General features: G+C 67.8%; 51 protein-coding genes (2 of these 51 cut by a window edge). 20 read left to right on the forward strand and 31 right to left on the reverse strand.

What is annotated here, in order from left to right:
* The 4 genes from DIE16_RS18230 to DIE16_RS18245 form a co-directional block, all read left to right on the forward strand.
* A protein-coding gene (locus tag DIE16_RS18230) for a Fe2+-dependent dioxygenase (protein ID WP_124893011.1) crosses the window boundary here: on the forward strand, nt 1-231 show its 3' portion. 453 nt of this gene lie to the left of the window's left edge; the window shows 231 of its 684 coding nt (coding positions 454-684); the start codon falls outside the window, past its left edge; its stop codon occupies nt 229-231.
* 111 nt (nt 232-342) lie between these two features.
* Nucleotides 343-582: a type II toxin-antitoxin system Phd/YefM family antitoxin gene (locus DIE16_RS18235; protein WP_011659184.1), complete on the forward strand. Its 240-nt coding sequence runs from the start codon at nt 343-345 to the stop codon at nt 580-582.
* Nucleotides 579-974, forward strand: coding sequence for a type II toxin-antitoxin system VapC family toxin (locus DIE16_RS18240; RefSeq protein WP_044846647.1), 396 nt, complete (start codon nt 579-581; stop codon nt 972-974). Before DIE16_RS18235 ends, DIE16_RS18240 begins: the two co-directional genes overlap by 4 nt.
* A 369-nt stretch (nt 975-1,343) precedes the next feature.
* On the forward strand, nt 1,344-1,928 hold the full coding sequence (locus DIE16_RS18245; RefSeq protein WP_124523732.1) for an NTP transferase domain-containing protein: 585 nt from the start codon (nt 1,344-1,346) through the stop codon (nt 1,926-1,928).
* 411 nt (nt 1,929-2,339) lie between these two features.
* Here the strand turns inward: DIE16_RS18245 and panE are convergent, their stop codons facing one another.
* A complete protein-coding gene (panE, locus tag DIE16_RS18250; protein WP_124893013.1) occupies nt 2,340-3,278 on the reverse strand; it encodes a 2-dehydropantoate 2-reductase in 939 nt (312 codons plus the stop codon).
* A 245-nt stretch (nt 3,279-3,523) separates the two neighbouring features.
* Here panE and DIE16_RS18255 point away from each other — a divergent pair, with 245 nt between their 5' ends.
* Nucleotides 3,524-5,077 (forward strand): methyl-accepting chemotaxis protein, encoded by a 1,554-nt coding sequence (locus DIE16_RS18255; RefSeq protein ID WP_124489075.1) that lies wholly within the window; start codon nt 3,524-3,526, stop codon nt 5,075-5,077.
* 227 nt (nt 5,078-5,304) lie between these two features.
* Here DIE16_RS18255 and DIE16_RS18260 read toward each other — a convergent pair whose 3' ends face one another.
* The 3 genes from DIE16_RS18260 to DIE16_RS18270 all read right to left on the reverse strand — a co-directional run bounded on the left by DIE16_RS18260 (nt 5,305) and on the right by DIE16_RS18270 (nt 10,158).
* On the reverse strand, nt 5,305-6,786 hold the full coding sequence (locus tag DIE16_RS18260; RefSeq protein WP_260434410.1) for a virulence factor: 1,482 nt from the start codon (nt 6,784-6,786) through the stop codon (nt 5,305-5,307).
* Entirely contained in the window at nt 6,783-9,095 is a 2,313-nt protein-coding gene (locus DIE16_RS18265; RefSeq protein ID WP_124893015.1) for a hypothetical protein, read from the reverse strand. The genes DIE16_RS18260 and DIE16_RS18265 overlap by 4 nt, the downstream gene beginning before the upstream one ends.
* 343 nt (nt 9,096-9,438) lie before the next feature.
* Nucleotides 9,439-10,158, reverse strand: coding sequence for a response regulator transcription factor (locus DIE16_RS18270; RefSeq protein WP_124893017.1), 720 nt, complete (start codon nt 10,156-10,158; stop codon nt 9,439-9,441).
* Between the two features lie 375 nt (nt 10,159-10,533).
* On the opposite strand from DIE16_RS18270, the gene DIE16_RS18275 reads away from it, so the two are divergent.
* A complete protein-coding gene (locus DIE16_RS18275; protein ID WP_044846642.1) occupies nt 10,534-11,025 on the forward strand; it encodes a hypothetical protein in 492 nt (163 codons plus the stop codon).
* A gap of 65 nt (nt 11,026-11,090) precedes the next feature.
* Here the strand turns inward: DIE16_RS18275 and DIE16_RS18280 are convergent, their stop codons facing one another.
* From DIE16_RS18280 to DIE16_RS18305, 6 genes are all read right to left on the reverse strand, one after another.
* Entirely contained in the window at nt 11,091-12,512 is a 1,422-nt protein-coding gene (locus DIE16_RS18280) for a sigma-54 dependent transcriptional regulator (protein ID WP_124893019.1), read from the reverse strand.
* 112 nt (nt 12,513-12,624) lie between these two features.
* Entirely contained in the window at nt 12,625-13,209 is a 585-nt protein-coding gene (locus DIE16_RS18285) for a hypothetical protein (protein ID WP_124893021.1), read from the reverse strand.
* 155 nt (nt 13,210-13,364) lie between these two features.
* Nucleotides 13,365-14,999, reverse strand: a complete 1,635-nt coding sequence (locus DIE16_RS18290) for a chemotaxis protein CheA (RefSeq protein ID WP_124893023.1) — start codon at nt 14,997-14,999, stop codon at nt 13,365-13,367.
* Between the two features lie 44 nt (nt 15,000-15,043).
* Nucleotides 15,044-15,316, reverse strand: a complete 273-nt coding sequence (locus DIE16_RS18295) for a hypothetical protein (protein ID WP_124485386.1) — start codon at nt 15,314-15,316, stop codon at nt 15,044-15,046.
* Nucleotides 15,317-15,388: 72 nt separating this feature from the next.
* On the reverse strand, nt 15,389-15,979 hold the full coding sequence (locus DIE16_RS18300; RefSeq protein WP_124485385.1) for a hypothetical protein: 591 nt from the start codon (nt 15,977-15,979) through the stop codon (nt 15,389-15,391).
* A 111-nt stretch (nt 15,980-16,090) separates the two neighbouring features.
* A complete protein-coding gene (locus tag DIE16_RS18305; protein ID WP_124485384.1) occupies nt 16,091-16,414 on the reverse strand; it encodes a hypothetical protein in 324 nt (107 codons plus the stop codon).
* Between the two features lie 773 nt (nt 16,415-17,187).
* Between DIE16_RS18305 and DIE16_RS18315 the strand changes: the two genes are divergently transcribed.
* Entirely contained in the window at nt 17,188-17,547 is a 360-nt protein-coding gene (locus DIE16_RS18315) for a hypothetical protein (protein WP_124485382.1), read from the forward strand.
* Between the two features lie 777 nt (nt 17,548-18,324).
* On the opposite strand, the gene DIE16_RS18320 is transcribed toward DIE16_RS18315, so the two are convergent.
* The gene (locus DIE16_RS18320) at nt 18,325-19,251 is read right to left on the reverse strand and encodes an AraC family transcriptional regulator (RefSeq protein ID WP_044846637.1); all 927 of its coding nucleotides are present in this window, start codon (nt 19,249-19,251) and stop codon (nt 18,325-18,327) included.
* Between the two features lie 180 nt (nt 19,252-19,431).
* On the opposite strand from DIE16_RS18320, the gene DIE16_RS18325 reads away from it, so the two are divergent.
* The 6 genes from DIE16_RS18325 (at nt 19,432) to DIE16_RS18350 (ending at nt 26,088) form a co-directional block, all read left to right on the forward strand.
* On the forward strand, nt 19,432-19,893 hold the full coding sequence (locus DIE16_RS18325; protein ID WP_044846636.1) for a (2Fe-2S)-binding protein: 462 nt from the start codon (nt 19,432-19,434) through the stop codon (nt 19,891-19,893).
* Between the two features lie 2 nt (nt 19,894-19,895).
* Nucleotides 19,896-22,106 carry a xanthine dehydrogenase family protein molybdopterin-binding subunit gene (locus DIE16_RS18330; RefSeq protein ID WP_124893025.1) on the forward strand — a complete coding sequence of 737 codons (2,211 nt, stop codon included), beginning with the start codon at nt 19,896-19,898 and terminating at the stop codon, nt 22,104-22,106.
* 480 nt (nt 22,107-22,586) lie between these two features.
* Entirely contained in the window at nt 22,587-22,985 is a 399-nt protein-coding gene (locus DIE16_RS18335; RefSeq protein WP_044846633.1) for a winged helix-turn-helix domain-containing protein, read from the forward strand.
* Nucleotides 22,986-23,416: 431 nt separating this feature from the next.
* The gene (sctQ, locus tag DIE16_RS18340; RefSeq protein ID WP_124893027.1) at nt 23,417-24,595 is read left to right on the forward strand and encodes a type III secretion system cytoplasmic ring protein SctQ; all 1,179 of its coding nucleotides are present in this window, start codon (nt 23,417-23,419) and stop codon (nt 24,593-24,595) included.
* A gap of 3 nt (nt 24,596-24,598) precedes the next feature.
* Nucleotides 24,599-25,273, forward strand: a complete 675-nt coding sequence (gene sctR / locus DIE16_RS18345) for a type III secretion system export apparatus subunit SctR (RefSeq protein WP_044847619.1) — start codon at nt 24,599-24,601, stop codon at nt 25,271-25,273.
* Nucleotides 25,270-26,088 carry a lytic transglycosylase domain-containing protein gene (locus DIE16_RS18350; RefSeq protein ID WP_124893029.1) on the forward strand — a complete coding sequence of 273 codons (819 nt, stop codon included), beginning with the start codon at nt 25,270-25,272 and terminating at the stop codon, nt 26,086-26,088. Before sctR ends, DIE16_RS18350 begins: the two co-directional genes overlap by 4 nt.
* A 179-nt stretch (nt 26,089-26,267) precedes the next feature.
* Here the strand turns inward: DIE16_RS18350 and asnB are convergent, their stop codons facing one another.
* From asnB to DIE16_RS18425, 15 genes are all read right to left on the reverse strand, one after another.
* A complete protein-coding gene (asnB, locus tag DIE16_RS18355) occupies nt 26,268-28,235 on the reverse strand; it encodes an asparagine synthase (glutamine-hydrolyzing) (protein WP_124893031.1) in 1,968 nt (655 codons plus the stop codon).
* A 255-nt stretch (nt 28,236-28,490) separates the two neighbouring features.
* Nucleotides 28,491-29,522, reverse strand: coding sequence for an EscU/YscU/HrcU family type III secretion system export apparatus switch protein (locus DIE16_RS18360; RefSeq protein WP_124893033.1), 1,032 nt, complete (start codon nt 29,520-29,522; stop codon nt 28,491-28,493).
* A gap of 25 nt (nt 29,523-29,547) precedes the next feature.
* Nucleotides 29,548-30,357: a type III secretion system export apparatus subunit SctT gene (sctT, locus tag DIE16_RS18365; RefSeq protein WP_044847615.1), complete on the reverse strand. Its 810-nt coding sequence runs from the start codon at nt 30,355-30,357 to the stop codon at nt 29,548-29,550.
* Nucleotides 30,351-31,127 (reverse strand): hypothetical protein, encoded by a 777-nt coding sequence (locus DIE16_RS18370; protein WP_260434411.1) that lies wholly within the window; start codon nt 31,125-31,127, stop codon nt 30,351-30,353. Before DIE16_RS18370 ends, sctT begins: the two co-directional genes overlap by 7 nt.
* Nucleotides 31,120-32,505, reverse strand: coding sequence for a type III secretion system ATPase SctN (gene sctN, locus DIE16_RS18375; RefSeq protein WP_124893035.1), 1,386 nt, complete (start codon nt 32,503-32,505; stop codon nt 31,120-31,122). Before sctN ends, DIE16_RS18370 begins: the two co-directional genes overlap by 8 nt.
* Nucleotides 32,502-33,131, reverse strand: coding sequence for a type III secretion system stator protein SctL (gene sctL, locus DIE16_RS18380; RefSeq protein WP_124522353.1), 630 nt, complete (start codon nt 33,129-33,131; stop codon nt 32,502-32,504). Before sctL ends, sctN begins: the two co-directional genes overlap by 4 nt.
* The gene (locus DIE16_RS18385) at nt 33,113-33,853 is read right to left on the reverse strand and encodes a SctK family type III secretion system sorting platform protein (RefSeq protein WP_124893037.1); all 741 of its coding nucleotides are present in this window, start codon (nt 33,851-33,853) and stop codon (nt 33,113-33,115) included. The genes sctL and DIE16_RS18385 overlap by 19 nt, the downstream gene beginning before the upstream one ends.
* Nucleotides 33,850-34,737 (reverse strand): type III secretion system inner membrane ring lipoprotein SctJ, encoded by an 888-nt coding sequence (sctJ, locus tag DIE16_RS18390; protein WP_124893039.1) that lies wholly within the window; start codon nt 34,735-34,737, stop codon nt 33,850-33,852. The genes DIE16_RS18385 and sctJ overlap by 4 nt, the downstream gene beginning before the upstream one ends.
* Before the next feature lie 53 nt (nt 34,738-34,790).
* On the reverse strand, nt 34,791-35,279 hold the full coding sequence (locus DIE16_RS18395) for a hypothetical protein (protein WP_124893075.1): 489 nt from the start codon (nt 35,277-35,279) through the stop codon (nt 34,791-34,793).
* A 124-nt stretch (nt 35,280-35,403) separates the two neighbouring features.
* Nucleotides 35,404-35,613, reverse strand: coding sequence for a hypothetical protein (locus tag DIE16_RS18400; RefSeq protein ID WP_044847609.1), 210 nt, complete (start codon nt 35,611-35,613; stop codon nt 35,404-35,406).
* Between the two features lie 151 nt (nt 35,614-35,764).
* Nucleotides 35,765-37,132 (reverse strand): type III secretion system inner membrane ring subunit SctD, encoded by a 1,368-nt coding sequence (gene sctD, locus DIE16_RS18405; RefSeq protein ID WP_124893041.1) that lies wholly within the window; start codon nt 37,130-37,132, stop codon nt 35,765-35,767.
* Nucleotides 37,113-39,152, reverse strand: a complete 2,040-nt coding sequence (sctC, locus tag DIE16_RS18410; RefSeq protein ID WP_124893043.1) for a type III secretion system outer membrane ring subunit SctC — start codon at nt 39,150-39,152, stop codon at nt 37,113-37,115. Before sctC ends, sctD begins: the two co-directional genes overlap by 20 nt.
* Nucleotides 39,152-39,430 carry a type III secretion system export apparatus subunit SctS gene (gene sctS / locus DIE16_RS18415; protein WP_124485367.1) on the reverse strand — a complete coding sequence of 93 codons (279 nt, stop codon included), beginning with the start codon at nt 39,428-39,430 and terminating at the stop codon, nt 39,152-39,154. Before sctS ends, sctC begins: the two co-directional genes overlap by 1 nt.
* Nucleotides 39,427-41,640, reverse strand: coding sequence for a type III secretion system export apparatus subunit SctV (gene sctV, locus DIE16_RS18420; protein WP_124485366.1), 2,214 nt, complete (start codon nt 41,638-41,640; stop codon nt 39,427-39,429). The genes sctS and sctV overlap by 4 nt, the downstream gene beginning before the upstream one ends.
* A gap of 238 nt (nt 41,641-41,878) precedes the next feature.
* Nucleotides 41,879-42,712, reverse strand: a complete 834-nt coding sequence (locus DIE16_RS18425) for an autoinducer binding domain-containing protein (RefSeq protein ID WP_124893045.1) — start codon at nt 42,710-42,712, stop codon at nt 41,879-41,881.
* Nucleotides 42,713-42,992: 280 nt separating this feature from the next.
* Here DIE16_RS18425 and DIE16_RS18430 point away from each other — a divergent pair, with 280 nt between their 5' ends.
* Nucleotides 42,993-43,898 carry a LuxR family transcriptional regulator gene (locus DIE16_RS18430; protein ID WP_124523028.1) on the forward strand — a complete coding sequence of 302 codons (906 nt, stop codon included), beginning with the start codon at nt 42,993-42,995 and terminating at the stop codon, nt 43,896-43,898.
* An 83-nt stretch (nt 43,899-43,981) separates the two neighbouring features.
* Here the strand turns inward: DIE16_RS18430 and DIE16_RS18435 are convergent, their stop codons facing one another.
* Nucleotides 43,982-45,628, reverse strand: a complete 1,647-nt coding sequence (locus DIE16_RS18435) for an Nramp family divalent metal transporter (protein WP_124893047.1) — start codon at nt 45,626-45,628, stop codon at nt 43,982-43,984.
* Nucleotides 45,629-45,740: 112 nt separating this feature from the next.
* Nucleotides 45,741-45,878 (reverse strand): hypothetical protein, encoded by a 138-nt coding sequence (locus tag DIE16_RS36615; RefSeq protein ID WP_185500299.1) that lies wholly within the window; start codon nt 45,876-45,878, stop codon nt 45,741-45,743.
* A 1,069-nt stretch (nt 45,879-46,947) separates the two neighbouring features.
* On the opposite strand from DIE16_RS36615, the gene DIE16_RS18440 reads away from it, so the two are divergent.
* A complete protein-coding gene (locus DIE16_RS18440; RefSeq protein WP_124893049.1) occupies nt 46,948-47,217 on the forward strand; it encodes a hypothetical protein in 270 nt (89 codons plus the stop codon).
* A 110-nt stretch (nt 47,218-47,327) separates the two neighbouring features.
* Nucleotides 47,328-48,818, forward strand: coding sequence for a carbohydrate porin (locus tag DIE16_RS18445; protein ID WP_124893051.1), 1,491 nt, complete (start codon nt 47,328-47,330; stop codon nt 48,816-48,818).
* A 91-nt stretch (nt 48,819-48,909) separates the two neighbouring features.
* Here the strand turns inward: DIE16_RS18445 and treA are convergent, their stop codons facing one another.
* The gene (treA, locus tag DIE16_RS18450; protein ID WP_124893053.1) at nt 48,910-50,613 is read right to left on the reverse strand and encodes an alpha,alpha-trehalase TreA; all 1,704 of its coding nucleotides are present in this window, start codon (nt 50,611-50,613) and stop codon (nt 48,910-48,912) included.
* Nucleotides 50,614-50,792: 179 nt separating this feature from the next.
* Complete coding sequence (locus DIE16_RS36620; protein ID WP_185500302.1) at nt 50,793-50,993, reverse strand: hypothetical protein; 201 nt, start codon at nt 50,991-50,993, stop codon at nt 50,793-50,795.
* On the opposite strand from DIE16_RS36620, the gene DIE16_RS18455 reads away from it, so the two are divergent.
* Together DIE16_RS18455 and DIE16_RS18460 are read left to right on the forward strand one after the other, a co-directional pair.
* Nucleotides 50,944-52,332, forward strand: a complete 1,389-nt coding sequence (locus tag DIE16_RS18455) for an MFS transporter (protein ID WP_124893055.1) — start codon at nt 50,944-50,946, stop codon at nt 52,330-52,332. The genes DIE16_RS36620 and DIE16_RS18455 overlap by 50 nt on opposite strands.
* A gap of 346 nt (nt 52,333-52,678) precedes the next feature.
* Complete coding sequence (locus DIE16_RS18460; protein WP_124893057.1) at nt 52,679-53,890, forward strand: winged helix-turn-helix domain-containing protein; 1,212 nt, start codon at nt 52,679-52,681, stop codon at nt 53,888-53,890.
* 160 nt (nt 53,891-54,050) lie between these two features.
* On the opposite strand, the gene DIE16_RS18465 is transcribed toward DIE16_RS18460, so the two are convergent.
* A complete protein-coding gene (locus tag DIE16_RS18465; RefSeq protein ID WP_409362237.1) occupies nt 54,051-55,109 on the reverse strand; it encodes an alpha/beta fold hydrolase in 1,059 nt (352 codons plus the stop codon).
* A 489-nt stretch (nt 55,110-55,598) separates the two neighbouring features.
* On the opposite strand from DIE16_RS18465, the gene atpG reads away from it, so the two are divergent.
* Both atpG and atpC read left to right on the forward strand, forming a co-directional pair.
* Entirely contained in the window at nt 55,599-56,468 is an 870-nt protein-coding gene (gene atpG, locus DIE16_RS18470) for an ATP synthase F1 subunit gamma (protein ID WP_124523024.1), read from the forward strand.
* An 11-nt stretch (nt 56,469-56,479) separates the two neighbouring features.
* On the forward strand, nt 56,480-56,830 hold the 5' portion of the coding sequence (gene atpC / locus DIE16_RS18475; protein ID WP_044847595.1) for an ATP synthase F1 subunit epsilon. Its footprint extends 111 nt past the window's final position; the window shows 351 of its 462 coding nt (coding positions 1-351); it begins with the start codon at nt 56,480-56,482; its stop codon lies beyond the right edge, outside the window.

Here is a 56,830-nt window from a genome sequence, read left to right on the forward strand (position 1 = left end):
CTGTATCCGGCGTCGAGCCTGCATCACGTCACGCCGGTCACGCGCGGCGAGCGCGTCGCGTCGTTCTTCTGGATCCAGAGCATGGTGCGCGACGATGGCGACCGCACGCTGCTGTTTCAGCTCGATACGCAGATTCAGGCGCTTTCCGCGGAAAAAGGCGCGAAGGATCCGATGGTCATTTCCCTGACGGGGATTTATCACAACCTGTTGAGGAAATGGGCGGATGCGTAGGGCGGCAACTCGCCCAGCGCCGCCCACTCGGCCAGGAAGGCCGACTACGCTACTTGCACCACTTCATCTCGACAACTAAAATGACCATCGTCAAATGACCATGCTCATATCATGATGCCGCACGCTCCCGTATCGAAATCCGAATTCAAGGCTCGCGCACTCGAATACTTCCGGCTCGTCGAGGCGTCGGGCGAAAGCCTGATCGTCACCGACCACGGCAAGCCAACGCTCGAAATCCGGCCGTATCACGCACGCGAGGCTCAGCCGTTGGACATATTGCGCGGCTCGGTCATGCGCTACGACAATCCTCTCGATCCGATTGCGGAAGATGACTGGGAGGCGTCGCGGTGATCGTGCTGGATACGCATGCATTGGTGTGGTGGGTGGCGGGCGATCCGTCGCTCAGCAAGAAGGCGCGAAGCGCGATCGATCGCGCGCGCGGCGAGGGCGCACTCGCTGCGTCCGCGATCTCCGCATGGGAAATCGCGATGCTGGTGCGCAACGAGCGCCTCGCATTGACGATGGACGTCGATGCGTGGCTCGCGACGGTCGCGCAAATCGACGGCATGCGCTTCGTGCCGGTCGACGCCGACATCGCCGCGAGGTCCACCGCGCTGCCCGGCACTTTTCACAAGGATCCAGCCGACCGCATGATCGTCGCGACTGCGCGCCGGCTCGGTGCGCCGCTCGTCACCCGTGACGAAAAGATCCGTGCATACGCGCACGTCAAGACACTTTGGTGACGGTCATGGGCACGTCGGCCGAATCGCAACACCGACACATCCGCATGCCACTCGACAGACGATTCGTCTGACGGAACCGATGACGGCGATCACGCGAAGCCGTCCATGACCGATCGAGGTTTTACCTCGCACCCGCTTCACGTATTACCCGTCGGACTAGCGGCATTGGCCGTTCAGCGACCGCGATTGAACCGTGATGTAACGAGAATCGCACTCCATAAACGGCCCCGTCGAGGAAACCATGCTCGACGAACGCGCCCGCCGACATTCTTTCCGACGACAACGCCCCCGCGTCGGTAACATCCGCACTTGCCGATCCCCGCCCGCTCCCGCACAATCGGGCCACCTGCCTTCCCTCCCCCCGCGCCGATGTCCTATGCGTCACTCGCCACCGGCGTCCTGCTCGCCGGCGGTCTCGGTCAACGCTTCGACCCAAGCGGTCTGCACAGCAAGCTGCTCGCGCGGCTTCCCGACGGCACGCCGGTTGCGGTCGCCGCCGCCCGTCATCTGGCGGCGGCCACGGCCGAGGTGATCGCCGTCGTGCGCCCCGGCGCCGAAAAACTCGCGATTTTGCTGAACGACGCCGGCTGCCAGGTCGTCTATGCGCCCGACGCGATGCGCGGCATGGGCGCGAGCCTGGCAGCCGGTGTTCGCACCTCGCCGGACGCGCCCGGCTGGCTGGTCGCGCTCGGCGACATGCCGTGGATCGCTGCGTCCACCTACGAAGCGGTCACACGCGCCCTCGACGCCGACGACGCATCGATCGTCGCCCCCGTGCACCGCGGCGTGCGCGGCCATCCGGTCGGCTTTGCCGCGCACCACTACGAGGCGCTCGCCGCGCTGGACGGCGATACGGGCGCCCGCGCGCTGTTCGCCAGCGCGCCGGTGAACCTGCTCGAGGTCGACGATCCCGGCATCCTCCGCGACGTCGATACGCCCGCCGATCTGCGCTGACCTCGGCGCGCGCCGGCCGCACCCGCATCGTGGCGCTGTTTGCGCGCGATCCGGCGCGATACCTGCAGCGGCTCGCCTGTCGCCGGCAATCCGCATGCCGCCGCGAGAATCCCCCGGCAAACAGCCGTCCGATTGCCTATAACGGAGACGAGACGCGCCCGCCGCGCCACCGCCGTCACGCCTTGCGCGAGTTCCCCATGGACCACACGACCCCGATGCCCGAGCCCCCGGCCGACCCGAACCGCGATCCGGAAGACGATCCGCTGTCACCGCCGCCACCGGGGCATCCTCACGACAATCCGCAGCAACCCAACGGACCGCCAAGCAAGGATCCTGTCTAGCCGGCATCCGCCCGCGCCATCAGGCCTGCTCCGGCACTCGCCCTGACAAACGACACGGCCGCTGCCGCGGCTACGCCGCCGCGCCTTCCCGCGCTACGCGCACCTCGTACGTCTTGAGGTGGTTGTACGCGATCCGCAGCAGCGACAGCGCATCCGCCGCCTGCGGGTCGCGGCGCGCGAGCAGGTCGCCGATCACGTGATCGGCTTCGACCCGCGCGCGATTTTCGACGTCGCGCAGCATCGACGCGGTCAGCGGCGACGGCGTCAGCACCATCCGTTGCATCCGCTCGACCGCGGCGGAATCGGGCCGGTAACCGTTGTGCGCGGCGATCGCGCTGCATTCGTCGAGCATCGTCTCGAGCAGGCGGCGGCCGTCCGGCGCGGCCAGAATGTCGCCGATCGAACCGCGAAACAGCGACGTGCTCGCCGCGAGCGTCGCGAGGAACACCCACTTGTCCCACATCCGCGCGGCGATGTCGTCGCTGAGCGTCGCATCGAAGCCCGCGCCGCCGAGCTCGTCGGCCACCGCACGCACGCGCGCCGATTCGCCGCCGGCGAGTTCGCCGAACGACAGCCCTGCCGTGTCGTTCAGGTGCACGACCCGCTGTTCGCGATCGAGCGTCGCCGCGATCACGCACAGGCCGCCGAGCACCTGCGCGGCACCGAACCGTTCGCGCAGCACGTCGAGGTGGCGCATCCCGTTGAGCATCGGCAGGATCAGCGTCGACGGCCCGACGAATGGCGCGAACGATGCAATCGCATCGTCGAGGCTGTAGGCCTTGCAGCTCAGCAGCACCAGGTCGAACGGCCCGGCCGTGTCGCTCGCGCGCACCGTCTGCACGTTCGCGAGCGTCAGGTCGCCGCGCGGGCTGCGAATCAGGAGCCCGTCGCGCGCGAGCGCGGCCGCGCGGCCGTCGCGCACCAGGAACGTCACGTCGCGCCCCGCCGCCGCGAGCCGGCCGCCGAAGTATCCGCCGACCGCGCCGGCCCCAACCACCAGAATTCGCATCGTTGCCTCCTTTCAGGTTCGTTCGCCGCCGTGCGCCCGACCGTCGGGCACGGCGCGCCATCGCCCGACAGTATAGCGACGCCGAATATGTATATGCATAGATGCCCGCACCGCGCTCACCGGTATCGGGCCGCTGCCGTTTCTAAGGGATTTCCCGCCTACGGCCACGTTCGTTGCATGCCGTCAACGAGTTATCCCGTCACGCCGTTCCGGCGCGCCTGTTCGACCGACCGACCTCACTACCCATGCGCACCCTTTCCCTGAATCAGAAACTCGCCTCGATGATCGTCATTCTGTGGCTCGGTCTGCTCGTGATCGCCGGCATCGGCGCGTGGCAGACGCGCGCGTCGATGATCACGGACCGCCGCGATCAGCTTGCGTCGCTGGTCGCGCAGGCGACGAACGTCGCCGACCACTACTACAAGCTGTCGCAACAGAATGCATTGCCGGAGGCCGACGCGAAGCAGAAGGCGCTCGAGGCGATCGCCGCGATGCGCTACGGCACCGACGGCTACATCTCGATCAACGATTCGAAGCCGGTGATCGTGATGCATCCGATCAAGAGCGAGCTCAACGGCAAGGACGTGTCGAATTTCGCGGATCCGAGCGGCAAGCATCTGTTCGTCGAGATCGTGAAGGCCGGCAACATGGAAGGCGGCAAGGGTTTCGTCGAGTATCTGTGGCCGAAGCCGGGTGCCGACAAGCCGCAGGACAAGACCAGCGCGGTGCAGCGCTTCGCGCCGTGGGACTGGTATCTCGTGACGGGCATGTACATGGACGACGTGCGGTCGGCCGTGCTTGCGAGCGTCGGCCGCTGGCTCGCGATGACGGCCGTGCTCGGCGCGATCGCGACCGCCGTGATGGTGCTCGTGCTGAAAAGCGTGCGCGCGAACCTCGGCGGCGAACTCGAAGTGGCGCTCGACGCCGCGCGGCGCATCGCGCAGGGCGACCTGACCGCGCGCGTGAACGTCAAGCATGACGACCGCGGCAGCCTGCTGCATGCGCTGCACACGATGCAGAGCGGACTGATCGACATGGTGTCGCGCGTGCGGATGGGCACGGAGAACATCAACGTCGGCGCGAGCGAGATCGCGTCGGGCAACACCGACCTGTCGCAGCGCACCGAAGAACAGGCGGCCGCGCTCGTGCAGACCGCGTCGAGCATGGATCAGATGACCGCGAACGTGAAGCAGAACGCGGACAGCGCCGCGCAGGCCGCCACGCTCGCCGGTCAGGCCGCGCAAGTCGCGACGCGCGGCAGCGAGGTGGTCGACGATGTCGTGCGCACGATGAACGAGATCACCGACCGCTCGCACAAGATCGGCGACATCATCGGCGTGATCGACGGAATCGCGTTCCAGACCAACATCCTCGCGCTGAACGCGGCCGTCGAAGCGGCGCGCGCGGGCGAACAGGGCCGCGGCTTCGCGGTGGTCGCGGCCGAGGTGCGCTCGCTCGCGCAACGCTCGGCCACGGCAGCGAAGGAGATCAAGTCGCTCATCGAGTCATCGAACGAAACCGTCGAGCACGGCGCGACGCTCGTCACGAACGCGGGCGAGACGATGGCCGAGATCGTGCAGTCGGTGCGGCGCGTGAACGAGATCCTCGACGAGATCAGTCATGCATCGCGCGAGCAGAGCGCGGGCATCGAGCAGGTCAACCGTGCGGTAGGCGAGATGGATCAGGTCACGCAGCAGAACGCGGCACTCGTCGAGGAAGCCGCGGCGGCCGCGCATTCGCTGCGCGACCAGGCCGAAGCGCTGCGCGACGCCGTTACGCGGTTCGCATTGCCGGCTTGACGGCCGGGGTCCTGCCCCGCCCTTCCGCGCGTGTCGCGCCGGAGGGCGGGAATGGCGTGTACCTCAACACGGCCAACCGCTGAATCCGCTTCCGTTCGGCGTCGCGGTTGGCGGCATCTCGAAGCCAGACCCGTTGGAACTGTCGACCGGTCATGTGTCCAGTCGATCGCGTTCCGACACGTCGCGAATCCGCAAGCAAAGCAATCACGCCACAGCGCTGCCTTACGTCACCACGAATAGCCTTGCATGCCGTAATCGGTGTCGTGTCGACGCCCCCACCAAGGGAGGTACGCGTTGTTTCCACCGCGTGCGCGGAACCAGTCTTGGTCCGGATCGATCGGAGTGAGCTCCGACGGTGGTCTGACGACGACGGCGACGGGGTGCTCGGGGTCGGTCGTGCCGGCGACCAAGGCGTTGCCGCCGAAGTGGTTGATCCGGCCGATTGCGAGTGCGACATCGGTCAATGCGCTGCCGGTTCCCATGTCGCCGAGCAGGGCGGCCGTGTTGAAGGTCTGATTCGTGTGGTCGTATTCAGGGAGGGTTTCGGTCAAGGTCTGCGCGAGCGAGACAACGCGTAACGACGCTGCGTCGCTGGGTACACCTGCGTCGTGGACGATGTAATTCAGGTCCGTGACCGCGACACCGGCATTGCGTGCTGCTTCATCGATCGTGGCTTTCCACGCCTGCACGGCGCGTGTCGTGCCGACCTTCCGTGAAAAATCGTGCGTGTTGCCGGTTGCGGCCTTGCCGATCCAGGCGAGCGGCTCGCGCTCGGTGTTGAAGTTCGGGCCGGCGAGGAACAGCACGACGAGGTTCTCGTTGATCTGCGCATCCGTGGGCGGGAAGTTCGGGGCGTCCCAGTTCATTGCCCATACGGTCTTGTCGGGGTTCGCCTGCAAGTAGTCCAGCGCGTTGTTCAGCGACGTGAAGCCGGCGTTTGCGCCGCCTTGGGTGATTTGCACGTCGGGAGGCGTGTCGCGGCTCCAAAGCGTCTTGGGTGATGGCGGGCCAATTTCGAAGCATTCGACGAACTCATTGGTCAAGTACGTCTTCGCTTCGATCGGATCGAGCCTTGGAGGTAACGCGAACTCGATATGTGTTCCGGCAAGCTCGCGCCAATCTTTGGTGTTTTCGGATTTTACGGTGTAGAAATATTTTGCATTCGCAAAATAGCGAGAGCGCGGCAACAAGAGAAATTTTCTGACGTACTTGTGATAGAAGCCCTTGAACGTCTCCGTTCCGCGGTTGCCGTAGACGAGTGCACCGATCGATCGGAGGGACGAGAACTTTTCGGGCTTCGTGCGCACCATGTCATCATCCTTGTTCGGTGCGGCAAGTCCTTGCGTCCACAACAATTGCCATTCGGTCGGATAGTCCATGCGTTGCAGCGGATTCAACCAGATTAGGCCGACGACTTGCGCAACGAATGGCTTGACCTGCTCTTCTGCCACTGGTGCTGTCTTCACGGCAGGCTCTTTAACCGAGGCGGCTTGTGCCGGGCGCGTCATAGCCGTGGTGAAGAGAAACACCATGATCGCAGCCAGGCCAGGTACAACAATGAAGCGTTTCATCCAATCTCCTGTTTCCAGATGTGCCGGATCGGGTTGCTCTACGTAAGCCATCAGCATGGCCATGAGCACGACGGTAATCAGCCATGCCGAAACGGCAATAGCGACGCGTCGCGGCCATGTAGCAATCAGCGTCTTCATACGACACCCCCGACCTTCAGATAGAACTCACCTTCACGTTCGTCCGTGATCGCATCAGGAATCTTGCCTTCACTGTTATTGGCATGTACCCATTCGTGCATCGGCATTCGATCAAGATTTCCGGAGTCAAAGTACTTGCCGTACTTTTTGTTCGGGTTAGTATCGGGAATCCCATCTCCCATCCTCCAATCCGCCTCGATGCGCAAGTCGTAGAGTTGTTCGGGCGTGATGTAGCACAGGCCCACCGCAACGTCATACGCAAGCGCCTTTTCGGCATGCTCGGGGTTCGTCATCGTCGTTGAGTGATTCGTCGGGCTGTTGGTCGTGCCGCGATCGAGCCAATCGACGATCTGCTGGTCGCGCCATTCCTTGTAGCCTTCGGGCATCGCGCTTTTGCCGTCCTCGCCGATCACGTGGCCGTCGCCGTCGAGCCATTCGGTGTTTAGCGTCCGACGCGCTTCCATTCGCATCAGCGCGCGGTCCTCGTAACGTTGTCCGGCTTCCGTTGCGGCCGTACCTCGGGCGACGCTGTCCTCGTTCTTTGCCTTGTACTGGTCGTACGGATCGTCATCGCGCTTGTCTGCATCGCTCTTGTTCGCGTCGCGCCAAGCAGCGGGCGGATCGTTGCCTTCGTTGAAGTCGCTGATCGCGTCGCCGTCCTTGGTCTCGACTGACTTGCCGAATCGCAAGGCCTTCGGCGGGAATGGCTCGTCAAGCGCCGGGGCATCCGCAACTACCGTCCAGCCCTTCGGCGGATCGGCGTTCACGCGGAGCATGTTCAATGCCGAACTGATGCCGGTCACGACGAACATAAGTGGCGCGGTCACGAGCGTCGCCGCCATGCCCAGAACCGATTCATTTCCTTTGATCGCGCCGACGAGATTGAATTTGGCCGGCGGCGACGGCGGATACCAGAACCCCGGCTTCGTTCCTTGTTTGCCATGCCGCCAATCGTCTTCCCAGTATCGGTACGGTTTCTGCACGCCGACCGGAAAACCGGAAGCAAAGACCCGTTGCGTCAGGATGCCGGCTGCCCCGATATCGTCGAGTTCGTGCTTGCTGATGCCGCGCCAGCCGATCCCTTGCACCGTCACCGCCGAAATCACCTGATCGTGCGGACAGCAATATGCGGTGACGCGGCCATACGTCGATTCATTCAGCCCGTGCCTCGCGCGATCCTCTTGCGCCGCATAAGACCGCTTGCTGGTCGGCGAGACCCGCTTGTTTTCCATGTCCTCATCGATTTTTTCGGCAGGCTGTTCGTAAGCTTTTCGAGCACCGATGATCGAAAGGAATGTGCCGAACGTCTTCGTGCGCGCGGCGTAGGTTTGTCGTCCACGCCGGCCGCTGCCGTCCTTTGTCGCGCGTTGCGACCATGTATCCATGAATGTGTCGGACTTGTTCGGGCCGTCAGCATTGGCGAGACTGTACGGTGCGTTCGCCAGCACGTAGGCGTCCGCCACGCAGTGGCCCGTGCGCCCCCACGGATCTTCGACATCGGGGAATGCGTCGCCGAAGAACGCCGCAGTGAGGCCCACGATATTTCCTTGGCTGTGGCATACGACGGTAATCGGGACATCGGCCTGCATGCTTCGGATCGACTCGATCAGTCTGGCCAAGCGCAGCGCCGCGAGTACGCCATACGCTCGAGGCGGCGCGCGGTACAGCGGCCGGTTGGTCGGGTTGATGCCTTGCACGGTCATCCAGCCCATCGTTCGATCATCCAGCCCGCCGTGCCAAAGATCGGGCAGACTGGCGCAGCCATTGGTGAACGGCCCGCCGGCCCAATAGTCCTTCTCGTTCAGGAAGATCTTGTCGCCGTACTCCTTCAATTCCGCAGCGGTCGCGCGATAGCCCCAGCGGAAATGAATGACGGGTGAGAACGACGGATCGGGCTTGATGTAATTGTCTGCCAGCAAATCAGGGTTCAAGAACCCATCCGGCGTCACACTCTCCGTGTACTTCGCGGGCGTCAGCTGTCCGGCATCGATGCCGTGATACATCATCTGATCGTCCAGACGCCCGAGCCTGCGGTTCAGGCCTTTGCACAGCCCTTCCTCCGACGCCTCGAACCATTCGCCTTCGGAATTCACCCCATGCACGAAGATCACGATACCGGGCAATGGCATCTGCTTGAGACAGATGAGCGGCGTGTTCTTCGCAAACATCGTCACGCCTTCGACGCGGCCGACGACGATCGGCGGCGGTTCGGGTCGCGGCGCCGGCCCGTCTCGGGCTATGGCTTCAGCGCCGCGCTCCCCCGTTCGGGAGGCCACTACCGGCCGAGCATCGTGAAATGAATCACTCATCTGCATTCCTTCATATATCTTGACCATTCTTCTTGATGAACCTCGTCGCCAGTCTCCCGAACCGGTCTGCGTCGGCCGCCGATCGCTTTCATTTACGCGCAACCCCATGCCGCACATAGCGCCGGAGCGGTATCGGCGCGCGCTTCCTTTCGCCCCGACCGACGATCGTGGAAGGCATGCAAGTCGGCGCCCCGTCAATTCCCTGCATCGGTCCTTCGCAGACGTCAGCAAGACGAAGCGCCGACGCGCTGGCCAATCACGCGTCGCACCTGTCCAATATGAAGGACGACCAAACGCTTATTCCAGTCGACGCGGCCCTAAGAAAGATTCCGGAATGTCACTGCTACCGAGATAGCGCTCGTGATTCCTGTTCTCGGCTCCCCGCCTGCTCCGCGCCGTCCAGGCAGCCCGCAACCTTGCCGCCGTCGAGCCCCAGCGCGGCCGCTCGCTGAACCAGCTCGATGTCGTTGCTCGCGCCGAGTTTCTTCATCGCGCTGATCTTCTGCGCGCTGACCGTTTGCTTGCCCTTGTTCAGCCGCTGCGCGATCGCCTTGATCGGCATGCCGGCCAGATAAAGGCGAATCACCTCGATCTCGCGCGTCGAAAGCTTCACCGGCGGCGTATCGTGTCCGGCCAACGCATCGAGCGCGCGGCGCACAAGCGGCGACAGATAGTGACCGCCGCTATAGCTCGAGTGAATCGCAGTGACGATATGGCCCACCTCGTCGAACTTGCTCACGAGGCTCGCGCCGACTTGCGAGAGAATCGAGCGGAAGATCACCGGGTTCTCGTTCCCGACCAACGCAACGATCCCGACGTTCGGACGCATGCGTCGCAGCCACTCGCACAGTGCGAAGCCGTTCATCTGCGCATCGCCGCGGACCGAATAATCGACCAGCGCGATGTCGCAATCGAGCGTGTCGAGGGTCGCGACGAGTTCGTCCGGCGTCCGGCAGACACCGACGAGATCGATTGCGCACACGTCGCCGGCAATGTGCTCCATGCCGGCGAGCGTCAACGGCCAGTCGTATGCAAAGATGGTGCGAATATTGAATTTCCCCATGCGCGGTTCCAGAAGGTTCACCGGGCGCGCGGCGCGGAATGCGCGTACGACCGGCGTGGCGTTGAATTTACGAGCGAGATATTTTTATCCCGATCGTTATTCTATGAGGCGACGCTTGGACGGGATATCGGACGGTGAATAGAGCGGCCTGCGGGGACGTAGTACAAGTTTGATTTTTGGCGCCGGCCCGACCGTTTGGCCGGCGTCGCCCTCGTCCTGACAGCCAACGTGACGGGTCGCACGGGCCGCACCGACGGCCCGCGGGGTAAAATTGCGGCCTTTGCATGCCATTCCGGGCGACCGGCCAGGGCAGCGCGCCGTTGCCGGCCGCGCGCCCCGCCCGTTCGCCGGCGGCCCGTACTCCCCGCTTCCTCCATGACCGAATCCGATCTGCAATCCGACGACACCACCATCCACGAAGACGGCCTCTGGCGCGACAACGGCTGGACGGCCCGCATCATCAAGAACGAAGACGACGACGGCTGGGCCGTCGAGATGATCAAGGACGGCGAAGCCGAGCCCGCGCTCGTCGGCCCGTGGACCATGGGTCGCGACAAGAAGAACCCGAAGCCGATGGACGCGAACGCGTTCCGCACGCTGGTGAAGACCGCGACCGAGGTGCTGATGCGTCACGAGCAGCAGCGCCGCGCGATGCTGCACAAGGAAGTGACGGTGCAGGACGGCGACGGGCAGGATGTGTCGGTCACGCTCGACATCGTGCCGGACGAATTCGAGCCGTATGCGCAACTGAAGGCGTTCGACCCGTACGGCGAACTGCTGGCCGACGCGAAGGTGTCCGCCGGGTTCAAGCTCAACAAGGCCAGCGCCGCACGCTGGGTCGAATCGGGCTTCGAACGGCCGGCCTGACGCCGCGGGCCGCGGGCCGCGGGCCGCGCGACGTCGGGCCGCGTGCCGCGCGGCCGCAACCGGCGTCAGCCGTGCAGGCCGAGCGCGGTCATCAGCCGGTACAACGTCGCGCGCGAGATGCCGAGTTCCGCCGCGACGTCGGCATGCTGGTGCCGATGCCGGACCAGCGTTTCCTCGATCGTGCGCCGCTCGGCCTGACGGCGCGATTCCGCGAGCGTCGGCGGCCGGTGCGACGTGTACTGGTTCAGTTCGAGATCGGCGGCCGAGATCAGCGGGCCGTTCGTCATCACGACCGCGAAACGGATCCGGTTGATCAGCTCGCGCACGTTGCCGGGCCACGCATAGTTGTGGATCGCCTCGATCGCGCACGGCATGAAGCCGCGAATCCGGTGCGAACTTTCGCCGCGATAGCGCCGCAACACATGATCGGCGAGCAGCATGATGTCGCGGCCGCGCGCGCGCAGCGGCGGCTCGTCGATGCGCAGCACGCACAGCCGGTAGTACAGGTCCGGGCGGAACCGCCCCGCCTGCATCGCGGACTCCAGATCGACGTGAGTCGCGGACACGATCCGCACGTCGACCGGAATCGACGCGCGCCCGCCGAGCCGCTCGATCTTGCCCTCCTGCAGGAACCGCAGCAGGCTCGCCTGGCTCTCGAACGGCATGTCGCCGATTTCGTCGAGAAACAGCGTGCCGCCGTGCGCGGCCTCGATGCGGCCGATATTGCGCTGATGCGCGCCGGTGAAGGCGCCCCGCTCATGACCGAACAGTTCGGCCTGCAGCAGCGTCGACGGAATCGCCGCGCAATTCACGGCGACGAACGGCGCGTCGGCGCGCGACGAATGCTGGTGGATCGCCGCTGCGGTCAACTCCTTGCCGGTGCCGGATTCGCCGGCGATGAACACGGTGGCCTCGGTGTTCGCGACCTTGCGGATCGTCGCGAACAGGCGGCGCATCTCGGCGCACGCGCCGATCATCGCGCCGCCGGGCGGCACGGCATCGTCGGCCGGATCGCTTTCCGCCAGTTTCAGCATCCCGTATGCATGGCCGACGAGATAACCGATCGTCGTGTAGGCCGTCACATTGCGCACGTAGTCGAAGCAGCACTGGCGGATCAGGCGCGCGATGGTGGCATCGCGCAGCCGCTCGCCGTCGGCGAGCGCGACCCAGCCGATCCGCGGATCGCGCAGCAGCGTCTCGAACGACGCGACGTCGGGCGACGCGAATCCGTCGAAATCGACGATGCCCGCATGCAGGCGGTTCGCCTTCACGAGATTGAATGCGTCCGCAACGGATTTCGCACGCCACACCTCCCAGCCGCGCGACGCGAGACAGTCGACGAGCCCCGCATCGGGACGCCGCGACAGATAGACGAGCGGGCGCGACGGCACGGTTAGGTGACGCCGGGCCGCGACGAACGGCGGCGCGTATGCGGCCCGTTCGTCCTCGTGCGGGCCTGACAGTCTGATCTGGCAGCAATGGTTCATGATGGCCTCGCCGCATAGGGTTGTCTGACGGAGCGGGCGGCGCGAAGCGGTACGCGGCGAGCCTCCCTGCTCGCACGCGGCGCTACCGGCATGTCCGCTCCGGAAAGTTTCGTCATCGGCAGAACACGACACGCTGCGTGTAGATCTGCGGTTCGACGACGGGCCGCGCGGCCTGGTTGAGTTCCTCGCGATACGTGCGGTAGGTCTTGCCGTTCACCGTCACTTGCGTCGCGGGCGCCGTCTCGATCGTGTTCAATCCTTTGCGCTGCCAGTCGCTGACCCGCGCCGACGCGGACAGGTTCGACTCGCCGGCGATCTTCTGCGTGATCGCACTGCTGTCGCTCCACGGCTGTGTCTGCATGTCCTCCGCGTGCTGCATCGCGCCGATCGTCTTCCCGGTCGCGGTCGGCCCGTTCTGCGCTTCGAACGGCGCGCCGCGGCCGTACACCGGCGATTGCCACGACGGGGCGTGTCCCTCCTCCGGCATCATGTAGACCATCTGCGGATCGCCGACCATCATCATCGGCACGCATGCCGTGTTGTCCGCGCGGCCGAGCGTCGTCAGCGCCTGCTGGACGCTCGCGGCGTTCGCGAGGGTCTGCTCGCTCAGGATGACAAAGACCGCGGGGTTCTGGAAAACCGACTGTGCGGCGGCTTGTGTGTCGGCCAGCAGCAGCGCGACCAAAAAGATCCTCATGATTGAGGCCTCCTCGTACCCTCGTCAGGCAAAAAGAGGTGTTGACCTCGGGGAGGGATCAACACCCGTCCAACTTGCACCGTGCGTCGCACAGCGGATCCCGGCGTTCCCGTGCGGCCCGGCTTGCCGGTCGCGCGGAAGCGTCGCCCGCGTGCTTACGACGATGTGCTCGTCGAGATGACGGTCGGAGCCGGCATCGCCGGCGCGGCCGGGGCGACCTGCTGGTCGGCCGCGGCCGGGGCTGGATCCGGCGCGGCCGGCATGTCGGCGGATTCGACCAAGCCGGTCGCCTTTGCGTCGACGGCTGGCGTGTCGGCAGCGGCTGCCGCCGTGGCGCGCGACGCGGCCTCCGGTGCGGGCGCTTCGGCTGCCGCCTGCGCTGCCGGCTCGGCAGCCTTCGCATCGACCGCGGCCTCGGGCGCTGCAGCGTAGGCCGGGGCCGATGCGGCTTGCGTGGTGTCCGGCACCTTCGCGTCGACGGCAAGCGCTGCCGGGGCTTGCGCTGCGGTGTCGGTTGCAACCGGTGCCGGTTCCGGTGCCTTGTCGGCGACCGTCGACGCGGGTTCCGGCGCCTTGTCGGCAACCGCCGGCGCGGGTTCCGGCGCCATGTCAGCGGCCGCCAGCGCGGGTACCGGCGCCTTGTCCGCAACCGCTGGCGCAGATTCCGGCGCCTTGTCCGCGAAGCCCCCCGCGGCAACGATGGCGGCACCCGGCACCGCGCTCATCGCAGCCGGCGCGCCTGCGGGCGCGGCACTCACCGCGGCCGGGGCAACTGCCGGCACCACGCTCATCGCAGCCGGTGCAACGGCAGGCGCAGCACTCACCGCCGGTGCTGCCGCGGCAACCGGCGCGGTGACGACGGCAGGCACGACGGCAGCCGCTTGCGATGCCTTCACGGCGGCCGCCTGCGTCGCGGCAGGCACCGCGCTGACCGCCGGCGCGACCATCGACGGCGCGGGCACCGGAACCGGAATCGGCGCCGCCTGGACCGCGGTCGTCGCCACCGGGCGCGTCAGCACGGGCGCGGCGGCATCGAGCGGCGGCAGGCCCATGCGATTGCGCACGAGCGGATCGCGATACTTCACGTCGTCGGCGACGGTCGCTTCGGCGGACGGCGCCACATTCGAGCGCGCGAGCGGCGTAGTCGTGCCCGGGCACAGATGCCCGGTCGCTTCCACCGCGCGCCGGTTCGCATCGCTCTGGCAGAGCAGCGCGAGCGCGACGTCGGTCAGCCCCATCGCGCGGAATTCCCGCGCATCGAGACGACGCACGCACGCCTGGTCGACCAGGGTCGTGCCGCCCGTCGCGCCGAAGCCCGGGAACGACACGCCGACGCTCACCGAGCCCATGCAGGTATCGGACAGCGTGGTCGTGAGCCCGGGCGCCTGGATCGACGGGTTCGTCTTGATCGTCTGGGTACCCGAATAGTTGACGTTTTCCGACGTCTGGGTGTTGTAGGGATTGGTGCCGGGCGAGCCGGCCGACTGGAGCGAGCTCACGCTCTGCGGCGTCACGTTCGAGCCGCCGCTCGTGCCGGATGGCATCGTAACGTTCACGTTCACGCTCGAATTGCCGCTGCCGCGCACGCCGCTCGTGCTGGCACTGCTGGCGTTGCCGCCGCGCGAACTGGTGACATTCGTGTTCATGCTCGAGCCGCCGCCCTGGCTGATCGCCGTCGACGACGTCGAGGACTGCGAACTTGAAGTCGAGTCGGCAGTCTGCGCCTGGGCACCGATTGCGGCCATCGCGAACATTGCGGCACATGCCGCCCTGATCTTGTTGCTGTTCATTTCACTCTCCGGACGAGGTTTGACCTCCGACCCAGGCAACCGCACTAATTCCCCCGAATGCCTTCAGCTTTGCCCGCTTCCCCGAACTGCTTCCAGCCGCTACCCAGCTGGGACCACGAACCGCCCGACATTCCCGGCCACGCCAGGGAATCCGGTGCGCCGATGGCACTGCCCGACGAAAGCGTGTGTTGTTCTGACGGATTGGTTGCAGGGTTCGACGTCTGCAAATTTGATTGCACGTCCTGGGCAGCGCGGTCAGCGCAATATGCCGTCAGAGACGCGAGCATCAGAGCGGCGGCAATCAGGTTCTGCTTCATGCCAACTCCTTACTTGAACAACAGTGCGGAAAAGAGACCAGCGTCGCTGGGAAACTGGTCCCCCGCACCCGACTAGTGACTGCTCCCGGTCGCGCTCGAACTCCCCTGGCTTCCGCCCGATGCAGACGGCGAACCGGCCGGACCGGTACTCCACACGGTCGACGCGTTGTAGTGATTCGAACCCGCGATCGCGCCCGACCCACCGCTGCCCGTCAACCCGGCAGCACCCGCGTTGGCGATACCCTGGTCGTTCCCGCCGCTGGCCGTGTAGTGGTTCGCGCCGAGGACGATCGTGGCGGTCACCCCTCCCGACAGCGCATTCGCGTTCTCGTTCGTGCTGCTGTTTCCACCGTACGAACCTGCGGCACCGATACCGCCGCCTGCCGCGAACGCGCCCCCGTTCGAGCCCCAGCCGCTGGCCGTCGAAGTCGAGTTGTGGAAGGCCGATGCCGTGCCGGTGGAACCAGCGGGTGTCACGGTACTTCCTGCGCTTGCGCCCGCGACCGAATTCGAATTGCTCGTATAGCTGCCTGAGCCGACCAGCACCGAACCGGACACACCCGCTGCAACGGATTGCGTCTGGTTGGTCGTGGACGGACCGGCGGCCAATACGGCCGACGAAAGGACGGTGAGCGCTGTCGCTAAAATGACTTTGGCTTTCATAGCAATTCCTTGCCGTGAGAAAGTTTGGTGGCGAGGTCGCCGGGCTCGCCCTCGCGAAACGAAACCCGGCGTCCGTGCCACCAGCCAATGACGAACGCTGCGCGCCGCGGCTCAGTGGTGATACGTCCAGCCGATCGAGCCGGCATTCGCACCGCTGTTGCCGCCCGCTTGCGCGCCGCCGAAGCCGAAGCCGCCCACCGTCGACGTTTGGACGTGGCTCGTGTACGAGATCGAACCGCTGCTGCCGCCGCCAGCCGTGGCACCGGCTGCGCCGAGTGCGGCACCCGAATCGGTCGCGGTGAAATGGCCGAATCCGGCAACCCCGGCAATCGTCGAGCCGCCGCTCGACGAATTGCTGGTCGATACCGTGCCGCTGCCGGCGAATGCTGCACCCGAAACCGCCAGAACTGCGACTGCAATCAGAAGCTTCTTCATGGTCGACTCCATAACGGCGTGGACGGAACAAGCGAGGAAAGCTGCACGCCTTCAACTTTCCAGCCCTGAGCAATCCCCATAACATAAGGATCACTATCTAATTACAAAGAATTTATTCATCTCGAATCCGATGGCCGCGCAATTTTTCGGCGATCCGAATCCTGGTTTCGTATTTTTTTAGTTTTCCGAAATTTTATATTTATTCTCGATATGAGTTATCGATCATTTATCAATCGGAAAACGAATCGACGCACGCACCCGGAAACAGGCATTCGCCATTCGGGATCAGTCGTTTTCGAAATTTGCTTACACGGCATACCGGCACATGGCATCCGCTTCAGCGATCGAAAATGCGTGAGTACAGTTATCTACCGTGAATGCAGTGCCATCGAAAACATGCGCGTTATCGCGGCGATAACGGGCCTGCATTACAGTCAGGCGGCATCGCTTCTCCCTGGGCTACCGATCAAAGATCTTCCGGGCAATCCGGCCGACGGGTATGCGAGCTAGTCCAGCCACCGCAGGCATCGACCCGGCGCAGCGGATACGGCTCGGCACGAGCGGAAACGATTCGGCGTCGAGCCGTCCGGCACGGACAGCATGGCCCATCCGGACGAGCTGAATGAAGGGGAGCACGGCTGTCGGCCGGTTGTCGTGAGAAACGACAGGCGGTCCAGCACGCGCAACGCGCGGATACCGGGAAACCGGCAACGAACCCGCGAAGCTGGCACTGCATCGCGAGTCCTGTTCCGAGCTGTCCGACTACCCCACGGGTGCGCAAGGAATGCGCGCATCAAGTTGTTGCTTCTGGTCTTCATCGCTATTTCCCCGACTGCTTATTGACGAACGGGCCGCCCCCCATCTTTGTTGCATCAGGTCGACCGCTCGCCGGTGCGTCCAATATCGCAAACGGCATGCCATGCGTGATTCCACCGATGGTTGCGCGTCGCGTATCGTTCGCGGCGCCCGCAATATCGCCGGGAATCGAATTTTTTGTTTCAGGAATGTATCGCGATAACGCTCGGCAGCACGCGCCGATCATCGAATGGCGCGAAGCAATGCCGGAAAAGGCGGACGAACGCGGCCCGCGGGGCCGCGCGCAAGGCGGTGTCGAACGGATGTTTCATACTTGAGAACTGCACCGTCGCATATCCCGGCCGATGTACATTTCGGCCCCGGCAAACCCCCTGCCGCAGCCCGTTCGGCAGCCTTCCCGTACGCGAAAAAATCGTGAATCGAAGCGCGCGACAACCGGTTCTGCGGGACCCGCGCGGCCGACATCGCTATCGTTCCGGACGTGCGCACCCGCCGCCGCGAAACGCAATTGATTCATCCGTGAAAATACCGACGATATCGAGCATCGGCCGGCGATGCGAACGCGCGGCAAAAACCGGTAAATACGACGCTGGTCGACATGGCTTTCACACCGCATATCGGAAAAAACGACGGCACGTGCGCCATGCGGCCTTGAACGCACTTTATCGATTTTTACTGTTTTCCTTCAATTCACCGACATCCAGTACCGGCAACCATCATGCTCCAACGGCTGGGATGAGAACACGCGCTGCGCGCGAGAAACATTTTCGAATCGATACCGGCTGCGAATCTCATCGCGCGAAACATGGTCGTGAAATGCGCGATCCATGCAGAATGTGCGGGGCGGAGCGGCGTTATTGCGCGTTTCGGTCCGTCGGTTCGCATCCTGCCGGCATTTTCCGTATCGGTTCGCCCGTTCCCGGGATGCATGCTTGAAACAGAAGTTCGTGCGCGGCGCGGCGGCACGCTCCGCTGTCCCGTTGCGCCTGCGTGCGGCGGCCATGGCACATCGATTGCGTGTCATCCCGTTCCGGCGAGCCGCGCATCGCGCGACGAAGCCAGGCCGGATGCGGTCGACACGACCGGCACCGCCGTCAGGTGCCGAGCAATTCCTTCTTGCGCAGATGCACGACATCGCGCATCGGCGGCGCGCCGAACAGCCGGCTGTATTCGCGGCTGAACTGCGACGCGCTTTCATAGCCGACGGTCGCCGCCACCGACCCGACGTCGCCGCCCTGCCGCAACAGCAAACGCCGCGCCTCGTGCAGCCGCAGCTGCTTCTGGTACTGCAGCGGACTCAGCGTGGTCACGTGCTTGAAGTGATGGTGCAGCGACGACACGCTCATGTTGACCGCCTGTGCGAGCGTGTCGACGCGCATCGGCTCCGCGTAGTGATCGCGGATCCATTCGATCGCACGCGCGATCCGGTGCGTCTGGCTGCTCGCGACGGCCATGTGCCGCAGCCGCGTGCCCTGCCCGCTCGTCATCAGCCGGTACAGCAGTTCCTTTTCGATCAGCGGCGCGATCACCGGAATGTCGGCCGGCGTATCGAGCAGCCGCAACAGCCGCAGCGCGGCATCGAGCAGCGGCGGCGTCAACTCGGCGAGCGCGATGCCCTCGCCTTCCGGGCCCGCATCGGGCTCGGGCAGCCGCATCTCGGCCGCGAGTTCGACGATGCGCTGCAGATCGAGCGTGAGCGACAGGCACAGGTAAGGCGCGTCGGGCGACGCCTGCGTGACGCGCGAGAGGATCGGCAAGTCGATCGACGTAATCAGGCAATTGCGCGTGTCGTATTCGTAGGCCTGGCCGGCCACGATCACGCGCTTCGCGCCCTGCGCGGCGATCACGAGCGCGGCACGCGACACGCCGCAGCCGAGATCGACCGGATGCGCATGCCGATGCAGCATCAGCGCCGGCACGGCCGTGGAGTGGGAGCCGTCCGTCGGCGCGAAACGGCCGATCAGCGACGCCAGTTCGCGCCGCCCGGATTCGCGCGACGCCGCGATATCGGTCATGTCCATGACGGATTCCTCGCCTCATTTCCCTGAATCGCGGGAGCATAGCGAATCGCTCGCCGCCGCGCCGGGGATTTGCAGGATTGTTCAATAAATTTGCAGGATTGGGTAGACGTAAAAATCGGCCGTTCGCGCACACTGCCACCTGATCCGGCGCATGCCGGGTTTTCCCCACGGAGACAAAAAATGCCCACCACGTTTGTCCTGAACGGCAAGAGTGTCACGCTCGACGCCGATCCGTCGATGCCCGTCCTCTGGGCAATCCGCGAGCACGCGGGGCTGACCGGCACGAAGTTCGGCTGCGGCATGGCGCAGTGCGGCGCGTGCACCGTCCATCTCGAAGGCCAGGCCGTGCGCTCGTGCGTGCTGCCGCTCGCCGGCATCGCGGGCAAGCACATCACGACGATCGAAGGCCTCGAGAGCAAACCCGCGCAGGCCGTGCAGGCCGCCTGGGTGAAGCTGCAGGTGCCGCAGTGCGGCTATTGCCAGTCCGGCCAGATCATGTCGGCAACCGCCCTGCTCGAACAGAACCCGAAGCCGACCGACGCGGACATCGACGCCGCGATGAACGGCAACATCTGCCGCTGTGCGACCTACGCCCGGATCCGGGCCGCGATCCACGACGCGGCCGCGACGCTGGGAGCCTGACCATGACGATCGAACTCGACAACGCCGGCTCGGTGCGACCGTCGCGCCGCACGTTCCTGAAGGCCGCGGGTGCCGCGGCCGCCGTCAGCCTGACGATCGGCTTCGAATGGGCCGGCCTCGGCCGCCGCGCGCTCGCCGCGACGGCGGCCGCCGCCGACTTCGCGCCGAATGCATTCCTGCGCATCACGCCCGACGGCAAGGTCACGGTCATCGCAAAACATGTCGAAATGGGCCAGGGCGCGTACACGGGCATCGCGACGATCGTCGCCGAGGAACTCGACGCGGACTGGTCGAGCGTGCGCGTCGAAAGCGCACCGGCCGATGCGAAGCGCTATGCGAACCTCGCGTTCGGCACGATGCAGGGCACGGGCGGCAGCTCGGCCATGTCGAACTCGTGGCAGCAATTGCGCGAAGCGGGCGGCAAGGCCCGCGCGATGCTCGTGTCGGCCGCGGCGGCGCGCTGGAAGGTGCCGGCCGGCGAACTGACCACCGCCAACGGCGTCGTCACGCATGCGAAGAGCGGCAAGACGGCCGCCTACGGCACGCTCGTCGCCGACGCGTCGAAACTGCCGGTGCCCGACAAGGTCACGCTGAAGCAGCCGGCCGACTTCAAGCTGATCGGCCATCGCATTGCGCGCGTCGACGGGTCGGCCAAGTCGAACGGCACCGCGCATTTCACGCTCGACACGACCTTCCCCGGCATGCGCGTCGCGCTGCTGCAGCGCCCGCCGCGCTTCGGCGCGACGGTCAAGTCGTTCGACGCGACGGCCGCGAAGGCCGTGCCGGGCGTGGTGTCGGTCGTGCAGGTGCCGGGCGGCGTCGCGGTCGTCGCGAACGGTTTCTGGGCCGCGAAGCAGGGCCGCGACGCGCTGAAGGTCGACTGGGACGAAACCAACGCCGAAAAGCGCAGCTCGGACCAGCTCATGCGCGAGTACCGGCAGCTCGCCGCGCAGCCCGGCGCGTCGGCCCGCAAGGACGGCAATGCCGACGCGGCGATCGCGGGCGCCGCGCGCAAGGTCAGCGCGACCTACGAATTTCCGTATCTCGCGCACGCGCCGATGGAGCCGCTCGACGCGGTCGTCAAGCTGAGCGCGAACAGCTGCGAGATCTGGGCCGGCGACCAGTTCCAGACGGTCGACCAGGGCAACGCCGCCAGGGTCGCGGGCCTGAAGCCCGAGCAGGTGCAGATCCACACGCTGTACGCGGGCGGCAGCTTCGGCCGGCGCGCGAACGCGTGGTCGGACTACGTGGTCGAGGCCGTGTCGATCGCGAAGGCGCTCGGCGCGGACGGCAAGCCGGTCAAGCTGCAGTGGACGCGCGAGGACGACATCCAGGGCGGCTTCTATCGCCCGATGTACTTCCACAAGCTCGACGCGGGGCTGACCGCGGACGGCCGGCTGGTCGGCTGGCGCCACCGGATCGTCGGCCAGTCGATCCTCGCCGGCACGCCGTTCGAGGCGTTCATGGTCAAGGACGGAATCGACGCGACGTCGGTCGAGGGTGCGGCGAACCTGCCGTACGCGGTGCCGAACGTGTCGGTCGAACTGACCACCACCAAGGTCGGCCTGCCCGTGCTGTGGTGGCGCGTGGTCGGCAGCTCGCACACGGCCTACGCGGTCGAGGCGTTCATCGACGAAGCCGCGCACGCGGCGGGCAAGGATCCGTACCTGTTCCGCCGCGACCTGCTCGCGAAGGAGCCGCGGATGCGCGCGGTGCTCGAGCTGGCCGCGCAGAAGGCCGGCTGGGATCCGGCGAAACCGCTGCCGAAGGGCCGCGGGCGCGGGATCGCGGTGGCCGAGGCGTTCAAGAGCTACGTCGCGCAGGTCGCGGAAGTGTCGGTCGACGCCGACGGCAAGGTGAAGGTCGAGCGCGTGGTGTGCGCGGTCGACTGCGGGATCGCGATCAATCCCGACATCGTCGCCGCGCAGATGGAAGGCGGCATCGGCTTCGGGCTCGGCGCGGCGCTGCACAGCGCGATCACGCTGAAGGACGGCCATGTCGAGCAGCGCAACTTCGACGGCTATCACGTGCTGCGGATGGCGGAGATGCCGAAGGTCGAGGTGCATATCGTGCCGTCGGCGGAAGCGCCGACCGGCGTGGGTGAGCCGGGTGTCGCTCCGGTCGGGCCGGCGGTCGCCAACGCGATCTTCGCGGCGACCGGCAAGCGGCATTACGTGCTGCCGTTCGATTCGGGCGATACGGCGAAGACTTGACGGGCAGAACGAAGAGACGCCGGGCCGGCCGCGTGACGGGAACGTTGCGCGGCCGGTTTTTTATTGCCGAGCCTGCGGCTTCCAATGTAGGGTTCCAAGTCGGCAAAAATCTTCTGCAAACCATTGATTCACTTATAAAAACGGCTAACCCGGATAGGGTTCGATGTAGGGTTCGTCATCCGCCCGAAACCCGTTCGCGCTGGGCGAACCGCGCGTTCCGCACGTTACGCCGCCCGTAACGTCCGTAACGCCCGTAACGCCCGTAACGTTCCCGCCGGATGCTACGTAACAATCCTTCAATGTTGCTCCGACCCTTCCGAAGCACACCACACGCCCCACGTTAAAAATTCTTTTAGATTCAAGGCTGGCGCGCCGCCCACCCCGCCCCGACCACCCGTCGATTCCTGTCAGCCCGTCCCTGGCCCGGAAGTTGCGGTACATGACTCGCAAACACTCCTTTACGGACATGCGAGGGCCAACATGGATTGCAAATACCTGTACATCGACAACATAAAAATCAACTTCGTGCGCCGCACGATCGAAATCGACAACAAAGTCGTCGACGTCACGCCGCGTGAATTCGATGTCGTCGAATTCCTGCTCGACAACATGAACAAGATCGTGCCGCGGCAAGCGATCCAGGAAGCGGTCTGGGGCCGCGAGCTCGGCGTGTCGTCGCGCACGCTCGACACCCATATCTCGCGCATCCGTTCGAAGCTGCAGCTCGATCACGACAAGAACCTGCGGATCATCCCGATCTATGCGGTCGGCTATCGGCTGGTGCTGTTCGGCGCGGCCATGACGCACGTCGAACGCCACGATGTGGCGCCGATCCTGCGCGCCGCACCGCAGCAGGCGCTGGCCGCCGACTACGCGTAACGCGTAGCGGCTCACCTGCGCGCCGCCGCAGCGCGGCGCGCCGACAAGGCTCCTCCACGGCGCTGCACGCGCGACCCGGAGCGTCTCGTGGCCGGGCACGCCTTCCCCGCCGCGACACGACCGCCGCCATCGGGCGGCGGCCGCGTTTGCGGCAGTCGCATGCAAGCGCGCGTGCCGTCGATTAGCGGCTGCGCTATCGCACGCCACGCCGCCGCGACACCGCGCCGACCCACCACCGCCCCGCCACGCCCCCCGACAAAAGGCTTCGTAGCTCGCCGCCACCCGCGCGGCCCCGCGCTGGACACGACTACGGATTCCGGCGCGGCACGCGGCCGGCGGCGTCCCTACAATCGACGCAGCAGCCGCGCGCCCCCTGCGCCGCCGGCCACAACAACCCGTCGAACCAACGCCGAATCCGCCCTGATCCCGCCGTGCCTGCGCTGTCCCTGACGAATGCCGACGCCGGCGACGCCGCGAATCGGGCTCCGCCCGCCGCCGCCACCCCGGCCGCCGCCGCGCCCGCCACCCCGCCCCCGCCGGCCGCGGTCGCGCTCGACGCGTCGCCCTGGCTACCGCGCCTGTCCGCCGCCGCCGCGCGCGGGCTGTCGCATGCGTACGGCGCGACGGCCGCGGTCCCGGTCACGCTCGGCGAACACGCGTACGAGGTGCGCTGGCGCGTCGATGCCGAACCGGCCGCCGACGCGCATGCCTACCGCTTCGTCATCGGCCCGGCCGCCGGCACGCTGTGGATCGATCCGGTCGCGGAAAGCGCATGGCTCGGCGACGCGGCCGACCCGGCCGTGCCGGCCGTGATCCGCGCGGCGCTGCTCGCCGACCTCGCCGCGCCGCTCTCGGCCGTGTTGCAGGCCGCGACGCGGCAGCGCGTGGAATTGCTGCCGCCGCCGGCGAGCGTGCCCGCGTGGCGCACCGCGCCGGCCGCGCTGCGCTTCGAGCTGCGTCGCGCCGACGGCGCCTGGCGCTGCCACGGCGCGCTGCTGTTCGATGCGCCGGACGCGCTCGCGGTGTTCTTCGCAGCACCGACGCCGGCGGCCGCGCGGCCCGACACCCGCGCCGCGTATGCGGGCCTGCCGGTGCCGCTGGTATTCGAGATCGGCCGGACGGAGCTGACGATGGCCGAGCTGGCCGACGTCGTCGGCGGCGACATCATCGCGATCGAGCGCTGGCGCGCGCACGAGCAGAACCTGCTGTGCGTCGCGCGGGTGCCGGCCGCGCCGGCGTGGGAGATTACCGGACGGCCGTCGGGCAACCGGCTGACCGTCGAACGAATCAGGGAGATGCCTTTGGAACCGACCCGCACCGACACCCCGCCCGCAAGCGCGCACGATGCGCCGCCCGACGATGCGCCGCGCTCGCTCGGCGGCCTCGCGGTCGACCTGCGTTTCGAATTGCCGCCCACATCGATCCCGCTCGGCGAACTCGGCGCACTGCAGCCGGGCGCGGTGATCGAGCTGCAGCAAGGCATCAACCAGAGCGTGATCCATCTCGTCGCGAACGGGATGCTGATCGGCACCGGCCACCTGATCGCGGTCGGCCAGAAGCTCGGCGTGCGCGTCGTCACGCTGACGCAGCCCGCGCCGCGCGAGCGCTGAACGATGGGCAGCCTGCCGAATCCGGTCGCGCTGATCGCGGTGATCGCCGCGCTCGGCATCGCGCCGTTCGCCGCGCTGATGGTGACGAGCTATACGAAGCTCGTGGTCGTGCTCGGCCTGCTGCGCTCCGCGCTCGGAATCCAGCAGGTGCCGCCGAACCTCGTGCTGAACGGCATCGCGCTGATCCTGTCGCTGTTCATCATGGCGCCGGTCGGGATGTCGATCCGCGACGCGCTGCAGGCACGCCACTTCGACGCGTCGGGGCAGCTGTCGACCGCCGATATCGGCGCGCTCGCCGATGCCGCGCTGCCGCCGGTCAAGGATTTCCTGGTGTCGCACACGCGGCAGCGCGATCGCGAATTCTTCGTGCGCACGGCAACCTCGGTCTGGCCGAAGAACCGCGCGGACGGCATCAAGGACGACGACCTGCTCGTGCTGGTGCCGAGCTTCACGCTCGCCGAGCTGACCAAGGCGTTCCAGATCGGCTTCGTGATCTACATCGTGTTCATCGTCGTCGACCTGCTGGTCGCGAACATCCTGCTCGCGCTCGGGATGCAGATGATCTCGCCGACGACGATCTCGGTGCCGTTCAAGCTGCTGCTGTTCGTCGCGCTCGACGGCTGGTCGCTGCTCGTGCACGGGCTCGTGCTGTCGTATCGCGTGGCGGGGGCGGGATGAACGCGCGCGCGTTGCGCAGCGTCGTGCCGAACCTGCGCGCAGTGATCGCGCCGGCCGTGCTAATCGCGCTGGCGTTGCTGCTCGCCTGCGCGGGCCTGCAGCCGCGCAGCGCGCACGCGGCCGGCAGCGCCGCCGGCTTCGCGCAGCTCGCGCGCGCGTGCGCGCCGAACGTCGATCCCGACACGCTCGCCGCGCTGGTGCGCACCGAATCCGGTTTCAACCCGTATGCGATCGGCGTGGTCGGCGGCCACCTGACGCGCCAGCCCGCGTCGCTCGACGAAGCGCGCGCGACCACGAGCGAGCTGGCCGCGCGCGGCTTCAGCTACAGTGTCGGCCTAGCTCAGGTAAACGAACGAAACTTCGCGAAATACGGCCTCGACGACACGACGATGTTCGAACCGTGCCGCAACCTGCGGGCGGGCGGCGCGATCCTGACCGAATGCTTCGCGCGCTCGTCGAACACCGGCCGTCCCGCGCAGGCCGCGTTGCGCGCGGCGCTGTCGTGCTACTACAGCGGCAACTTCACGACCGGGTTCTCGAGCGGCTACGTGAGCCGCGTCGTCGCGAGCGCGCAACGCAATGCGCGCGAAGGCGGCGTCGAGCCGATTCCGGTGGTGAGCGATACGCCGCCGCCCGCGCGACAACGGCGCATGGACGCGGCCGCGACCACGCCGCCCGAACGCGCGCGCAGGCTCGCGTCGCCCGCGGCCTCCGCCGACGCGCCGTCGTGCCATGCGCGCCCGGTCGTGATGATGTGCCGCGGCTTGCCGGCGAGCCAGGCGAAGCGGCTGTGCGTGCGCTGTCTCGATCAGTGAGCGTCGACGCGACGCCGGCATGACGTGCATCGGATGACGCGGCGTGCCGCATCGCCCCGCTTCATGCGGCGCGCCGTGCCTCCAGCCATGCCTGGCACATCCGAACCGCGCCGCGTCATCCCGCTTCATGCAGCGCGCTGTGCCTCCAAGCGTGCGCGAAACTTCGGCACCGCCCCGCTTCACGCAGCGCGCTGCGCCTCCAGCCACGCCTGGAACATCAGCACCGTCCACAGCTGGTGCTGCCAGTTCATCCGGCCCGACTGGTGCTGGCGCCACAGCCGGTCGACCGCCGCCGCGTCGAAGAAGCCCTCGTCACGCAGCCGCGACGGCTGCAGCAACGCGTCGGCCCAGTCGCGCAGCGCGCCGCGCAGCCAGTGATCGACGGGCGCGCAGAAGCCCTGCTTCGGCCGGTCGATCAGCGCCGACGGCACGTACCGGTCCAGCAGCCGGCGCAGCAGCGCCTTCGACTGCCCTTCCGGCAAACGCACCGACGCGGGCACGCGCCATGCGAATTCGACGACGTGATGATCGAGGAACGGCATGCGCGTCTCGAGGCTCACCGCCATCGCCGCGCGGTCGACCTTCGCGAGGATGTCGGTCGGCAGGTACGTGAGCGTGTCGATCGCCATCGCCTGCTCGGCGAAGCTCAGGTTCGCGGGCCATGCGGACACCGTATCGAGCGGGGTCGGCGGTTCCTTTCCGGCCAGCGCGATGCGCTCCGGATGATGCACTGACGACATCAGCAGCCGGTACAGCGCGATGCGGCTCTCGGCCGTCATCACGTGGCCGAGCTTGTGCAGCCGGTCGCCGATGCGGGTCGCCGAGTCGCGCGCTTCCACGCCGCTCCATGCGCCCTGCGCGACCGCCGCGAGCTGGTCTGCATGATCGGGACGCAGCGCATGCAGCGCGGCGGCGATCCGCGCGCGCACCGCCGCCGGCACGCGATGCAGCTTGCGCCACAGGCGCGGCGTCAGGAAGTAGCGCGTATAGCCGCCGAACAGCTCGTCGCCGCCGTCGCCGGACAGGCTCACCTTCACGTGCCGGCGCGTCAGCTCCGACACGAGGAAGGTCGGAATCTGCGACGCATCGGAGAACGGCTCGTCATAGATCGTCGGCAGTTTCGGCACGACGCCGAGCGCATGGTCGGCCGTCACGTAGAGCTCGGTATGCCGCGTGCCGAGGTGGCGCGCGACCGCCTTCGCATAGCCGGCCTCGTCGTAGCCGGCCTCGTGAAAGCCGATCGTGAACGTGTCGACCGGCTTCGCCGACTGCGCCTGCATCAGCGCGACGATCGCCGACGAATCGATGCCGCCCGACAGGAACGCGCCGAGCGGTACGTCGGCTTCCATCTGCCGCGCGACGGCCTGGCGCAGGATCGTGTCGAGCTGATCGACGGCCTCGTCGGCGCTGCCCTCGAATGGCTGCTCGCGGCCGGCTTCGATCGCCTGCTCGAGCGTCCAGTACGCGCGCAGGCGCGGCGTGTCGCGCGCATGCTCGAACTGGATGAAGGTGCCCGGCGGCAGCTTGCTGATGCCGCGATAGATCGTATGCGGCGCGGGCACGCTCGACTGGCGCAGGTACAGGCACAACGCGTCGCGATCGATCGTGCCGTCGAAGCCCGGGTAGCCGCGCAGCGCCTTCAGCTCCGACGCGAACACCAGTGCGTCGCCGATCCGGCCGTAGTAGAGCGGCTTCTCGCCGATCCGGTCGCGCGCGAGCGTCAGCACCCGCGACGCACGATTCCACAGCGCGAACGCGAACATGCCGGTCGCGCGCCGCAGCGCCGCCTCGACGCCCCACGCGGCGATCGCCGCGATCAGCACCTCGCTGTCGGAGTGGCCGCGCCACGCCGGTGCGCGACCCGCGCGCCCGAGCTCCGCGCGCAACTCGCGATGGTTATAGATTTCGCCGTTGAAGACCATGACGTAGCGGCCGCACGCGGATGCCATCGGCTGCCGGCCGTGGACCGACAGATCGACGATCGCAAGCCGCCGGTGGCCGAGCGCGATACCGGCTTCCGGGTCGACCCAGAGGCCCTGCCCGTCGGGGCCGCGATGCGCGAGGCTCGCCGTCATTCGCGCGAGCGTGCCGCGCGCTGTCTCCTCATCGAAGGCGACGCTATTCAGAAAGCCGTCGATTCCGCACATTGATTTGTCTGCCTCTGTTGACCTGTTCCGTCAGCGGCGGCGCAACCTCGCAGCCCGCCGTCCGGCTGACGGTCGAGCCATATTACGAAGAAATAAATCAGCAATAATTCATGGGTGAATCTCGGACGACCCCGGAAAAAAACCGGCGTCAAGCACTGCGTGCGACCGGCCCGGTGAAGCGGAAACGGTTCCGCATCACGACGCATCGCTGAACCGCGCGCCTTTCGATGTTCCGGCCCCGACAGTTCGAGCACGTCAGGCCGCGCCGGTCGCCCACTTCAGCAACTGCGCGACTTCGCGGAAATGCCGTTGCTGGATCGTGCCCTTTTCTGGCGTGCTCTCGTACAGCGCCTGCGCGAGGCCGGCGTTCGCAAGCGTCGGACGCAGCGCGTCGCGCGCGAGCCGTACGATCCGCTCGGCCGCCTCGCCCTCGCCGCGCGCGAGCACCCATGGCAGCGTGCCGACGCCACCGTAATAAAGCGCGACTGCGACGCTCGACGAATAGACGACCACCGACGCGAAGCCGATTCGGTCGGGCAGCGACGAGAACTGCGCTTCGCGCGCGAGCTGCCGGCGCTTCGCCTCGATGTGCGGGTCGCCTTCGTCTTCCTTGTGCTCGCGCCGCACTTCCTCGATCGACATCTTCATCTTCTGATTGAACTTGCGCCGCTGGTGCACGATGTCGATCAGCGCCATCACGATATAGATCAGCGCGGCCCAGCCGAACAGCAGCATCAGCAGCTTCACGATCAGCGCGAGAATCGACATCGGCCGCGTGAAGCCGGACTGCACCGCCGGGTCGAGCGACTCGACGATCAGCCAGCCGAGCGTCGCGACCAGCAGCACGGTCTTCAGCAGCATCTTCGCGAGGTTCACGAGGTTGCGCATCGACACCATGTTCTTCAGCCCCTCGGCGGGATTGAGCCGCGACAGCTGCGGCACGAGCCGGCTCCACGCCATCACGCCGCCCACCTGCACGAAGCCGGCCAGCAGGCCGGCCAGCAGCCCGGCCGCGACGATCTGCGCGGACAGCAGCGCCCAGTCGCGCGCGGCGCCGTCGATCAGCACCGCGAGCCGCGCGGAAGGATCGCTGGCGCCCGCCGCATCGAACACGAGCCGGAACAGCGCCTGCAGCCGCGCGAACAACGTGCCGAGCCCGACCGCGAGCGCGACGCACACGCCGACGAAGAACGCGGACGAGATCGTCTCCGCGCTCTTCGGCACGTCGCCTTTCTGCCGCGCCTCGCGCAGGCGCTTCGCGGTCGGCTGCTGGTTCTTTTCGGCCATCGTCGCTCCGGTTCCGGCGGGGCCGTCACGCGCCGCCGTGCGCGGCGAACAGCGCGCGCAGCAGCGCCATCAGCCCGCTGTCGGGGCTCAGCAGCGCGTGCAGCGACGCGTATACCACCGGCAGGAACAGCACCATCATCAGCACCGCGAGCGCGCTCTTCAGCGGCTGCGCGAACACGAAGACGTTCAGCTGCGGCACCGCGCGCCCGACGAGGCCGATGCCGAGCTCGACCAGCACCAGCACGATGATCACCGGCGCGGCGAGCTTCACCATCCATTCGAAGATCGTGTCGGTCTGCCGCACGACGAAGGTCTGCAGCATCGACGAGAAGTCGGGGCCGAGCGAGCCGATCGGCCACCACGCGTACGACTGTGCGAACAGCTGCACGAGCACCTGCAGGCCGCCCGCGGTGACGAACAGCGCGATCGCGACGAAATTCAGGAACCCTGACGTCGGGCCGCCCTCGTGCCCGCCCATCGGATCGAAGAACGCGGCGCTGCCGCTGCCGGTCTGGAAATCGATCAGGTAGCCGACGCCCTGGATCGCGAACAGCACCGCGCTGAACGCGCCCGCGAGCAGCATGCCGATCACCGCCTCCTTCGCGACGAGCAGGCACCACATCAGGAACGGCAGCGCGGCGACCTGTGCCGGGTCGATCACCGGCGCGACGAACGCGGCGATCACGACCGCGATGCCGTTGCGCACGAGGCCCGTGACGATCTGCTCGTTGAACACCGGCACGACGAACATGATCGGCAGCAGGCGCGGCATCACGTAGAGCAGCGGACGCAGCGTGCCGGCGATGTCGTTGAAGTTCGCGGCGTGGTCTAGCATCGGCGCTCCGCGGCGGCGGGCGGCGCCGGATCGGCGATGGTGGCGGCCGGGACAGTTGCGCCGCCCGGCGCGGCGTTGCCGGCCGCCGCGCGCGTGTTTGCCGTGTTTGCCGTGTTTGCCGTGTTTGCCGTGTTTGCCGTGTTTGCCGTGTTTGCCGTGTTTGCCGTGTCCGTCGCGTCCATCGCGTCTGCCCCCGCCGGTCGCGACACCATTTCCGCATCGAACGCGGCCGCAATGTCATGCTGCCCCGATGCATGCCCCTGCGCGTCGCCCGCCCACACGCCGGCCGTCGCGAAGCGCCGCACCGCATGCGCATCCGCGACTTCGTCGGCGTCGCGCTCGACCCGCGCGGCGCGCGCCTGCAGGGCCTTCTCGCCGGCCTTGTCGAGCTTGTCCTCGGCGGCCTTCGCCTTGCGCGCGGCGCGCTGCAGGTCGGCGAGCGTGGCCTCGTGACCGCGGTGCAGGTGCGCGGCCTCGCTGACCGACGCGTGCGCGACACCGATATGGCGGTCGAACGTGCGCGTATCGGCCGCCGCGTTCTGCAACGCGCGCGCCTCGCGCACGTCATCGGCGAGGCGCGTCTGGATCGCGGCCTTCGCCGCGACCTGCTGCGCAAGCTGCGCGTGCGCGGCGTCGAGCGCGCGCCGGCTCTGCGCGGCGATGCCCTGCTGGCGCGCGGCCGCCACGCGCGCGATCTGGCTGCGCATCTCGCGCACGCGCTTCAGGCGGGCGAGCGTCGCGAGCACGAGACGGTCGTCGGCTTCAGACATGGTCGTTCGCGAGTTTCGTCAGCTTCGCGAGCAGCGCGTCGAAACGCACGTCCTCGTGCGACGCCTGCGCGCAGAACGCGCCGATCGCATCGCGCGCACGCAGCGCGAGATCGCCGAGCCGGTCGCTGCCTTCGCGGTACTCGCCGATCTGCACGAGCAGCTCGATTTCCTGGTACTTCGCGATCAGCTCGCGCACGCGCGCGGCCGCTTGCTGATGCGCGCGGCTCGCGACGAGCGGCATCACGCGCGACAGGCTCGCGAGCACGTCGATCGCCGGATAGCGGTTCGCGAGCGCGATCTTGCGCGACAGCACGATGTGACCGTCGAGGATCGAGCGCACTTCCTCGGCGATCGGATCGGATTCCTCATCGCCTTCAACTAGCACCGTGTACAGCGCGGTGATCGAGCCGGTCGCGCCCTGCCCCGCGCGTTCGAGCAGGCGCGGCAGCACGGCGAACGTCGAGGGCGGGAAGCTGCGCCGCGTCGGCGGCTCGCCGCTCGCGAGGCCGACCTCGCGCTGCGCGCGAGCGAAACGCGTCAGCGAATCGACCAGCAGCAGCACGCGCTTGCCCGCATCGCGGAAGTGCTCGGCGATCGCGGTCGCGACCAGCGCGGATTTCACGCGCTCCATCGCCGGACGATCGGACGTCGACACGACGACGATCGAGCGCGCGCGCACCTCGGGCGACAGGCTGTGCTCGATGAACTCGCGCACTTCGCGGCCGCGTTCGCCGACCAGCGCGATCACGTTCACGTCGGCCTGCGCGCCGCGCGCGATCATCCCGAGCAGCGTGCTCTTGCCGACGCCGGACGGCGCGAAGATGCCGACGCGCTGGCCGATGCCGAGCGTCATCAGGCCGTCGATCACGCGCACGCCGGTCGGAAACGGCGTGTCGATCAGCTTGCGCGCGAGCGGGTTCGGCGGGTCCTGCTGCGTCGACACCCACGCGGCGCCCGTCACCGGCCCGCGATCGTCGAGCGGCCGGCCGAGCCCGTCGAGCACGCGGCCGAACAGCGCTTCGCCGACCGGAAACACATGCTCGCGCCCGGACGGCACGACGCTCGTCTCCGGCGACAGCCCGGCCACGTCGCCGAGCGGCGTAAGCAGCGTGGTCTGCCGCGAGAAGCCGACCACTTCGGCGAGCAGCGTCGGCTGGTTCGGCGTGCGCAGCTCGCAGATCTCGCCGAGCCGCGCGCGAATGCCCGTCGCATTGAGGATCTGCCCGACCGCGTGATTGACGCGGCCCTGCACCGACACCGGCGAGAAGAACGCGAGCCCCGCGTCGAGATCGCCGACGAGGCGACCGCGATCGAACGGCGCGGCATCGTCGTCGCTCTCGCGGCCGTTCGGTTGCGGATCGTCGAGCGGCGCGTTCATCGCGGCGAGCCCTTCAGCGCATCGCGGCGGATCGCCTGGCGCAGCGCGTCGATCTGCAGGTCGAGGCTCGCATCGATGCGCCCGGACGGCGTCTCGACCGTGCATGCGTGGCGTTCGAGCTGCGCATCCTCGACGATGCGGATCCGTTGCCGGTTCGACTGGCCGGCGAACGCGCGCTCGAGCGCGTCGCGCATCTCGTCCTCGCGGCCCGGCGCGACCCGCACGATCAGGAACGCCTCGTCGCGCACGAGCGGCGCGATCCGCGCGAGCGCGGCCTCGTACAGCTTCTGCGTGGCCATCTCGCCGACGATCGCGCGCACGGCCTTCACGACGATGTCGGCCATCGAATCCTTCATCGACTCCATCGTGCGCGCGGCGGCCAACGCCTGCGTATAAGCCTGCGCCGCATGCTCGCGCTGCGCGCGGCGCATCCCTTCGTCGTAGCCGGCCGCCTGGCGCCGGTCGAATTCGCGCTGCGCATCGGCGACGATGCGCGCGGCCTCGTCGCGCGCGGTCGCGATCACCGCGGACGCGTCGAGCAGCGCCGCGTATTCGCGCTCCTTGAGCACCTTGCGCTCCGACAGCAGCTGCAGGTTGTCGCTCGTGATCAGAAAAGCCAGTCCCATGACGCAAGCCTCTCGGGAATCAGAAACAGGAACAGCAATTCGCCGAACTGGTCGCGCTGCGCGCGGTTCAGCCAGTACGGCGCTTCGTCGTCGATCGCGCGGTTGAATTTCAGGCGCGCGCGCCGCGCGACCGCATCGCCCGCCACGCCGATGAAATCCGCGAGCAGCCGCCCGCCGCGCGCACGGATCACCACCGGCAGCGCGGCCGGATCGGCGCGCCACGGCTCGAGCGTGTCCGCGAGCGCACCGAATTCCGGCGCGCGCTCGAGCGCGAGCTCCAATGCATCGCCGCCGAGCTTCGCCGCGACTTCCCCGCGAATGCGGCGCACGGCCAGCGCATCGCGCAGCCAGCCGCGATGCAGCAGCAGGCCCGCATACGATGCGAGCTGTTCGAGCGCCGCGCCGGGCAGCAGCGCAAGCCGCGCGCACGGATTCGCGAGGTCGAAGTCGTGATGTTCGGCCACGCCGTTCGCATCGAGCAGATGGCGCGCAAGCAGCTTGCGACCGGCCGGGCCGAACGCGTCGGGCGAGCGGTAACGCGCGGGCCAGTCGGCCGGCACACGCGTCACGTGCAGATAACGGTCGGGCCGCAGGTTGAATTCGCAGACGAGCGCATGAAACGCCGCGCGCCGCGCAGCGGGCGGCGCCGCGAGAGATTGCAGCCACGGCAGCGACACGGCGTCGGGCGCAACGCCCGGCGGCAGCACATGCGGCTCGTTCATGCGCCGTCGCGCGCGCCGTCCGGCGTGCGCAGGCTGCCGCCCGACTGCGCGGACGCGCCGCCAGCACCGTTGCCGCCGCGCGGTGCGCCGCCGACCAGCCCGGCCAGCCGCGCGCCGAACATCCCGCGCCGCGCGGCCGACAGCGCGATCACCGCGCAGGTCAGCAGGATCAGCGCGAACACCAGCCAGCCGAGCGGCGAGCGCAGCCGCAGGATGTCCGACACCGCGCTGCCGATCCCGTCCACGCGCGCCGTGCGCGCGGCGGCCGGCTGCAGGAACAGCGACACGTTGTCGTACTGCAGCCCTTCGATGCTGTGCGCGACGAGATCCTTGACCATCGGCGCCATCGCGCGCAGGTCCACGCCGGGCCGGTAGCGGATGTACACGGCCGCCGACGACGGCTTGATCTTGTCCGCAAGCGGATCGTTCTCCGGAATCACGACCTGCACGCGCGCGACCACCACGCCCTCGATGTCCTGCAGCGTGCGCGACAGGTCCTGCGACACGCCATACAGGTAGCGCACGCGCTCCTCGGCCGGCGTCGACACGAGCCCCTGCTTCTGGAACAGCTCGCCGAGGCTCGCGTAGCTCGGCTTCGGCAGCCCGTTCGCCTGCAGCACGGTGAGCGCCGACTGCATGTCGCCGTCCGCGACGCTCACCTGCCATGCGTTGCGATCCGACGCGTCGCGCGCGTCGTTGTCCTTCGCCGCGCTGATCCCTGCGTCGCCGAGCACGGCAACCATCTGGTTCGCATCGCGCTCCGACAGGCCGGAGTAAAGCTCCTTCTGGCAGCCCGCCAGCAGCGCGAGCAGTCCCGCGAGCAGCGCACGCGCCGCCCGGCTGCGCCACGCATGCAGGCGCGGCGTCGAATCGATCGTCGTCATCGTTTGTCCGCTTCAGGGCGCGCGGCCGGTTCAGGCGCACGCACCGGCTTTCGCTACTCCTGGGTCTTCAGCACCGTGTGCGTGAAGCCGTTCGCCGCCTGCGCGACCGACAGGCTCAACTGGTATTCCGAAATCGTGGTGGTCGCCGTCCACTGGAAATCCATCGCCTTCACCATCGTCATCAGCGGATCGCTGCGGTTGTCCGCCATCGACGTCAGCATTTCGGTGCGATGCTTGTCGATGTTCGCGTACCGCGTGTCGAGATCGTTGCCGTAGGTGCGCAACCGCTCGACGAGCGACGAATGGTTCGCCTGCGCGGGTGTCGCGGGCGTCATCTGCACGGCCGGCGCCGCATCGGCCGGCGCGCGCGACATCGCGACGCCCGACGCCGACGGCGACGTCGCGGCCGGCGCGGCACCCGGCTGCATCAACGCATCGAACTGGCGCACCTGCGCCGGATCGGACGCCGTGCCCGCCTGCTGCACGGCACCCGCGAGCGCGGCCGCGCCCGGGGGTGCCGCGCCTACGCCTGTTACCGACATGATCGTGTCCTCCTTGACCGGCAGCGCCGGGAACGGGCCGGCCGCCACGCGCATACGCCCCGCCGGGCGCCCGTCACGGGCGGCCCCGGCATCCGGCGTCGCGCGGCACGGCCGGCGACCGGCGTCATGCGCGGCCGGCGGAACTCAGGTGTTGCGCAACCTGGGCGTTCGCCGTCCCTTCCTGCGCGGTCACTGCGTTGCTGGTTTCGAACGTCGCGGTCGACTGCTGGACCTGGAAGTTGATCTTCGTCAGTTCGAGCTGCGTCTTGGTCAGGTCGTCCGCCTGCTGCTGGACCTGTTGCGTGTTGTTGGCACCAGTCGGGGGGGTACTCATGTTTCGCTCCTTTGCATGTACGTCATTGAACTGCTTCCCTGTTCCGGCGGCGGCCCCATGCCCCACCGGCGACGTGACGCGCCGCATGTGCGCGGCGTGTCGCGTAATGCGCGCACCGCGCGACGCGCGATGCGCAAGTCCTGTCGCGGCGCTAACGCGCCGCCGCCTTCGATGCGCCGGCCGCGGCAACTGCCGGTGCGGCCGGTACCGCCGGCGCATCCGGCAACAACGCCGGTCCGGGCACCGGCTGTGCGACGCCGGCCGCCGCGCCGCTCGCGAGCGGCGGCACGGGCGGCGCCGATGCCCGCTCGGGCGCGCTCGCGGACGGACCGCCGAGCGGCATCGTGATGCGCTGGCCATTGCGTTCGAACACCACTTCGTCGGGGCCGATCGACACCACGGTCGGCCCTTCCTTCAGCCGCGCGCCTTCGAAATAGCGGCTGCCGTCGGCCGTCTCGATGTAGCGCTGGTCCCCGTCGCCCGCGAACACCGTCGTGATCTCCGGAATCCCCGCGACGCCGCCGAGCGTCGTCGCGGTGCGCGGCGTGGCCGCATCGGCGTCGCGCACGTGGTCGACCACCTCGAGCGCCGGGCGCGCGTCCTTCATGTAGTTGCGGATACGCGGCTCGATCTGCGCGCGCTCGGCCGCCCCCGTCAATTCGATCCGGCCGCGGCCGAGATAGGTGACTGTCAGCGCCGTGTCGCTGAAATACGTCTGCGCGGTCGCGACGAGATCGCTGACCACGTAGAGGTTGCCGAGCGCCGCGTTGTCGACGCCCGCGACGATCTGCGCGACGCGCTCGCGCGCGGCCGGATCGCTCACGTAACCCGACACGATCACGCCGTCGTCGCGCGGCGCGACGGCGAGCTCCGGATACGCGTGCAGCACCTGCTGCAGCCGGTGCGTGCGCGCGAGCACCGACTCGTGCTGCCACGGCAGGCGCCCCGACCATGCGACGAAGCCGTAACCGAGCGCGCCGAGCAGCACGCCGATCCACAGCGCGACCACCGCGATCACGAGCCGCCGGCTGCCGAGACGGCGCAGCCCCCCGGTGAGCCAGCCGAGCCACGCGGCCTCGCGCGCGGCGTCCGGCGCGTCGGCCTCGTCGGGCACCGCGACGCTCGCCTGCGCATGACGCGCGATGCCGAGCTTGATCGAGCCGACCGTCACGACATCCTGCGGCGTCATAGAGCGGCGGCCCGCGCCGAGCGGCGCGTCGTTGAACAGCACCGGCGCGCCGCCGTCGCCGCCGTGGTTCTGCACCGTCACCGCGAGCGCGCCGACCTGCAGGCATACCTGTTTCGCGCCGATCTCGCGATCGGGCAGGATCACTTCGCAGTCGGCCGCGGTGCCGACCCAGTTCGCGCCGCGCGCGAGCGACATCGTGCGGCCGTACATCGGCCCGCTGAGGAAGCACAGGTTCCACGGCGACGCGAGCGCGGGCGCCCCGGCCGCGGCGCCCGCCGCGCCGCCGGACAATGCGCCGTCGCCGTGCGGGTCAATGATGGTCGTCGACATGGGTGGACGCTCCTGCGGTCGTCGCCACCGGCTGCGCCGCCGAATCCTTCGGCGGCGGCAGCGCGGGCGGGCCGAACTTGGTGCCGGGCAGCGGCGCGGGCGTGAGCGGCACCGCGATGTCGTTGTCCGGCGGGCGATACATCGACGTGCCGTTCGAACCGGCCGGCCCGTCCGCGCCCGGGTTCACCGGCGAGCCGTCCGGCGCGTACATCGACGCGGTCGTCACCACGCGCGGCGTCAGCAGGTAGAACCGCTCCATGTGGTTGCCCGACTTGTCGGTGTACTTGAACAGGTTGCCGATCAGCGGGATGTCCGACAGCCACGGCACGCCGCTCTTGTTCAGCCGCACCTCGTCGTCGTTGAAGCCCGCGATCAGCAGGCTCTTGCCTTCGTCGATCATCGTCTTGGTGACGATGTTGCGCTGCTGGATCACCGGCACGTTCGACACGGCCTGGCCCGGCACGATGTTGCCGTCCTGGATGTCGATCGACATCATCACGCTCTGCGGGTTGCCGGACACGGCGGCCGCGTTGCGGATCGCCTCGTCGACGATCATCGGCGTGACCTTGATGCTGGTGCCGGTCGTCACGCTGTACAGCGACGAATCCTGGTAGCCCTGCACCTGCACGTAGAACTGCGTGAGGTTCTCGAGAATGGCCTCGGTGTTGTCGAGCGCGAGCACCTTCGGCTTCGAGCGCAGCTGCGCCTGCCCCTTCTGCGCGAGCGCGTTCACGCGCGTGAGCAGGTAGTTGCGCAGCGAGCCCCCGATCGACGCGGTCAGCGCGATGCCGGTCGGCATGAAGGTGCCGGTCTGCCCCGTCTCCGACGCGCCGACGCCGAACGTCAGCGGCGGATTGCCGGCGCCGTTGTACTGCGTGTTGCCGTTCAGCGGATTCGCGCCGTTGCCGATCTGCACGTCGCCGTGCGTCGTGTGCAGGCGCCAGTCGATCCCGAGACTGTCCAGCGAATCCTCGTTGATGTCGATGATCGTCACGTTGATCTCGACGATGCGCGGCCGCTCGTCGAGCTGGTTGATCAGCGACTGGTAGCGGTACATGTTCTCCGGCAGGTCGCGCACGATCACCGCGTTGATCGCCGGATCGGCGACGATCTGCGGCAGCGTGTCGCCACCGCCGCCGTTCGAGAACGGCGAGACGCCGCCGGCAGCGCCGTCGGCACCGCCATAGCCGCCCTGGCGCGGGCCGCCGGCAATGTCCGGAAAGTCGAGCCGCGGCACCGCGATCGTCAGCCCCGAGCCGAGCTTCACCTGGCGCGCGGCCTGCCCGAGCGGTGTGCTCGACGGCAGTTCGCTCGTGCCGCCGCCCTTGCCGAACAGCCGGCGCAGGATCGTCGCGACGCCCGGCACCGTCACTTCCTTGCCCGAGCGGTTGATCGTGAAGTCGGACGCCCAGCCGTACCGGAGCCGGAACGCGCGGATGTCCGCATGCGCGCCGTTCGCCGACGGATCGCCGACCGAGCCGACCGCCTGCCGCACGAGCTCCACGTAACGACGCGGGCCGGCCACGTACACGCTGTTCGCGCGATCGTTGATCACGAGCGTGTAGCGCTTGTCGGGAATCTGCATCGCCTGCAGCGCGCGGCCGATCTCGCCGGCCGCGTTCGGCGGGATCGGGATCATCTGCGTCTGCGACTGGTCGGCCGGGTCGACGTACAGGAACGAGCCGTCGTAGTACCACGTGAGCCCGTAGGTCGAGCAGATCGTGTCGAGCGTCTGCTGCGGCGTGCCCGAGAAGCGGCCGCTGATCACGCCGTCGACCTTCGGGTCGACCACGGCCGTCACGCCCTGCGACGATGCGAGCTCGCGAATGAAGTCGCCGATCTTCTTGCCGTTCGCGACGATCGTGAACGGCTTGTTGCGCCAGCGCAGGTCCGCCGCGCGCGCCGGCTGCGCGACCGTCACGCACAGCGACGCCGCGAGCAGCGCGGTCGCGCACATGGCGAGCGCGGCCCGTTGCAGGCGGCGCGGTTGAAACCGGATCGGGGCGACGCGTCGACGCATCAAAACACTCCTGTGGAAGAAACGAACATGCGTTCCAGCGCCTGCTGCGCGAAGCGCAGCACCTCGCTGCCGAGCCAGCCCGACAGCAGCACGAGCGCGACCATCACGGCGATCAGCCGCACCGCGATGCCGAGGTTGGCGTCCTGCACCTGCGTGACGGCCTGCAGGATCGCGACGACGAGGCCGGTGACGGTGGCGATCAGCACGATCGGCAGCGACAGCAGCAGCACCAGCATCAGCGCCTGCCGGGTCAGGTCGAGGATCGTCGAGCTCGTCATTGCACGACTCCCGGCGCACGCACGCCGGCGCCCGCGCCGAGCGTGCCGTCGTCGGGCGGGTTCTTCACCCAGCCGACCGTATGCAGCTGCACGTCCTCCTCGACCTCCTGGTACGACAGCACCGCGAGTTCCGGCAGCACCGGCTGCAAAATCGTCTTCACGTAGCGGCGCGCGCCGAGCGCAACCATCACCGCGAGCCGCGCGGCGCCCGGCGGGTTGCCGTGACCGCCTGCGCCTGCCGGCTGCGCCGCCGTCGCGGCCTGCACGATCGCGCGCACCTGTTCGCCGATGTCCTGCTTGATCGCGCTCGACAGCGCGAGGAAATTGCCCTGCTTCGTGCGCATCACCGCGTTCTCGATCCGCTCCTGCAGGTTCTGCTCGAACAGCACGACGCGCAGCTGCCGCGTCGCGCCCGCATGGCGATCGGTGATCATCCGGCGCAGGTCGACGCGCACCAGCTCGACCAGCGCGATCACGTCGTCCGGCTCGTTCGGCGCCCACGTGATCAGGCTTTCGAAAATCACGCGCAGGTTGCGGATCGGCACCTGCTCGGCCAGCAGCCGGCGCAGCACCTCGGTCACGCGCTGCAGCGGTACGAGCCGCGTCAGTTCGCCGACGAGTTCCGGATGCTCGCGGCGCACCAGGTGCACGAGCGCCTGCGTTTCCTGGATGCCGAGCAGCTCGTCCGCATGCTGGCGCACGATCTGCTCGACGTGCGCGGCGAGCGCGCCTTCGCTCGTCAGCCACTTGCCGTCCGGCGCCGCGCCGTCGGGCTTGATCCACAGCGCGGTCGCGAACGGGCCGAACGCCTCGGCCGGCTGGCGCTCCGCGCGCTCCGGCAGCGGCGCGACGCCGTCCCACAGCAGCCAGCCCGGCTTCAGCGCGCCCTGCGCGGCGAGCACGTCCTGCAGATAGATCCGGTACGTGCCGGGCGCCGCCCCTTCGTCGTCGTTCAGCGTGATGCGCGGAAACACCGTGCCGATGTCCGCGTCGACGCGCGCCTTCGCGCTCGACAGCGCGGTCTGCAGCTGCGCGAGGTTCAGCGTCGTGCGCAGGTCGTCCGACAGCGACACCGCGATCAGCGACGTGACGCCTGCCGCATGCGACACCTTCGCGGGCTGGCCGTCGTCGGTCGCGCCGATGCGACCCGCGATATGAATCAGGTTGAAGCTCGGCGCGGTCGTCTTGCGCTTGAGCTGCGTGAAGGCGAACGCGCCGAGGCCGAGCGCGATCAGCGCGAACGACCATTTCGGAAAACCGGGCACGACGAGGAACCCGGCCAGCACCAGCGCCGCGATCAGCAGCGCGCGCGGATGCGCGCCGAGCTGCTCGCCCAGCTGTTCGCCGAGCTGGCGCTGCCGCGTGTCGCGCGTCGCGACGCGCGTCGTCACGATGCCCGCCGCGATTGACACCAGCAGCGACGGGATCTGCGACGCCATCCCGTCGCCGACCGTCAGGATCGCGTAGCGCTGCAGCGCCTCGCCGATATCCATCCCGTGCATCAGCGTGCCGACCGCGATGCCCGCGACGATGTTGATGAACGCGATCACGAGGCCCGCGATCGCATCGCCCTTCACGAATTTCATCGCGCCGTCCATCGCGCCGTGCATCTGCGATTCCTGTTCGAGCTTCTCGCGGCGCTCGCGCGCTTCGTCGGCGCTGATGATGCCCGCGCGCAGGTCCGCGTCGATGCTCATCTGCTTGCCCGGCATCGCGTCGAGCGAGAAGCGCGCACCGACTTCGGCGACCCGCTCCGAACCCTTCGCGATCACGATGAACTGCACGACGGCGATCACCAGGAACACCACGCCGCCCACCACGACGTTGTTGCCGACCACGAGCCGGCCGAACGCGTCGATCACGTGGCCCGCGTTCGCGTGCAGCAGGATCAGCTTGCACGACGCGATGTTCAGCGCGAGCCGGAACAGCGTGGTGAACAGCAGCAGCGCGGGAAACGACGAGAAGCTGACCGCCGACGGCACGTAGGTCGACACCGTCAGCAGCACGACGCTCGCGGCGAGGTTCAGCGAGATCATCCCGTCGAGCGCGGCTTGCGGCAGCGGCAGGATGAACAGCGCGACCACCGACACGATGAACGCGGCGAGAAACAGGTCGGCGCGCGGCGATGCCCCGAGACGTCGCCCGGACACGCTGCGGCCGGCGGAAAAGATCCGCTGCCAGTCGCGAGGGAGCGCCTTCGGTTCTGCCATCGTGCCGTCGTCCTGTCGTTGTCGCCGGCGGGCGCGGGCCGTCATGCCCCGCGTCGCGCGGACCGTTGAATGGGACGAGTGTAGCGACGCGCAACCGCGTAAAAAGGGATGCGCCTCGTAGCGTCGCAGCCGTTTTCCGGTGACGATCGGATCGGACTACGAAACCCGGCGGCGCCTGCGCGCGCGCATCGCCGGAACCGCTTCCATCGCGCGGCTGGCGCCGCGCGGGGAGACAGGGTCAGGACTCCAGACGGCGCGCGGCGAGATACGCGAGCTGCGCGCGGTTCTGCACGTTGAAGAGTTTTTCGAGCGAGCGGATATGGTGACCGACCTTGTGCAGCGACGTGCGCAGCGCGCTCGCGATCTCCTGGTCGGACAGCCCGTGCACGAGCCGGTCGAGCACCTGCTGCTGCTCGTCGCCGAGCGCGAAGCCGCGCATGCGCGCGATGCGCGCCTCGAGAAACGGCAGCGCGACGCGATGCACGGCAAGGCTCACCGACAGCGCGCCGCCGATCACGCGATCGTCGATCCATTCGGTGCCGTGGGTTTCCGACGTCACGTTCACGGCAACGCGCAGGTCGAGCCGCGGCGCCGACAGGCTGAAGATCACGCCGCTGTTCATTGCATGCGCGCGCAGATGGCCGGCCAGCGCGAGCACCTTGCGGTCGCCGCTGCCCTGCGCGGCCGACTCGATCTCGTCGAGCCGCCACGCGACCGGGAAGCCGCTGCTGCGCACCTGCGCGAAACGCGGGTCGCTCTCGTAGAGCATGCCCTCGATATACGGCTGCATGAACGTCGCGGGCGCGAGGTCGCGCAGCAGATGCGCGCACAGGATGCGCCGCCCGATCATCTCGTAGGCGCCGTAGCCGAGCGTGCTGAAACCGATTTGCCGCAATCGCGCATGGCATTGGGAGAAATCGACGGAAGCGAGGTCGGATTTACCGGGCGCGATTTGAATGCCGGTAAAAACGTCGCGCTCGATTGCATGAATTTCCTTCGAATAAGCGGCAGCGGCCGCGATATCGGCTTGCGAGAACCACTCGACGCGTGGCGCGTCGTCAGCATATGTCATGAGGAGCCCACCCTTTCCCAATATGTGAACCTGCCCCGTCACGATTTGGTCTTTTCTTTATGATTTTCTGGTCGACTCTATACCGGTGCGAATATGAACCTTTCGCCCGAATTAGTATTACGGCATATTACGCGCATACAGGCATTTTTGTACAATGCCCCCGCGTTTCGTCTGGATGACGATCGGCGCATATCATAAAGATGCTCGATCGCATCGTCGCGGGCACCGTGCACGACACGGCTGCCGCTGCGCGATGCGCGTCGATTCCGAGGGATGGCTCATGTCCGATATTGCATTGCAAGAAGAAGCGGTCGCCCCAACCTTGCCCCGTCCGCCGCGGCGGACGGTCGCCTGTGCCGACGCGTCGAGAGCGCGCCCGGTGCAGGTCGTCTGGTGCGACGACGTCAAGCGCGACGACATCGCGCAGCCGCACGCGCCGAAGCTCGGCGTCGCCGATACGCTCGCGCACGCGCAGAGCACCGCCGAACGCAACCGGATCGTCATCAGCCTGCTGCACCTGACGGGCTTCTCGACGTTCGCGTATTTCGCGCTCGAATTCTCGCGGGAGCGTGTCGAAAGTCTCTACCTGCACGAGGCGTTCACGCCGCCCACCTATCGCGGCGACTACGTCCGGCACAACCATCACGACATCGATCCGCGCACGCTCGACGCGCGCGTGTGCAACATGCCGATCGTGTGGGACCTGCAGCAGCTGCGCCGCGAACACCGCGCGCGCGACGGCGGCCCGTGCGTGAGCCCGGCCGCGCTCGACGGTTTCCTGCAGACGATGCAGGACGACGGCATGTGCAGCGGCATCATGTATTCGATGGCCGTGCCCGGCACGCGGCTGCACGCGTTCATGAGCTTCACCGCGCCGCGCCGCACGCGCGAATGGATCACGCCGGCGACGATCGAGCAGGCGCTGTCGATCGGGCTGTCGGTGCACAAGTTCGCGTCGCCGCAACTGATCGCGACGTCGCGCGAACGCGCCGTGAACGGGCTCACGCCGTTCGAGCAGGAACTGCTGCTGGGCATCGCGGAAGGCGCGTCGGACAAGGAGATCGGCCGGCGCCTCGACACCAGCGCGCACAATGTCGACTATCACCTGCGCAAGCTGCGCAAGCGCTTCGGCGTCGCGAACCGGATCCAGCTCACGTACCTGACGTCGAAGCTCGAGCTGATCTGACGCGCGCGCTCTGCCCGCGTAAACGCACATGCCGGCCTCGCGGGCCGGCATGTGCGCACACCAGGAGATGACGCCGAACGGCGTTACTTCAGCAGCGTCATCTGCACGACCTTGACGATCACGAGACCGACCGCGATCACCAGATAGCCGCGCAGCACGGCCATCCAGACGCGCGTCGCGACCGTCATGTTCTGCGGTTCGAGCGTGTCGAGCGGCGGCATGCGCCAGGTGGCGCGCAGCGCGCGATCGATGCCCGGCTCGACGACGCGCTTGTTGCGGCGGATCAGCACCGTCGCGAGATAGCCGGTGATCGCGAGCACGGTGCCGCCGACCAGCACGTCGATGATCGCTTCGCCGCTGATGTCCGGATACATCACCGACGCGGTCAGGATGATCGACAGCAGCACGAGCACCCAGATCACCGCGCCCGTGAAGATGTTGAGCTTCGTCGAGTTGACCCACGGGCCGAGCACCTGGCGATCGTTGCACAGCACGAGCAGGAACACCGTCGCGCTCGGCAGCAGCACGCCCGCGAGCGTCTGCACCGCTTCGGTCAGCAGGCCGAGCGGGCTGCCCGGGATCAGCACGAGCGCGGCAGCGGCAGCGACGATCCCGAAGTAGACGAGATAGAAGCCCTTCGCGTCGGACACGCCGCGATGCAGCGAATGACGGATCTTGAACACGTCGCCGATCGCGTACGCGGTCGACAGCGACACCGCCGCCGCGCCGATGATGCACGCGTCGAGCAGCGCGACCGCGAACAGCGTCGCGCTGGTGCGGCCCGCATACTTCTCGAGGCCGGCGATGATGCCGCCCGCGTCGCTGAAGTTGCCCGCTTCCGGATGTCCGCCGAACAGCGCCGCGCTGAAGCCGATCATCGCGACCGCGCCGATCAGCACGAACGCGATGCCGATCCACAGATCGACCTTCTCGTACTTCATGAAGCGCGGCGTGATGCGCTTGTCGATCACGTAGCTCTGCTGGAAGAACAGCTGCCACGGCGCGACCGTCGTGCCGACGATGCCGATCACGAGCAGCATCACGTCGGACAGCTTCGCGTGCGTGGGCCAGTTCGGCACGAAGAAGTCGCGCGACATCTGCGCCACCGGCGGGTGGATCGACACAAGCACGGGCACGAGCAGCAGGCTCAGCACGCACAGCACGATCGCGAACCGCTCGAAGCGCCTGAAGTCGCCGGTACTCACGGCCGCCATCGTCAGCGCGGCCGCCACGCACACGCCCGCGATCTTCGGGAGCCCGAAGAAAGCCAGCACGAACGTGATGCCGATGAACTCGGTGACGATCGTCAGCGCATTGAGCAGGAACAGGTCGATCACGCTGAACGCGCCCCAGAACTTGCCGAAGCGCTCGAAGATCAGGCGCGCATGGCCGACGCCCGTGACCGCGCCGAGGCGCAGCACCATTTCCTGGTTCACGTACAGCACCGGCACGAGCAGCAGCAGCGTCCACAGCAGCGTCGTCCCGTAGTTCTGGCCGGCCTGCGTATAGGTGCCGAAGGCGCCCGCGTCGTTGTCGCCGACCATCACGATGAGGCCGGGCCCGATGATCGCGAGCAGCGTGCGCAGGCGCGCCCACCACGTGCCGCGCGCGGCGGTGTCGTGATGCGCGATGGTGCCGAGTGCGCCGCGGATGTCGCCCAGGTGGGCTTCGTCGAGCACGGCACTGCGTTCGACGGCGATCGGTGGAGAGACGTTGGATGGCGTGGACATGATGAATTCCGTACGGCTGGTTTTTTTCGGTCAAGCGTGTGGTCTTGGAATACGCGCGCGTAACAGGCCCGGGGCCCGCGCGCGCATGCCGAGACGCGCTCGGTGTTTCAGTTCAGCGAAGCAGCGATTTCAACCGGTTGAACAACCGGGAAAACACCCGCGGACGGGCGTCGAGCATCGGCATCGCGTCGTAGTGCGGATGCGATCGCGTGACTTGCGGAAGATTCGACAGCAGAAGGCCGAAGTTCATGGTCTGGCTCCTGGCGGCAACGGCATGCATGCCGGCCGCGTGGTGGGTGCGGGGCCAGTCCGGGGCCTGAACGACGTGTCAGGCTAGTCGGCCGGCATGTCCCTGCGACCCGGGTTCAAAAGGGTCTGTTGGTGCAACGGGCATAAGGGACAACTGTCACTGTCGTTCATGGCGGCTCCTGTGCGGTGTTCCGGAGAACACGGTTGGCCGCCGCCCGGCGCGCGGGCCGCCATTCGGGTGCATGCGAAACGCATGCGCGAACGCGGCCGCGCGCCGGGCGGCGGCGAAACCGGATGGCGCGTGCGCAAACGCATCACGCTAACCGGCGCGAATCAGGGTGCACGAGGGGGTTACTGCGAAATACTGCTGCGCGCACCGTTTGCCTGTGGGACAAACGGCGGCTTCGATGAGGCGCGGACGTCGGTCGCTCAGGCGGAAACTTCGTTCGAAGATCGACTACTGCAGGCGTCCAAGGCGGCGGCCCCAAGAGTGAAGATGGCGGATTCTATGGACCGGCCGAAACGGAAGTCAACCCTTTGGAACAGGCTTGACGGAATATTTTTTCGGGTTCATGCGGACTGAAAGATTCGCGCCCCAAATGACGCGCCGCAACCTTTCAGCGCCGCGGAGCGCATGCGCCGCCGATGCGTGCGAGCAACAGTCGCCGCGCGCCGCCGGCGGGCGGTCGCAGCGGGCATCGACCGGCCCCGGTGGGGCGCCGCATGCGGTGCGAAATGCGCAACGTCGCCGCCTTTTTTGCTTGCACCGCAGCAAAACTCGCGACTACAATCCGCCCCAATTCATCAAGGGAGTCCCTTCGTGGACGCATGCTCCAGTTGCAGTTCGATGCCGGTCCAGGCCGGCCAAGCCATCGCGAGATAGCAGCCAGGCGCATGTCTTTCGCCGCTAGCTCGCCATCGTCGGGTTAGCGCGCTTCCTCCCGGGCCGGCATCGCCGGATCGTCCGTGTCGCACGCTCCGTTACGTTCCAACCGCCGAGCGCCGGTCGCGTCACGCACCCGTGCTCGATCACGTCGTCCGGCATGCGCTGGACCGGACGGAGGCACGTCATGTCGTTTCAATCGCTCATGGTCAGACTCAGGCAACTCGCGCGTGTCGTGTCCGACCGCTCGTTCGCTTCGGCCCTTGCACCGCTCGCCCACACGTTCGGCAACTGGCGCGGCAGCGCGCTCGCGCACCTGCCGGCGGCACCACGCCCGCTCGACTGCGTGCTGGCCGGCGCGATGGCGGCCGCCGTCGCGCTCGTCGCGCTGCTCTGTGCGACCGCGTCGCGCCTCGGCTTCGCGCACGTATGGCGAATCGGCGGCTGGCTGCCGTGACCGGTCGCGTGCAACGCGCCGCATGCCTGCGCGCCGCCGCCCGTACCCGAGCCATCGCTTCACGTTTTCACTTCTTCAGCCAAACTAATCAATCGAATAATGGAGCCCGCATGAAGAATCGCTTCGAATCCGCTCCGCGCACACCGCGCCTCGACGCGCTGGCCGCGCTGTTGCTGTCGCTCGCGGCCGCGCCTGCGTTCGCGCAATCGTCGTCACCGGCCATCGCGGCCGAACCGGCCGCCGGAGCCAGCGACACTGCCGCCGCCCCCGCACCGGCCGCCGATGCTGCCGCGCCCGCCCCCACCGGTTTCTGGGAACGGTCGAACCTGCTCGGCAACATGGGCGGCCTGCGCGACGTGCTCGGCGATCACGGCGTCACGCTGAACCTGCAGGAAACCAGCGAGTACCTGTACAACGCCGCGGGCGGCACGCAGCGCGGCGGTGCCTACCAGGGCCTCACGCAATTCGGCTTCAACGTCGATACGGAGAAGGCGATCGGCCTGCCGGGCGGCACGTTCAACGTGTCCGGGTTGCAGATCCACGGCACCAACCTCACGCAGCGCTATTTGCAGACGCTGCAGACCGCGACCGGCATCGAGGCGAATTCGACCACGCGGCTGTGGGAGCTCTGGTACCAGCAGGCGTTCCTCGCCGGCAAGGCCGACGTGAAGATCGGCCAGCAAAGCGTCGACCAGGAATTCATGGTCAGCCAATACGCGGCGACGTTCATGAACGCGACGTTCGGCTGGCCCGTGCTGCCGGCGACCGACCTGCCGGCCGGCGGCGCTGCCTATCCGCTGTCGTCGCTCGGCGTGCGGCTGCGCGTGAAGCCGGCCGACGCGTGGACCGCGTTGGTCGGCGTGTTCGACGGCAATCCGGCCGGCCGCAGCGACGGCGACGCGCAGGTGCTGAACGCGCACGGCACCAACTTCAACCTGCGCAGCGGCGCGTTCGTGATCGGCGAACTCCAGTACGCGCTGAACGCGCCGCCCGCCGACCCGAAGGCACCGCAACCGGCCGGCCTGCCCGGCACGTACAAGCTCGGCTTCTGGTATCAGTCGCAGCACGCGAACGATCCGCGCGTCGGCACCGACGGGCTGTCGCTCGCGGATCCGGCCAGCAACGGGATCCCCGCCACGCATCGCGGTAACTACGGTTTCTATGCGGTCGCGGATCAGATGGTATGGCGGCCGTCGGCGGACAGCCCGCGCTCGGTCGGCGTGTTCGCGCGCGTGATGGGTGCGCCGGGCGATCGCAACGTCGTCGATTTCGCGGCGAATGCGGGCGTGACGCTCAAGGCGCCGTTCAAGGGCCGCGACGACGATACGGCCGGCATTGCGGTCGGCTACGCGAAGATCGGCTCGCATGCGCGTGCGCTCGACGGCGACACCGGCAGGCTTGCGACGCCCGGCTATCCGGTGCGGCGCGCGGAAACGGTGATCGAGGCGACCTACCAGTACCAGGTCGCGCCGTGGTGGCAGGTGCAGGCCGACCTGCAGCACTTCTTCCGGCCGGGCGGCGGCATTCCGGACCCGAACGCGGCCGGCGCGCGCATCGGCGACGAAACGGTGGTCGGCGTGCGCACGACGATCACGTTCTGACATCCGCGCATGCGAAACGGGCCGGACTGCCGCGCGCGTGGCGATCCGGCCCGTGCTCGTTCAGGTGCGTGCATGCAATGCACGCGGCCTGTCACTCGCCATACAGCCCGAGCAGCTTCAGCGTGACGCCGTTGGTCCAGCCGAAGCCGTCCTGCAGCGGATATTCGCCGCCCCCGCCGCCGCCCGCGCCAGCCCCTTCGACCACGTACTTCTCGACGAGCTTGCCTTCGGTTGCATACACATGCTTCACGTCGGTCAGAAAGCGCGTGCCGATGTCCTTCGCGAGCGCCGGCTCGCCGTAGCGGCGCAGCCCGTCGATCGCGATCCACTGCAGCGGCGCCCAGCCGTTCGGCGCGTCCCATTGCTGGCCCGTGTTCGCGGTCGTCGTCGCGAGGCCGCCCTGCTGCAGCAGCGTCTTGCGCACCTCGCGCGCGGTCGCCTTCGCACGCTCGGGCCACGCGACGCCCGCGAACAGCGGATACAGCGCGGCCGCCGTCACGCCGTCGCGCGGCTTGCGCAACTGCCAGTCGTAGTCGCCGTAATAGCCGCGACGGTTCCACAGATAGTGGTTGATCGCGGCCGCGCGCCGCGCCGCCCGTCCGGAGAAATCCGCGACACACGCGAAGTCGCGCGTGACCGCGCAGCCCTTCACGATCGTCGTCTCGAGATGGAACATCAGGCTGTTCAGGTCGACCGGCGCGATCGCCGTCGTGCGGATGGTCGCGAGCGTCCGGCCGTCGCCGAACCAGCGCGAGCTGTAGTCCCAGCCGCTCTCGGCGCCCGCGCGCAGGTCGCGGTACACCTCGTTCGCGGGGCGATCCGGCACGGCCTTCGCGGTCGTCACGTCCTCGAGATACGACTCGTCGCGCGGCGTGTCGCTCGCGTCCCAGTAGCGGTTCAGCACCGCACCGTCCGGCATCGCGACCACGTTGCGCGCGGCCTGCCCGCGCGGCGTCGTCGTTTCGCCCTGCATCCAGTACGCATGCTCCTTGCGCAGCGCCGGCAGGTATTTCTGGTAGACCTTGTCGCCCTCGGCCTGCGCGGCGAGCGTGACCATGTACGCGAAGAACGGCGGCTGCGAGCGGCTCGCGTAGTACGTGCGGTTGCCGTTCGGGATGTGGCCGATCGTGTCGATCAGGTATGCGAAGTTGTCGAGCATGTCGTCGACGAGATCCTCGCGCCCCGACACCTGCAGCCCGAGCATCGTGAAATAGGTATCCCAGTAGTAGCCTTCGCGGAAGCGGCCGCCCGGCACCACATACGGCTTCGGCAACGCGATCAGCGAACTGTACGGCGGCACCGTCGTGCTGGTTCGCGTGAGCTGCGGCCACAGCCAGTCGATGTGCTGGCGCAGCGTCTGGTTCGCGGGCGGCGTGACCCCGCCTTCCGGCGGCGGCGTGAAGTGCTGGTCGACGAACGCCTTCAGCGAGAAGCCCGGCTGCGACTTCTGTTGCTGATACAACTGTACGATCGTCGCCGGATCGGCGTTGGGCGTCGCGTCGACGAAGGTCTTCTGGTCGGGATAGAGTTGTGCCGTCTGCACCGCGACGAACAGGTCGCCGTAGAGCTGGCTCGGCGGCGGCAGCAGCGTGCCGGAAGCCGGCGCCGTGGCGGGCGCGGCGGACTGGCTGGCCGCCTGCATCGCGGCCTGGTTCGCACTGTCGGCCTGCGCGGCGCAGCCGGCGACCGCGAGGTAAGCGACGGCGAGCACGGCGGCCCAGCGCAGACGCGGCGCGGGCACGGACGGATGCGAGGCAGGATGCGATGCGGTCGATGCGGCGCGACGTGACGTCATGACGTGTCCCCTCCTTTCGATGATGAATGGTTCGGCAGGGGTCTCGTTCGCGCGTGCGCTCGTCTCGATGGCCGTCGATCGATGCGCGTCGTTGTCATCCGCGGATGAGTTCCGACTGTCGCACGAAACGCGCATCGCACGCAAGTTTCGCGGCGGCCCCCGCGGGCGCGCGTCATATGTCATGTCATGGACCGCACCGGCAGCGCGGTCGTCTCTTCTTCCACGCGCGCTAACAGGAACGACTGTTGCAACATGCGGAACGAGCGTTGTCTCGCGTGACGCAACGACCACATTGTGGGCATAATGGCGTCTTTACCGCGCGCCCTGCCCATGTCGCCCGTCTTTCTAGCACCGCTCATCGTTGCCTGTGCGTTGTTCATGGAAAGCGTCGACGCGAACATCATCGTCACCGCCCTGCCCGCGATGGCGAGGGACTTCGGGCACAATCCCGTCACACTGAACATTGCGATCACGGCCTACGTGGTCGGCCTCGGCGTCTTCATCCCGATCTGCGGATGGCTTGCCGACCGCTTCAGCGCGCGCTCCGTGTTCCGCACCGCGATCGGCATCTTCGTCGCCGGCTCGCTGATGTGCGCGGCCTCCAATTCCCTCGGCGTGCTCACGTTCGCGCGCTTCGTGCAGGGCGTCGGCGGCGCGATGATGGTGCCGGTCGGCCGGATCATCATCTTCCGCGCGGTGCCGCGCTCCGATCTCGTGCGCGCGATGAACTACCTCGCGATTCCCGCGCTGTTCGGGCCGACGGTCGGGCCGCTCGTCGGCGGCTTCATCACGACCTACCTGCACTGGCGGATGATCTTCTTCATCAACGTGCCGATCGGCATCTACGGGATCTACCTCGCGAGCAAGCACATCGCGAACACGCACGAGGCCGATCCCGGCCCGCTCGACTGGTTCGGCTTCCTGCTGTCGGCGAGCGGCGCCGCGCTGCTGCTGATGGGGCTCACGCTGATCGACGGCGCGCTCACGTCGCGCGGCAACGCGCTCCTGATGTGCGCGGCCGGCGCGGTGATGCTCGCGCTCTACGTGCCGTACGCGCGCCGCAAGGCGCGCCCGGTGCTCGACCTCAGTTTCCTGAAGATCCCGACTTACCACGCGAGCGTGGTCGGCGGGTCGCTGTTCCGCATCGGCCTCGGCGCCGTGCCGTTCCTGCTGCCGCTCGCGCTGCAGGAAGGCCTCGGCATGAGCGCGTTCCACTCCGGGCTGATCACCTGCGCATCGGCACTCGGCGGCGCGGTGAGCCGCTCGACGGCCACCCATACGCTGCGCCGCTTCGGCTTTCGCACGGTGCTGATCTACAACGCCGCGTTCGCCGGGCTCGCGATCGCCGCCTACGGCGTGTTCCATCCGGGCATGGCGACCTGGGCGATCTGGATGATCGTGCTGGTCGGCGGGATCTTCCCCGCGCTGCAGTTCACGAGCCTGAATTCGATGATCTACGCGGATATTTCGCAGGCCGATGCAGGCCGCGCGACGAGCCTCGGCAGTGTCGTGCAGCAGATGTCGCTCGGGCTCGGCGTGACGGTCGCCGGCCTCGTGCTGCACCTGTCGCACTGGCTGCAGGGGCATCAGACGATGGTGTGGTCGGATTTCTGGCCCGCGTTCGTCGTGGTCGGGCTGTGTTCGTTCGCATCGATTCCGATCACGCGGCGGCTGCCGCCCGGCGCCGGCGACGAGGTCGCGCGCGGCAAGCGGCAATGAACGGGCTGGCTGGCGGGAAAAGGCTGGCGGCGGAAAAGCGAAACAACAAAAAAATCAGCGGACATCCACACGGGGCCGGTGCACAGCCGCATGGATGTCCGCTCAGGGCTCCGGGTCTCTCGTTGGGGGTTGAGAATCCCGGATCTGCTTCCTGCGTGCCATGGACATATGTGCGTCGGAAGCCGAATCGTTGCGCGCACATTTCGTCGCGCCATGACTGCACTATAGGGAAAGTCGCGCCGCGCATCTGTCAAGCATTGTCAGACGTGTCGCGCGAAAGCGTCGCACACGTGCGCCGCTTTCGCGCTAAAGTGGTGCCCGACCGCCACCTTCAGCCGCCGCTCCGATGCTCACGCTTTCGCCCGCCGCCGCCCGCGCGCTGCATCTCGCCGCGCAGGGCCTGCTGACCCCGCCCCGCCGCAAGGCCACCAAGGCCGACGTGCTCGACACGATCCGCCGGATGGCGCAGTTACAGATCGATACGATTCATGTCGTCGCGCGCAGTCCGTATCTCGTGCTGTTCAGCCGTCTCGGCGACTTCGCCCCGCAGTGGCTCGACGAGCATCTCGCCGAGGCGCGCCTGTTCGAATACTGGTCGCACGAAGCGTGCTTCCTGCCGGTCGAGCAATTCGGGCTGATGCGCTACAAGATGCTCGATCCGTCGGGGATGGGCTGGAAATACGCGGCCGACTGGCACGCGCAGAACCGCGCCGAGATCGAGCGGCTGCTCGCGCGGATTCGCGACGAAGGCCCCGTGCGGTCCGCCGATTTCATCCGGGAAGACGGGGTGAAAGGCAACGGATGGTGGGACCGCAAGCCCGAGAAAAAACACCTGGAAGTGCTGTTCACGACCGGCCACCTGATGGTGTCCGAGCGCCGCAATTTCCAGCGCATCTACGACGTGCGCGAACGCGTGCTGCCCGACTGGGACGATGCGCGCGACCTGCCGCCGCGCGACGCGGTGCTGCCCTCGCTGCTCGACTACACGTGTCGCGCACTCGGGATCGTGCGCGCGGACTGGGTGGCCGATTACTACCGGCTGCCGCGCCGTTCGTACCGCGCGGAACTCGAGCGGCTCGCGGAAGCGGGCGAGCTGATCCCGGTGGAGGTCGCCGACTGGAAGGAGCCGGCCTACGTGCATCGCTCGCTCGACGCGCTGCTGCCGGCCGCCGCGGCCGACACGCTGCGCTCGACGGTCACGACGCTGCTGTCGCCGTTCGATCCGGTGGTATGGGACCGGCGGCGCGCCTCGACGCTGTTCGGGTTCGACTACACGATCGAGTGCTATACGCCCGCGCACAAGCGGCGCTACGGCTATTTCTGCCTGCCGGTGCTGCATCGCGGCCGGCTGATCGGGCGCGTCGACGCGAAAGCGCATCGCGCGCTCGGCACGTTCGAGTTGAAGACGGTGCATGTCGAGCCGGGCGTGCGGTTCGGCACGGGGCTCGCGGCCGACGTCGCGAAGGCCGTGAAACGGCTGGCGGCGTGGCATGGCACGCCGGAAGTCACGGTCGGGCACGCGCCGCCAGCGCTCGCGGACGCACTGCTCGGCGGCTGATCTGCCGCGGCGGCGCGACCGCTCGCCCGCCGCATGCATGCGCGCCGGCACCGTTGCCGTATCGACGCGCCGACGCATCGACCCATCGACCCATCGACGCGCCGACGCATCGAGTCGCCGCCGCGCATGCCCACCGCGCGGTGGGCCTCCGCTGCAACCGCTACCGCTTCGCGGCAATCCAGCGGGCAATGCCCGGCCACACGTCCTTCAGCGTGCGCGATCCCATGAACAGCCCGATATGCCCGCCCGGCACGAGCTGGCGCGTCACCTGCGAGGCGGGCGTCCCCACCAGGTCCTGCGCGGCGAACACCTGCTCCTGCGTCGTGATGTCGTCGGCCGCGCCGGCAAGCAGATAAACGGGGCACGTGATCGCCTTCAGGTCGAGCATCCGCCCGAGCGCGACGAACGTGCCCTTCGCGAGCCGGTTCTCCTTGAAGATCTGCACGATCGCCTGCAGATACCAGCGCCCCGGCAGGTCGATCGGACTTTCGTACCAGTTCGCGAATGCTTCGCGCTTGCGCAGGTAGTCTGCATCGTCGAGGTGCTCGTACAGGTCGACGTGCTCGGCGAGATAGTGCTGGTCGGGATGCATGTTCTTCCAGCCGCGCAGCATGAAGCGCCCGCGCATCAGGCCGCCGCCCATCGTCACGAGTTCCTCGTAGAACGACGTCGGATAGGTGTGCGCCATCTTCTTGATCGGACCGTCGCCCGCATCCGTGTCGATCGGCGCGCCCGCGAGCACGAGGCTCGCGACCTTGTGCGGAAAGCGCGCCGCATACATCGCGGACATCCACCCGCCCTGGCACAGACCCACGAGATTCACGCGCCCGCCGAGCTCGTCGACGCAGACGTTCAGCTCGGCCAGGTACTGGTCGATCTCGAGGTCCCGCATGTCTTCGGTCGCCGAGCGCCAGTCGGTCAGGTACACGCGCGTCACGCCGTGCTCGCGCAGCGTCTGCATCAGGCTCTGCCCCGGCTGATAGTCGGCGATCATCGCCCGGTGTCCCGCATACGGCGCTTCGACGATCGTCGGCAGCCCGTGCGCCGGCGCGACCGAATAATCGCGGAACGTCATCGTGCGCAGTTCCAGCAGCGCGCGGTTCGGCGACGCCAGCGCCGGATGCGGCTCGCAATGCAGCTTCTCCTCTTCCGCGACGAAACGCAGGTTGCGCGCGGTGAGTGCCGAGCCGAGCCGGACCATCGCGGCGGCGGCGGCCATCGGCCAGAAGATCGGCAACGCCGGCGCGCTGGCGGACGTCGCGGAAGGCGGGACGGTATCGGTATCGCTCGAATTCATTGAATTCATCGAATTCCTGGCTACTGGGAACATGAAGGGAAAAAGCCGTACGCGGGCTGCGCGACGATCGTCCGCGCTACACCCGCGGCGAATCGCACGTCACGCGCGCGGCCGTGTCGTATGCATGACGTTTGCGCCCTTCGATGCGTCCGCAACGATCTTCCGATGCGGACGGCAATCGGTCATCGAACGCCCGGTGCGACGATCGGCGAAACCATTCTGGTCCGTAACCGGAAGCGATCGCTTGATCGTCGTCAATCGTTTCAGGTGAAATCCCGATAGCATGAAATCGCGCGATGACAGTTCGATGGCCGCGGCGCGATATCCGCCGACCTCGCTGCCGGCCTCGCGGCCGACATCGCGTCGCCACAGCGCACCGGCGACACCGGGCGACCTGCCTCCCCGCCTCACATGCACATCCGCGAAATCCGCTCGAAGATCAGCAGTACCTCGTCCACGCGCAAGATCACGAAGGCGATGGAAATGATGGCCCGCACCAAGATGGCGGTCGCGCAGCGGCGGGCGCGCGATTTCCGGCCCTATGCGGCGCGCATCCGGGAGATGGCCGAGCGCGTGCTGCGCGACCGGTCCGGCCACGTCTCCGCGCTGATGGCGAGACGCACGCCCGTGCGCCGCGTCGGCCTGATCGTCGTCAGCACCGATCGCGGGCTGTGCGGCCCGCTCAATACGCGGCTGCTGGTCGAATGCGTGGATGCGCTCGAACGCTGGAACCGCGCCGGCGTCGCGTGCGAACTCAGCGTGATCGGCGCACGCGGCATTGCGCCGCTGATGCGCCATGGCGCGACCATCACCGCCCGCGCGAGCGGCCTCGCCGCCGCGCCGCACTTCGAGCAGCTGCTCGGCGCGCTGCTCGTGCCGCTCACCGCATTCGTCAACGGCGAACTGGACGAACTGCACATCGCGTACAACCGGTTGACGAGCCCGCTCGCGTATTCGCCGCGCATCGACGCGGTGCTGCCGCTCACCGGCCTCGACACCGGCACGCCGCCCGGCGACACCGCGACATCCGACTATCTGTACGAGCCCGCGCCGAAACCGGCCGTGGATACCTTGCTGCTGCGCTACGTCGAGGCGACGCTCTACCAGGCCGTCGTCGAGAATTACGCATGCGAGCAGTGCGCGCGGATGTTCAGCATGCAGACCGCGACGGAGAACGCCGATCGCGTGCTGCGCAAGCTGCGGCACCTGTATCAGAAGACGCGCCAGGCGCAGATCACCACCGAGCTGTGCGAGATCGTCGCCGGCGCGGCGGCGGTCTGAAGGAGGCACGCATGCCGACGTCGATGAAGCTCGACATCCTCAGCGTGGAAGACGTGCTGTATTCGGGCGACGCACATTTCGTCGTCGTGCCCGGGGAAAGCGGCGAGCTGGGCATCTACCCGCATCACGCGCCGCTGCTCACGCGGCTGCGGCCCGGCGTCGTGACGCTCGTTGCCGCACCGGGCGGCGAGCACCGCCGGCTGCTCGTCGCGGGTGGCCTGCTGGAAGTCAGCCGCGACGGCGTGACGCTGATTGCCGACCACGCACTGCGCACGCCCGAACTCGACGACCTGCGCGCACGCGAAGCACGGCATGCGGCGGACGAGTGGCGCCGGCGCTTCGCGCACGACAACCGGCGCGCC

It is taken from the genome of Burkholderia sp. Bp9090 (assembly GCF_003857985.1).
Taxonomy (GTDB): domain Bacteria; phylum Pseudomonadota; class Gammaproteobacteria; order Burkholderiales; family Burkholderiaceae; genus Burkholderia.

Bases quoted from the DNA above. Each gene is read 5' to 3' on its own strand.
- DIE16_RS18330 (WP_124893025.1), top strand. From the start codon at position 19,896: ATGACGATCGAACTCGACAACGCCGGCTCGGTGCGACCGTCGCGCCGC.
- DIE16_RS18335 (WP_044846633.1), top strand. From the start codon at position 22,587: ATGGATTGCAAATACCTGTACATCGACAACATAAAAATCAACTTCGTG.
- DIE16_RS18280 (WP_124893019.1), bottom strand. From the start codon at position 12,512: ATGAACCATTGCTGCCAGATCAGACTGTCAGGCCCGCACGAGGACGAA.
- panE (WP_124893013.1), bottom strand. From the start codon at position 3,278: ATGCGAATTCTGGTGGTTGGGGCCGGCGCGGTCGGCGGATACTTCGGC.
- atpG (WP_124523024.1), top strand. From the start codon at position 55,599: ATGCACATCCGCGAAATCCGCTCGAAGATCAGCAGTACCTCGTCCACG.
- DIE16_RS18265 (WP_124893015.1), bottom strand. From the start codon at position 9,095: ATGAGTGATTCATTTCACGATGCTCGGCCGGTAGTGGCCTCCCGAACG.
- sctR (WP_044847619.1), top strand. From the start codon at position 24,599: ATGGGCAGCCTGCCGAATCCGGTCGCGCTGATCGCGGTGATCGCCGCG.
- DIE16_RS18260 (WP_260434410.1), bottom strand. From the start codon at position 6,786: ATGAAGACGCTGATTGCTACATGGCCGCGACGCGTCGCTATTGCCGTT.
- sctD (WP_124893041.1), bottom strand. From the start codon at position 37,132: ATGTCGACGACCATCATTGACCCGCACGGCGACGGCGCATTGTCCGGC.
- DIE16_RS18350 (WP_124893029.1), top strand. From the start codon at position 25,270: ATGAACGCGCGCGCGTTGCGCAGCGTCGTGCCGAACCTGCGCGCAGTG.
- sctC (WP_124893043.1), bottom strand. From the start codon at position 39,152: ATGCGTCGACGCGTCGCCCCGATCCGGTTTCAACCGCGCCGCCTGCAA.
- DIE16_RS18285 (WP_124893021.1), bottom strand. From the start codon at position 13,209: ATGAGGATCTTTTTGGTCGCGCTGCTGCTGGCCGACACACAAGCCGCC.
- DIE16_RS18445 (WP_124893051.1), top strand. From the start codon at position 47,328: ATGAAGAATCGCTTCGAATCCGCTCCGCGCACACCGCGCCTCGACGCG.
- sctV (WP_124485366.1), bottom strand. From the start codon at position 41,640: ATGGCAGAACCGAAGGCGCTCCCTCGCGACTGGCAGCGGATCTTTTCC.
- DIE16_RS18305 (WP_124485384.1), bottom strand. From the start codon at position 16,414: ATGAAGAAGCTTCTGATTGCAGTCGCAGTTCTGGCGGTTTCGGGTGCA.
- DIE16_RS18360 (WP_124893033.1), bottom strand. From the start codon at position 29,522: ATGGCCGAAAAGAACCAGCAGCCGACCGCGAAGCGCCTGCGCGAGGCG.
- DIE16_RS18460 (WP_124893057.1), top strand. From the start codon at position 52,679: ATGCTCACGCTTTCGCCCGCCGCCGCCCGCGCGCTGCATCTCGCCGCG.
- DIE16_RS18465 (WP_409362237.1), bottom strand. From the start codon at position 55,109: ATGGCCGCCGCCGCCGCGATGGTCCGGCTCGGCTCGGCACTCACCGCG.
- DIE16_RS18270 (WP_124893017.1), bottom strand. From the start codon at position 10,158: ATGGGGAAATTCAATATTCGCACCATCTTTGCATACGACTGGCCGTTG.
- sctJ (WP_124893039.1), bottom strand. From the start codon at position 34,737: ATGACGACGATCGATTCGACGCCGCGCCTGCATGCGTGGCGCAGCCGG.
- DIE16_RS18395 (WP_124893075.1), bottom strand. From the start codon at position 35,279: ATGTCGGTAACAGGCGTAGGCGCGGCACCCCCGGGCGCGGCCGCGCTC.
- DIE16_RS18370 (WP_260434411.1), bottom strand. From the start codon at position 31,127: ATGTCTGAAGCCGACGACCGTCTCGTGCTCGCGACGCTCGCCCGCCTG.
- DIE16_RS18425 (WP_124893045.1), bottom strand. From the start codon at position 42,712: ATGACATATGCTGACGACGCGCCACGCGTCGAGTGGTTCTCGCAAGCC.
- DIE16_RS18235 (WP_011659184.1), top strand. From the start codon at position 343: ATGATGCCGCACGCTCCCGTATCGAAATCCGAATTCAAGGCTCGCGCA.
- DIE16_RS18400 (WP_044847609.1), bottom strand. From the start codon at position 35,613: ATGAGTACCCCCCCGACTGGTGCCAACAACACGCAACAGGTCCAGCAG.
- DIE16_RS18440 (WP_124893049.1), top strand. From the start codon at position 46,948: ATGTCGTTTCAATCGCTCATGGTCAGACTCAGGCAACTCGCGCGTGTC.
- DIE16_RS18455 (WP_124893055.1), top strand. From the start codon at position 50,944: ATGTCGCCCGTCTTTCTAGCACCGCTCATCGTTGCCTGTGCGTTGTTC.
- DIE16_RS18275 (WP_044846642.1), top strand. From the start codon at position 10,534: ATGACCGAATCCGATCTGCAATCCGACGACACCACCATCCACGAAGAC.
- DIE16_RS18320 (WP_044846637.1), bottom strand. From the start codon at position 19,251: ATGGACATGACCGATATCGCGGCGTCGCGCGAATCCGGGCGGCGCGAA.
- DIE16_RS18255 (WP_124489075.1), top strand. From the start codon at position 3,524: ATGCGCACCCTTTCCCTGAATCAGAAACTCGCCTCGATGATCGTCATT.
- DIE16_RS18295 (WP_124485386.1), bottom strand. From the start codon at position 15,316: ATGAAGCAGAACCTGATTGCCGCCGCTCTGATGCTCGCGTCTCTGACG.
- DIE16_RS18435 (WP_124893047.1), bottom strand. From the start codon at position 45,628: ATGTCCACGCCATCCAACGTCTCTCCACCGATCGCCGTCGAACGCAGT.
- DIE16_RS18300 (WP_124485385.1), bottom strand. From the start codon at position 15,979: ATGAAAGCCAAAGTCATTTTAGCGACAGCGCTCACCGTCCTTTCGTCG.
- treA (WP_124893053.1), bottom strand. From the start codon at position 50,613: ATGACGTCACGTCGCGCCGCATCGACCGCATCGCATCCTGCCTCGCAT.
- DIE16_RS36620 (WP_185500302.1), bottom strand. From the start codon at position 50,993: ATGAACAACGCACAGGCAACGATGAGCGGTGCTAGAAAGACGGGCGAC.
- DIE16_RS18430 (WP_124523028.1), top strand. From the start codon at position 42,993: ATGTCCGATATTGCATTGCAAGAAGAAGCGGTCGCCCCAACCTTGCCC.
- sctN (WP_124893035.1), bottom strand. From the start codon at position 32,505: ATGAACGCGCCGCTCGACGATCCGCAACCGAACGGCCGCGAGAGCGAC.
- DIE16_RS18385 (WP_124893037.1), bottom strand. From the start codon at position 33,853: ATGAACGAGCCGCATGTGCTGCCGCCGGGCGTTGCGCCCGACGCCGTG.
- sctS (WP_124485367.1), bottom strand. From the start codon at position 39,430: ATGACGAGCTCGACGATCCTCGACCTGACCCGGCAGGCGCTGATGCTG.
- DIE16_RS36615 (WP_185500299.1), bottom strand. From the start codon at position 45,878: ATGAACTTCGGCCTTCTGCTGTCGAATCTTCCGCAAGTCACGCGATCG.
- sctT (WP_044847615.1), bottom strand. From the start codon at position 30,357: ATGCTAGACCACGCCGCGAACTTCAACGACATCGCCGGCACGCTGCGT.
- asnB (WP_124893031.1), bottom strand. From the start codon at position 28,235: ATGTGCGGAATCGACGGCTTTCTGAATAGCGTCGCCTTCGATGAGGAG.
- DIE16_RS18325 (WP_044846636.1), top strand. From the start codon at position 19,432: ATGCCCACCACGTTTGTCCTGAACGGCAAGAGTGTCACGCTCGACGCC.
- sctL (WP_124522353.1), bottom strand. From the start codon at position 33,131: ATGGGACTGGCTTTTCTGATCACGAGCGACAACCTGCAGCTGCTGTCG.
- DIE16_RS18290 (WP_124893023.1), bottom strand. From the start codon at position 14,999: ATGAACAGCAACAAGATCAGGGCGGCATGTGCCGCAATGTTCGCGATG.
- DIE16_RS18245 (WP_124523732.1), top strand. From the start codon at position 1,344: ATGTCCTATGCGTCACTCGCCACCGGCGTCCTGCTCGCCGGCGGTCTC.